The sequence below is a fragment of the Dehalococcoidia bacterium genome (genome assembly GCA_035574915.1).
Classification (GTDB): Bacteria; Chloroflexota; Dehalococcoidia; order DSTF01; family WHTK01; genus DATLYJ01.
This window is the reverse complement of record DATLYJ010000063.1, coordinates 1-42929: the sequence shown is the minus strand read 5'-3', so window position 1 is coordinate 42929 and position 42929 is coordinate 1. Positions and strand designations below refer to the sequence as shown.

Genomic DNA, 42929 nt, shown 5'->3' with positions numbered 1-42929 from the left:
CCCCGCCTGCGTAAAGGACGTGACGGGGCTGCCGCTGGTGTTGCGGGCGCTGAAGGCGCGCGGCTACTCGGACGACCGCATCGAGCGCATCTGCAACGGGAACTGGCTGCGGGTGATGCGGGAGGTGTGGGGGGAGTAGGGCGAGAACAAACGCCAGTGGTGTCGCCTGCGAGAGCAGTTGGGGATCTTTGCCCTGCTTCGTGAGGCTCCTGGCAAAGTAAGATGTTTCGTGGCCGAAGGCGGCTGAGCCGTTGAGCTGCCAGGTCCGGTGGCGAGCAGGGGTGCATTTTGGCGGACACGGGTCACATCGTCCGTTCGGGGGAACAGGACCTCTGGGGGCAGAACTCCGTAATCTTCCCGAATGTCCGGATAGGGGAGGGCACGCGGATCGGCAACTTCGTACTGATCCGGAGCGAGACGGTCATTGGCGCCAACTGCACCATTGGCTCCTACGTGGACATCGAAGGCGACGTGAGGATCGGGGACAACGTATCCCTGCAGAGCGGCTGCTACATAACGCGCGGCACTGTAATCGAAGATGAGGTCTTCTGCGGTCCGCGGGTCACGACAATGAATGACCGGCGCATGAGCTATCGCCGACCAGGGGTCGAGTTCGTGCGGGAGGCGCCAGTGATCCGGCGCGGGGCGCGGATAGGCGGGGGCGCTTTCCTGCTACCCGGTGTCACGGTGGGCGCCAACGCTTTCGTTTGCGCAGGATCCGTCGTAAGCAAGGACGTGCCCGAACGTGCGGTCGTTGCCGGTAACCCGGCCCGGGTCATCGGCCATGTACCCGAATCCGAGGTGGTGTAGGTCCAGAGGACGCATTGCGGATCCTGATCACCAACATCCAGCTCAACCACCGCACGGGCACGGAGATATTCGTCCGAGACCTGGCTGCCGAATTGAAGTCGCGCGGACACGAACCACTAATTTACACACCTGCCCCGGGAGTGATCAGCGATGAGGTCCAGGCCCTGGGCATACCTGTCTTTACTAGGCTAGCTGACGTAGATGCCGCGCCGGATGTCATCCACGGACACCACTGCGTGCAGACACTCGCTGCCGTGCGGCGCTTTCCGAGGACTCCAGCGATATTCGTGAGCCATTCGCACGATGCTGACCAAGACAAGGCGCCCAGGCACCCGGCAATTCGCCGCTACTTCGGCGTGAGCCAGGTGTGCATCGACCGCCTTGTGAGAGATGGCCTACCTGAGGGGCGCGTGGAGTTTCTGGCGAACTTCGTAGACACCCGGCGGTTCCTGCCCCGGCCGCCGCTCCCGCCTCGACCGCGACGGGCCCTGGTCTTCAGCAACTATGCAAGGAGCGATACTCACCTCCCCGCGGTTGTCGAGGCATGCCGGCGGGCCCGGGTAGAGCTCGATGTGGTCGGACTGTGGAATGGCAACCCCGTAGACGCCCCCGAGAGGCTTCTCGGGCAATATGACCTCGTTTTCGCAAAGGCGAAGAGCGCGATCGAGGCCATGGCTGTCGGTACGGCTGTCGTGCTCTGCGACTACGCGGGCGTCGGGCCGGCGGTCAATACCTCGAACTTTTGGGCCCTCCGCCGGATGAATTTCGGGTTCCAGGCGTTGAGTGGGCCTCTCACCCCCGAAGCTGTGCTCGCCTCCATGGACGCCCACGACCCCGAGGAGGCCGCTCAAGTCCGAGACATCATCCGCTCCGTGGCCACCGTGGAAGCCGCTGTGGACTTTCTTCTTGGCGTGTACGAGGAGGTCCTCCATCAGGGACCCCCCGGGCAGAAGATGCGCCTAGGAGAGACCGTGTCCCTCTACCTGTGGGAGATCCGGCAGCGGCTGGGCCTGAACAGTCAGCGCCTGCGTAGCAGTCTCCGCCAGAGAGTTGAGCCGGAGCGCCGTCTCTGATCGGCAAAAAAGCGGCGCCGCCACTCCTCGGTGGCCTCGTCGCGCTGGACCTCGAGGTCGATGAGTGTTGGGCGCACGATCGCAGACTCATTCACCCCGACCAGCTTCGCAATCTTATCGACCACCGACTGCGGAGCCACCAACATGTCTTCGTAGTACACCTCCAGTGGGCGTATGGGGTGTCGTCCGAAGTAGGCGGCCCAGTCAGCGTACTCCTGGTCAAGGCTCCGCAGCCTCTCCGCGATGGCGTCGAAGCTGTAGGCGGCCTGACCCCGCTGCGGCTGCGTTGAGCGATATCGAAGCGTCTGGAGCGCCTTGGCCCAGGAGATAGCCTGACCCAGGACATCCCTGCGCCTGAGAAACACGAAGGAAACGTTAGGCAGGTCGCGGAGCAGGTCGACCGTCGGCTCGATCTGGCGTCGCTGCTGTGCGAACAATTTGAGGCCGTAGACGCCGTTGGCGGTCGCGCCCTGTGTGAACACGCGATCCAATTGCTGCCGCGGGTCATCGGGGAACGAAGGGTCGTCGAGCTCCCGGCGGGCGGGGCCGTTGAAGTACTCAAGGGGCCTACCGAGGACGCCAGTGCTCGTGAGCAACTGGCAGAGCCAGTTGCTCCCCGAACGCGGCGCCGTGCAGATTGCGTATCCTCGCACCCAACCTCCGCGCTCGACTTCGAGGCCAGAATAGCGGCTGGGCCAGGCGAGGGGAAACGCTTACAGGTCCTCGGTGTCAGCGGGCCACGTGCACCGTCTTGAGAAAACCTTCCACCTCGCGTAAAGTGCGGGCACCAGACGGGAATCGTTTCGGGAGGTTGCGACGGTGAAGTTCCACTGGTTTCATCTCATGCCGTACCCGGCACTGCCCCAGGACTTCTCCCAGAAGTACCCGAGCGTATGGGTGACGCCGCCCGCGCACCTGTACGAGGGCAAGGTGATGCACAAGGCCTATCACGAGTACCTCGACGAGCTCGAATTCGCGGAGAAGATGGGCTTCGACGGCATCTGCGTGAACGAGCACCACCAGAACGCCTACGGCACGATGCCCTCGCCGAACATCATGGCGGCAACGCTGACGCGACGGACGTCGCGAGCGGCCCTGGTCGTCCTTGGGAACTCCATCGCCCTCTACAACCCGCCGATCCGCGTCGCGGAGGAGTTCGCGATGCTCGACGTGCTCAGCGGCGGCCGGCTGGTCGCCGGCTTCCCGGTGGGGACGTCGATGGACACGAACTACTGCTACGGGATGACGCCGGCGACGCTGCGCGACCGCTACTACGAGGCGCATGACCTGATCATGAGGGCCTGGACGGAAGAGGAGATCTTCGCGTTCAACGGCAAGTACACGCAGCTCCGGTACGTGAACATCTGGCCGCGCCCGATCCAGAAGCCGCACCCGCCTGTCTGGATCCCCGGCGGCGGCTCGATCGAGACCTGGGTGTGGTCGGCGCAGAACGACTACGTGTACTGCTACCTGAGCTACGGCGGCTACCGCCGCGCCCAGGCGGCGGTGCAGGGCTACTGGAACGCGGTCGACAGCCTGGGCAAGGACCGCAACCCCTACCGCACCGGCTTCCTGCAGCTTGTCGCGGTCGCGGAGACGGACGAGCAGGCGGAGAAGGACTACGCCGCGCACGCGCACTACTTCTACGACAAGTGCCTGCACATCGGCGGCGGGTTCCAGGCCCCCGGCTACCGGACGCAGGCGACGCTCGAGCGCGGCTTCCTCGACCAGTTCCGCGACCGGCTGGTGGCGCAGGTGACGCCGCAGCAGCGGGCGAGCAACGTCACGGCCCCGGACCTGGCGCTGGAGATGGAGAACACGTGGAAGGAGCGCCTCGAGACCGGAAGCATCATCGCTGGCAGCCCGGCGACAGTGCGCGAGCGCCTCGAGGAGTGCATCGAGAGCCTCAACGTCGGCCACCTGATGGTGCTGATGCAGTGGGGCGACATGCCGAAGGAGAAGGTGCAGAAGAGCACGGAGCTGTTCGCCAGGGAGGTGATGCCCTACCTGAAGGGCAAGTTCTCCAACTGGGAAGACAAATGGTATCCGACGGGCATCCCCCAGGAGGAGCGCGCGAGGCCAGCGCCGGTGGGGAGCTAACAGGGGACATCCGGATTTTCAAAGTCCGAGGACAGGCGTGCACTCCCGGCATTCGGCTGGCCCGCCTGGTGCTCGACGTGAGGGTGTCCGGCAGGCCGGTCGTGAGGTGAGTGATGGCTGAAGAACGAATTGTCTCCGTCCTGGACGGGAAGTTCCAGATCCACACCTTCGTGCAGGGGTCAGGGCCGCCGCTGGTCTACTTCCACGGCTACGACGGGATGCTGTCGTGGCCCACATGGCTCGACTTCCTCACGGCGCGCTTTCAGGTGTTCGCCCCGCAGTTGCCGGGAGTCGGCCGCTCGACCGGCCTCGAGCACGTCGAGGACTTCCACGACCTGGCGTTCCTGCAGCTCGACTACATAGAGGCGCTGGGGCTGGAGCGGCCGGCGCTGATGGGGCTCGACCTTGGCGGCTGCCTGGCGGCGGAGGTCGCGGCGCACGACTCGCACGCCGTGTCGAAGCTGGTGTTGATCGCGCCGACCGGGCTCTGGCTCGATGACCAGCCGTCGCCGGACTTCTTTGCGGGCGGCGCTTCGACTATCCAGCGCCTCACGTGGCACGACGTCGAGGCCGCGCGCGAGAAGGGGCTAGTGCCGGCGCTGCCGACGGACGAGGACGAGCAGCGGCGAGCGATGCTTGAGCGCCAGAAGGCGCTGACGACGTCCGGCAAGTTCCTGTGGCCCATCCCCGACAAGGGCTTGAAGAAGCGCATCCACCGCATCAAGACGCCGACGCTGCTGGTCTGGGGCACGTCCGACGGCCTGGTGCCACTGGCCTACGCGCACGCCTTCAACGAGATGATCGCGGGGTCGAGGCTGGCGATCCTCGAGGAGGCGGGCCACTTGCCGATGCTGGAGCAGCCGGAGGAGTTCCAGCGGGCGGTGCTGGGATTCTTGAGCTAACGGCGTCCCGCCTAGGTCGCGTCCCATTGAGTGCCCGAGAGCACCCTCGGGTCAGGCGGTTTCCCTGGCTATGGGCCCTGCCCTCATGCAGGCCTGCGTGTGCGGCCCGGTCGCCCCTTCGTGGGGGCTCAGCGGTAGTTCCCGAACTTGAGCTCGATGCCCCAGTCTCCGGCCTTGACTTCGCGGATGACGGCCTGCAGGTCGTCGCGGCTCGGGGCGGAGACGCGGACTTCGTCGCCCTGGACCTGGGCCTGGACCTTCTTGAAGCCGCGGTCCTTGATGAACTTGACGATCTTGCGCGCGGTCTCCGGGTCGATCGCCTGGGCGATCTTGATCTCCTGGCGGACGGTGTTGCCGCCGGCCTTCTCGATGTTGCCGCGCTTCAGGTTCTGGAGAGGGACGTGCCGCGCGCGTAAACGCTGCGCCAGCGCCTCCCACATGGCGTTGATCTGGAACTCGGACTCGGTGCGCAGCGTCAGCCTCGGCGCATGGTGGTCGTACTCGATCTCGGCGAGGACCTTCTTGAAGTCGTAGCGGTTCTGGAGCTCGCGGCGCGCCTGGTTGACGGCGTTGTCGACCTCCTGCAGGTCGACACCGGTGCTGATGTCGAAGGACTCGGTTTTCGGCATGTACCTATCGTATCGCGGGTCGCGAGTTCAATCCTGCGACTACAACCGGCGACTGCAAGCTCCGACCATAACCTGGGACTACGGCCGCGCGACTACGGCCTGGGGCTATGAGGCGTGCGGTGGCAGGGCGGGCGATCGAGTGGTGCCGGGGGATGGCGAAGGAGGGCAGGGTCCGTTGGCTGAAATGCATACTTACGGCTCATGGGGATTTGTCGGCGTCGGAGTTAGACTGGTACTGGACACGGCATACCGGCCCAGGAGCCTGACGATATGAGTGAGACGACCTTGCGAGACGAGCCAGAGCTAATTGAGGACGAAGAACCGGAAGAGCTTACGCCGGAGCTGGAGAAAGAGCTGCCGGGGTCGGTGCAATTGTACCTGCGCGAGATCGGCGCGGTGCCCTTGCTTACGGCCGCGGACGAGGTGCGTCTGGCCAAGGAGATCGAGCACGGGCGCCTGCTGGCCCGCTGGCAGCGCGAGCTGGTCGCCCGCGGCGAGAAGCTGACTTATGAGAACCTGGCCCGCTACATGCTGGAGCGCGTCCGCCACTGCGCGGACAGGCTGCGGCCGATCCTGGAGATCGAGAGCGACAAGCCCTCCGACGTCCTGTTTTCGCGCCGCCTCCAGAACGCGATCCAGGCCCAGATCGACGAGGACCTCGCGGAGGCGCTGGCCGACGTCATAGGCACGTCCGGCAAGCAGGTGTTGGAGGACCTCTGGGAGCTGAGCGTCGCCGTGCGGCTTCTGACGCCCGAGGAGGTGGACGCCGACCCCAATGATGAAGGCGCGGTCCGCTCCCTGGCGGAGAGGCTGCGCCTGGCCGAGAAGCGAGCGGGCGAGGCGAAGGACCACCTCATGCAGGCGAACCTGCGCCTCGTGGTCTCGATTGCGAAGCGCTACCAGGACCGCGGGCTGCCGTTCCTGGACCTGATCCAGGAGGGCAACACCGGCCTCATCCGCGCCGTCGAAAAGTTCGACTGGCGCCGTGGCTTCAAGTTCAGCACCTACGCGACCTGGTGGATCCGCCAGGCAGTCACGCGCGCCCTTGCCGAGCAGTCTCGCACCGTGCGCCTGCCGGTGCACGTGGTCGAGACGGCGACCAAGTACCGGCGCGCCCTGGACCAGCTGCTGAGCGAGCTGGGCCGTGAGCCGACAACGGCCGAGATCGCCGAGCGGATGGGCACGGACACGGCCTCGGTCGAGCAGCTTCAGGAGGCGCTGGCGCGCCAGCCGATCTCGCTCGAGCGGCCGCTGGGCGACGAGGGCGAGGGCACGCTGGGAGACCTGATCGAGATCGTCGCCGCTTCGCCGGCCGAGGAGGCGGAGTCGATGCTCCTGAAGGACGACCTGGAGACGGCGCTGCAGGTGCTGCCACAGCGGGACCGCGAGATCCTCATCATGCGCTATGGCCTGCACGACGGGCGCACGCGCACGCTGGAAGAGGTCGGCAGGGCGTTCGGGATAACGCGGGAGCGCGCGCGGCAAATCGAGTCGCAGGCACTGCACCGGCTACGCGGTTCGCCCGAGATCAGGTCGCTGCTGGACTACATCAAGAGCAACGGCTCGGCGGCCTAGCGCTGCAGGCGGGCCTCTGGGAGAGGATCGGCGGCAGGCGGGCGGCACGGAAGGCCCTTGGTGCGTGTGTCCCCGGCCCCGGGCGCGGGCGTAGGATGGCTGCGATGGGGCTTTCGAGCGAGGTGATTGAGGCTCCGAGCCCGTCGCGGCCGTTCTTTCCCGATGGCGCGGCCATCCGGCGGGTTCACCGCGAGGGAGTGGTGCTGCTGGGCGGCGGCAGGGCGCTGCTGATGCAGGTGGCGCACCCCGCCGTGGCGAAGGGCGTGGCCGAGCACAGCGGCTTCCGGCAGGGCAAGCGGGCGCGCCTCATGCGCACCCTGCGCCCGACGCTCGCGATCGTATTCGGCACGGAGACCCAGGCGCACGAGGCGGCGAGGTCGATCAACCGCGTGCACGCGGGCGTGGCCGGCGTCGGCTATCGCGCGGACGACCCTGAGCTGCTGTTCTGGGTGTTGGCCACGCTAATCGACACCGCCATGTACATGCACTCGCGCTTCCTGCGCCCCCTGGCAGAGGCCGAGGCGGAGGCGTACTACGAGGACATGCTGGCCGCCGGCGGGCTGCTTGGCGTGCGGCGGGATCTCTCGCCTCCAGACCTGCGGGGGTTCAGGGAGTACATGGCGCTGGCGTCGTCGCGGCTGGAGGTGACACCGGAGGCGCGGGAGATCGCGCGCGACCTCTTCTCGGGCCGAGGCCTGTCGGGGCTCGGGGGGTGGGCGCTGCGGCAAATGACCGTCGCGCTGCTGGAGCCGGAGCTGCGGGACGCTTACGGTTTCGCCTGGTCGGCGGGCCAGGAAAGGGCATCCCGCGCGCTGGTGAGGCTCGCGGGCGTAGTGCTTAGGCATGCGCCGCGGGCCGCGCGGGGCGTGCCCTGGTTCCTTCTGCCTCCGAGGCAAGTTCAGCCGGGATAGTCTCCCGGGAGCACGGCGCACTGAGGCTGCCGGTCAGGCGCTCAGGCGGTGCGCCGCGGTGAAGGCAGGGCGCCGGACTCGGCGCGGCGGCGCTCGGCCGCGCACCAGGGACAGCCGTCCTGGGGATAGAGGGCGGCGTAGGGGCAGGGCGCGTCCAGGCTCGGGCGGTGCGGCCGCCAGCGCGAGCCGAGGGGGCCATCGCGGGCCTCGAGCGCGCGCACCAGGTCCGGGTCCTTTAGGTCCATCTGTCTCTCAGGCCGGCACGACCTCTTCGACGTCGAACCGGTAGCTCTCGATTATGGGGTTCGCGAGCAGACGGTCACACATCGAGTCGACGCGGGCGCGGGCAGCCTCGGTGCTCTCGGCTTGCAGGCGGACCTCGATGTACTTGCCAGCGCGCACGCTCTCGACCTCGGAGAAGCCCAGGGCGCGCAGGCCATCGGCAATGGTCAGGCCCTGGGGGTCGTTGACGGTCGGCTTGAGGGAGACGTAGACGCGGGCGAGGAAGTTGCTCATGCAGTGCGGCCCCCTGGTAGTGCGCTCCGGGTGACTGGCCGCCGGTTCGGGGGGAAGGCGTAGACTCCTCGCCTTCGGCCACTCCTGCTTCCACGCCGGACAGACTCGCGTGACGGCATTGCCACTCAGTAACGGCGAAGGTCCTCGCCGGTGAGGCGGCGATAGGCTTCGCGGTAGCGTTCGGCAGTCTTCTCGACGATGTCGGGCGGCAGGGCGGGCGGCGGAGGCTCGCGATTCCAGCCAGAGTTGGTGAGCCAGTCCCGCACGAACTGCTTGTCGAAGCTGTGTTGCGGCCGGCCGGGCTCGTACTCGCTCGCGGGCCAGAAGCGGCTCGAGTCTGGCGTGAGCATTTCGTCGATCACGATGGGCTCGCCGTCCAGGAGGCCGAACTCGAATTTGGTGTCGGCGATGATGATGCCGCGCTCGCGGGCGTACATGGCCGCGTACTTGTACAGGGCGAGGCTGCGGAGGCGGACGGCGGTGGCGTTCTCCGGCCCGATCTCCTGGATGAGGTCGGAGAAGCTGATGCTCTCGTCGTGGCCGACCTCTGCCTTCGTCGTTGGCGTGAACAGGGGCTCGGGCAGTGCTTCGCTCTCCTTCAGACCGGGCGGCATCCGGATGCCGAAGACACGGCCCGTCTCCTTGTAGTCGGCCCAGGCGGAGCCGGCGAGATAGCCTCGCACGACGCACTCGACATCGAGGCGCTGGGCCTTCTTGACGATCATCGAGCGGCCGCGGAGGTCGGGCGGCAGCTCGAAGGGCAAGCCGTCCGCGGCTGTGCCGTCGGCGACCCGGATGAAGTGATTGGGGACGACATCGCGCGTGCGCTCGAACCAGAACGCGGAGAGCTGAGTGAGGACGGCACCCTTGTCAGGTATGCCATTGGGCAGCACGACATCGAAGGCGCTTATGCGGTCGGTGGCGACCATGAGGAGGCGGCCGTCGCCGAGGTCATAGGTGTCGCGGACCTTGCCTCGGTGCAGGAGATTAGGCAGGTGGGTCTCGGTAAGGACAGTCATGCGGGGAGGGCCTCCTCGGCCTTGCGCAGCTTGAGGTCAAAGTACATCAGGGTGAGCGCGATGGAGAAGTAGGGCGCGGTGAAGGCGCCGATGATCGCTGACACGAGGGCATAGAGCACGTAGCTCGCCGACACGATCAGGCTGAGGATGGTCATGTTCACGACCACGATCAGCAGGCCGACCACGGCGACGCGCCCGAAGGTGACCCACCACCTGCCCGCCGTCAGCGCCGCACTCGAGCGCAGGGCGTTGACGGCGTCGGAGCCCTCGAGGATCACGTGCTGGGGAGCAAAGACCCAGCGGATGAAGAAGAACACGGCAACCGGGAGGCCAATGACTGTTACCGCCAGGGGAAAGCAGACTGCCGCCATCCTTGCGGAGCTGCCGATCAGGGGCCTGGCGCGGCGGAGGGAGCGGGCGAAGGCGGCCGTCTCGTGCTCGTCGCGGCCGGCGTCGAGCGCCTCGACGTAGGCGATGACGGCGCCTTCGACGAGCACCGCCGGGACAAGGGACACGAGGAAGAAGCCGAGCAGCGCGACCTGTTCGAGGATGGGGTCCGAGATGGCGAGGGAGATAGCGGAGCCAGCAAGGGCGAAGGGGATGGTGGCCGAGCCAATGGCGGCAAAGCCGCGCCAGTCTCGAGCGTAGTAGGCGAAGGCGTCGCGCAGGATAGGGCCAAGGTCCCGGCGCTGTCTCAGGGTCAGGGTTGCCTGGCGCATCGATGACCCGGGGCTACTTAGCTGGCGCAAGGAGTCCCATGCGGGCGAAGCTCTTGTCGACTTCCCGCACGAAGTAAGAGTAGTCGAAGAGGGCGTCCAGTTCGTCGGGAGAGAGCCGGGAAGAGACCTCCGGCTCGGCAGAGATGGTCTCGCGGAAGGGACGGCGTTCGGCGAGGGCGATGTGGCCGGCGCGCTGCACGACCGGATACGCTTCCTGGCGGGACATCCCCTTCTCCACCAGGGCCAGGAGCACGCGTTGTGAGAAGACGACGCCGCAGGTGATGTCCAGGTTCCGGCGCATCCGCTCCGGATAGACGGCCATGCCGCGCACGATCTCGGTGAAGAGCGCGAGGGCGTAGTCGAGCGCCAGGCAGGAGTCGGGGATGACGATGCGCTCGGCGGAGGACTGGCTGATGTCGCGCTCGTGCCAGAGGGCCACGTTTTCCAGCGCCGCTATGGAGTTGCCGCGGAGCACGCGCGCAAGGCCGCAGACGCGCTCGCACTTCTCCGGGTTGCGCTTGTGCGGCATCGAGCTCGAGCCCTGCTGGCCGCGCGAGAAGGGCTCCTCGACCTCGCCTACCTCGCTGCGCTGGAGGTGGCGTATTTCGGTGGCGAATCGCTCCAGGGAGGCGCCGATGAGGGCGAGGGTCTGGATGAAGTGGGCGTGCCGGTCTCGAGAGACCACCTGCGTGCTTACGGCGTCGACCCCGAGGCCGAGGCGGCGGCAGACCATCTCCTCCAGTTCGGGCGGGACAGTGGCGTGGCTGCCGACGGGCCCGCTGAGCTTGCCGACGGCAATGGAAGACTTGGCGTCGGCTAGGCGCACCTTCTGGCGGCGGACTTCGTCGAGCCAGTTGAGGAGCTTGAGGCCGAAGGTGATGGGCTCGGCGTGCATGCCGTGGGTGCGGCCCATCATCAAAGTGTCCTTGTGCTCGATGGCGCGGTCGGCGATGGCGCTCTCGAGCTGGCGCAGGTCCTCTTCGAGCAGCTCCGCGGCCTCGACCATGCGCAGCGCCAGGGCAGGGTCCTCGACGTCGTACGAGGTGAGGCCGAGGTGCACCCAGCGCCCTTCCTCGCCGAGGCTGTCCGAGAGCGAGCGCAGGAAGGCGGTCATGTCGTGATGGAGTTCGACTTCGTAGCGCTCGATGTCGGCGACGTTGACCCTGGCCTTACGCGCGATGAGCTCCGCGTCGGCGCGGGGGACGACGCCGAGGTCCGCCCAGGCCTGGACGGCGGCGACCTCTACGCGGAGCCAGGAGTCGAACTTGTGCTCGTCCGACCAGATCCGCGCCATCTCGGGACGGGAGTATCGGGGGATCACGAGGTTAGCATTTTAGCATTTCAGCTTTTCAGCACTTCAGCGTTTCAGGACAGGCAGGCGGAGACTGGCGGTATAACCAGGCCTGGAAGTAGTGGGCTGCTGAGGTCCTAGAGATACTCATCGCGGACGGGGGAGAAGATGTCGATGCAGATGGCATCTTCGAGGGCGTCGACGCCGTGCTCCTCGCCGCCCGGGACGCAGTAGCTGTCCCCTGCGGCCAGCTCGCGCGAGCCGTCGCCGATGCGGAAGAGGACGCGGCCGCTGACGACGTAGCCGATCTGCTCATGGGGATGGGTGTGGACTGGGACGGACGAGCCCTTCGCGAGCGTGATCTCCACCAGCGTGGTGCGGTCGCCGCTGTTCAGGGTGCGGCGGACGACCCCGGGGAACATCTCGACTGCTTGCGCCTCGGCATTAGCTCGAAACATGCGCGCCCGCCCTCTCCACCAGCCCGATGTCCCGCCGGTAATGCATGCCCTCGAAGCGGACCCGCTCGACGTTGGCGTATGCCTTACGCCGGGCCTCCTCCAGGTCCGCGCCCAGGGCGACGACGTTCAGCACGCGGCCGCCGTTCGTCACGATGGCATCGTTAGACCGCCTGGTGCCGGCGTGGAACACGAGGACGTCCGGGTCGACATCCTCGATGCCGGAGATGGGGAGGCCGGTCTCGTAGGGGCCTGGATAGCCCCCTGAGGCCAGTACGACGCAGACCGACGCTTCCTGCCGCCAGCGCACCTCGACCTGCGCCAGTGTGCCATTGGCGCAGGCCCAGGCGACCTCGAGGAGGTCGCCTTCGAGACGGGGGAGGAGCGCCTGGGCCTCGGGGTCGCCGAACCGGGCATTGAACTCGATCACGCGTACGCCATCGGCTGTGACCATGATGCCGGGGTAGATGACACCGCGGTAGGGCCTGCCCTCCGCGGCCATGCCGGCGACGGCGGCCTCGGTGACGGTGCGCTGGATCTGCGCCTCGAGATCGGCGCTGACCCAGGGCGGCGGGCTGTAGACGCCCATGCCGCCGGTGTTAGGCCCGACGCCGCCATCGAACACGGTCTTGTGGTCGCAGGACAGCGGCATGTGGAGGACCGTCTTACCGTCCGTGAAGGCGTGGGCAGAGGTCTCGGGGCCGAAGAGGCGCTCCATCACGACCACGGTGCGGCCGGCGTCGCCGACGGCGCGGCCTTCCATGAGGTCATCGAGCGCCCGCAACGCCTCGTCGGTAGTCGACGTAACGATGGCTCCCTTGCCGGCGGCCAGGCCGCTGGCCTTGACCACGACCTGCGCCCGCTGCTCGCGGACGAAGGCCCGGGCCTGCTGGAGGTCGGAAAAGGTGGCGGTCCAGGGGTGGGGGATGCCGTGGCGGGCCATGAAGCCGGCGGCCCAGGCCTTACTGGCCTCGATCTCGGCCGCGGCCTTTGTCGGCCCGAAGGCGGCGATGCCCGCAGCCAGGAGGCGGTCGACGAGGCCCCAGGAGAGGGGGTCGTCCGGCGCGACGAACACGAGGTCCGCTCGCAGCTCTCGGGCGAGCCTCGTCGCGGCTTCGAGGTATGGTTCGACGGCTTCGGGGGGCGAGCCGGTCCTGGGTATCGGCAGGTCGACGTTGTGTCCGAGGGCGGCCGTGCCGGCGTTCCCGGGGGCGATGTGCAGGTCCGTGAGCTTCGGGGACTGACGGAGCTTCCAGGCGATGGCGTGCTCGCGGCCGCCACCGCCGATGAGGAGTACGTTCATCTAAGCAGCCTCGCCGGTATCCCCATCTCTACTGCGCCCTGGTACATGCCGCCATCAATCGTCACTATCTCGGTGCCGGAAAGGGCGGCGACGGCAAGATAGTGCTCGTCGTAGGCCCTGGATTTGTTCCGGCGGGCGGAGAACGTCATGGCTAGCCTGTGCTGTTCCACTTCGAGGACTGTAGTTATCGGCAGAGACAGGGCGACCTCGAGCGCGGTCGCAGCTTCCTCGTCAGTGAGTATCCTGCCGTGGACCTTTCTCCGGAGGACAGAAGTGCACTCGGCGAGCAGGAGGCCGGGAGCAAAGAGCCGGTCAGAGTCGGCGAGGGCCTCTAAGAAGGCAGCCACGGCCCGAGTGTGGGCCTCGCGCAGGACGTAGGCAAGTACGGTGCTAGCGTCGATGGAATACTCGATCAGCGGGCCTCTCTGTCGGCGTGAAGATCGGCAACTACGTCAAACAGGATGCCGGTCCTCTTGAATATTGCCTCCCGACTCTGGCGAGCCCGCTCCTGCACCTCCAGTGGAATGAGGGGACGATGCTTCGCCGCGCTGGTGGCATTCCCCAGGTCTTTTTCATCGACGAACCACTGGTTGCCGATGCGCTGGCCCTTGAGCTTGCCCTCCCGCAGGTAGCGGCGGACCTGCTCCGTCGACCTGTTGAGACGCTTTGCGGCTTCGTGGACGGTAAGCATACCTTCAGTAGAGATCACGAGGCGATCCTACGTGATGTTGTAGCATGCTACAACGTCACTCCCACTCGATTGTGCCGGGCGGCTTCGAGGTGATGTCGTAGACGACACGGTTTACGTCCGGGACCTCATTCACGATGCGGTTCGAGATGCGGGCGAGGAGGTCGTAGGGGAGGCGGGCCCAGTCCGCGGTCATGGCGTCGTCCGCGGTGACGGCGCGGAGGGCGATGACGTTGCCGTAGGTGCGGTAGTCCCCCTGGACGCCGACGCTGCGGGTGCCGGTAAGGACGGCAAATGCTTGCCAGAGGTCGTCGTAGAGGCCGGCGGCGCGGACCTCCTCCATCACGATCGCGTCGGCTGCCTGGAGGGTGGCGACCTTTTCCGGCGTGACCTCGCCGATGATCCTGATCGCAAGCCCTGGCCCCGGGAAAGGATGACGGTTGACGATTTCTTCGGGCAGGCCGAGCTCCAGGCCGGCTTTGCGGACTTCGTCCTTGAAGAGGTAGCGCAGCGGCTCGACGAGCTGCAGCACCATGTCCTCCGGCAGCCCGCCGACGTTGTGGTGGGTCTTGATCACGCGGGCGGCTGAGCCCTTCGATGCCGTCTGCCCGCTCTCGATGACGTCCGGGTATGTTGTGCCCTGGACCATGAAGTCGATGTGGCCGAATTCGGCGGCGGTCTCCTCAAAGACGCGGACGAAGGTCTCGCCGATGCGCTTGCGCTTGGTCTCCGGGTCGGTGACGCCGCGGAGCTGCTCGAAGAAGCGGCGGCTTTCGTCCAGGAAGATGAGCTTCATGCCCATATGGCGCTCGAAGGTCTCGCGCACCTGCTCGGGCTCGCCGCGGCGCATGACACCGTTGTTCACGAAGACGCAGGTGAGCTGGTCTCCGATGGCGGCGTAAGTGATCGCGGCGGCCACGGCAGAGTCGACGCCGCCGGAGAGGGCGCAGATCGCCTTGCCATCGCCGACCTGGCGCCGGACTTGCTCGACGGCGGCGGCGACGATGGACTTCGCGGTCCAACCGCCCTCGCAATGGGCAACGTCGAAGAGGAAGTTGCGGAGCATTTCGGTCCCCTGGGGCGTGTGCACTACCTCCGGGTGGAACTGGATGCCGATGCGTCCGCGGCCGTCGCCGATGGCGGCGTAAGGCGAGTTTGCGGAGCTGGCGAGCTGGCGGAAGCCGGGCGGAAGCTGGCTGACGTGATCGCCGTGGCTCATCCACACCGGCAAGGAAGTCGGCAGTGACCGGAAGAGCGCGGCTGGCTCGTGCACTTCTATGGTGGCGGGGCCGTACTCCCGGCGCTGGCCCGGTGTCACCTTGCCGCCGAGCTGGTGAGCGAGCAGCTGCATGCCGTAACAGATGCCAAGGACCGGCAGGCCGGACTCGAAAACGTAAGCGGGCGCCTGGGGCGCGCCCGGCTCGTACACGCTGGCGGGGCCGCCGGAGAGGATGAAGGCGCGCGGGTTCAGGCGCGCTACCTCCTCGTAGGGGGCATCGTGGGGGAGCAGTTCGCAGTACACGCCACACTCGCGGACGCGGCGGGCGATGAGGAGGCTGTACTGGGAGCCGAAGTCGAGGATGACGACGGACTCGCGCGGCCGGGGATGGGCGTCTGCCTCCCGGGCGCCGCCCTCGGCCTGCGCCAGGTAGGCGGCAACCTCCTGGTCGCCGGAGGTGCTGGGGTGGGACGCCGATCCAGTCAAATGCTTAGGTGGATTCGCGGTTCAGGGATGGGTAGAGGCTAGCACCGTGATATACTCGCGTCAAGCTCCCGACGGCTCATGAGCAACGTAATCGAAGCCGAATCCGGTGTCGCTCTCGCGGTCGAAAAGCTGAAGGAAGGCGGCGTTGTCGCCTTCCCCACGGATACATTGTACGCGCTGGCCGCGGACGCCACGAACCCGGCGGCCGTCGAGCGGGTGTTCGACGTGAAGGGCCGCGAGGGCGGCAAGCCGCTGCCGCTCTTCGTGTCCGGCCTGGAAATGGCAGCCCGCTACGGCCAACTGACGCCTGAGGCCGAGGCGCTGGCGCGGCGCTACTGGCCGGGGGCGCTGACCCTCGTGGTGAAGCGGCGCCCGGACTTCGAGTCGGCGGCGCTCGCGGGCGGCGATACGGTAGCGCTGCGGGCGCCTGACCATCCGGTCGCGCTGGCGGTGGTCAAGGGCCTCGGGAAGCCGGTCACGGGGACGAGCGCGAACCTCAGCGGCGGCCCGGAGCCGGTCACGGCGAGGGACGTCCTGGAGGCGCTGGGTGAGGCGGTCGACCTCGTGCTCGACGGCGGCGCCTGCCCGAAGGGTCGTCCTTCGACGATCGTCGACTGCACGGTGTCGCCGCCCGTGGTGCTGCGCGAGGGAGCCATCCCTCCGCCCGAGATCGCCGCGGCAACAGGGGCGCCGGCCTCCCGATGAGGGTAGCGATCGGGTCCGACCACGCCGGGGTGGCTTATAAGGCCGTCTTCGTGGACCTCTTGCGGGAGATGGGGCACGAGGTGACGGACTTCGGCACCAACAGCGAGGAAGCGGTCGACTACCCGGACTACATACGGCCCGTCGCCGAGGCGGTCGCGCGGGGAGAATTCGACCGGGGCATAGTGCTCGGCGGCTCCGGAAACGGGGAGCAGATCGTGGCCAATAAGGTGAGGGGCATCCGCTGCGCGCTGTGCTGGGACGCGACTACGGCCCGCCTGGCACGGCAGCATAACGATGCGAACATGCTCTCCCTCGGCCAACGAGTCGTGGGCCTGGAGACGGCGAAGGAGGTCGTGCGGGTGTTCATGACGACGGCTTTCGAGGGCGGACGGCATACGGCGCGCATCGGAAAGATCGAGCCGCAATGACCGGCGGCCGGGCAGCGGGGGCGCGTGCAGCAGGCCGGCGCGGCGTGAGGGTGCGCCCCTGGAGCATGGCTGCGGCAGCGAGGTGAAGGCGCTGGGTGACGAGGTCCTGGCGGAAGTAGAGCGCTTCGTGCGCCGGCACGAGGCGGCACAGAATGCCCTGGTGCTCGAGCACGTGGCGAGCGCCAGCGAAGGCCTGGGTGCGGGGCCGCTGTGCGCGGCGGTCGGGCAGGCCTTGGGCGTCGGCGGCGAGCTATCGCGCGGGGTCGCGCTGGCGGTGGCCCTCACGGAGGTTGCCTCGGCGGCACTGCGGTCGCTGGATCCCGAGGCGGAGCGAGGCGGCGGGCAGGTGCAGGCCAAGCACGGTCTGCCGCTGGCGCTAAACTCGGCCGACGCGCTGTTTGGCCTGGCGCATGTCGCGCTTTCCGAAATCGAGTCTTCCGAGGGTGGGCGCCGGCCGGGGCTGGCGGCGGCTTTCGACACCCTAGCCCTGGGCGTTTGGGAGGCGCTGGCGGCGGGTGATGCAAGGGGAGCGCTTGGCCGCATGGCCGGCGAGCTGGCGGGCCGGGCGGCCGGCAAGGACGAGGCAACCGTGGCCGCGCTGGGCCGCTTCGGGGCCGCGGTCAGCGAGGCCGCGGCTGGCGAGACTTCGAGACTGGGGAGCGCGCGCGCAGCACTGGAAGGCACTAACCTCAGCCAAGGCGAGCGCGAAGCACTGTCGGCGCTGCTGCGCTGATCCGGAGGGCCTGGATGAAGAAGACAGTCAGGGACGTCAACGTCGACGGCAAGCGCGTCCTGGTGCGAGTCGATTTCAACGTCCCATTCGACCGGACGGGCGCGATTGCGGACGACAACCGAATCCGTGCCGCCCTGCCGACAATCGAGTATCTCCGGGACCGGAACGCCGCGGTGATCCTTTGCTCGCACCTCGGCCGACCGGACGGGAAGGTGGTGGAGTCGCTGCGGCTGCGCCCGGTGGCTGAGAGGCTGGCGCAGCTACTCGGCCGGCCGGTGAAGACCGCGCCCGACTGTGTGGGGCCTGAGGTCGAGGCGGCCGTCGCGGAACTGAAGCCGGGCGAGATACTGCTCCTCGAGAACCTGAGGTTTCACGCGGAGGAAGAAAAGAACGACCCGGAGTTCGCGCGCCGGCTGGCGTCGCTCGCGGATATCTACGTGAACGACGCCTTCGGCACGGCGCACCGCGCGCACGCTTCGACAGAAGGGGTTGCGCGGCTGCTGCCGGCCGTGGCGGGCTTCTTGATGATGAAGGAACTGGAGGTGCTGGGGCGGTTGCTCACCAATCCCGCGCGGCCCTTCGCGGCCATCCTCGGCGGGGCGAAGATCAGCACCAAGATCGGGGTGCTCACGCACCTCCTCCCCAAGATCGACATCCTCCTGCTCGGCGGCGGCATTGCCTCGACCTTCCTCAAGGCCCTGGGCACGCCGGTGGGGCAGTCGCTGGTGGAGGATGACTACATCGAGACGGCGCGGGACATCCTGAAGCAGGCCGAGCAGCGAGGCGTGCCAGTGCTGCTGCCGACGGACGTGGTCATCGCGGAGGAGTTCGCGGCGGACGCGGAGCACATGACGGTCTCGGTAGGGGGGATCCCGCCCAACTGGCGGATTATGGACGTGGGGCACGACACGCTCAGCACGTTTCGGGACGCCCTGGATGACTGCGGCACCATCTTCTGGAACGGGACGCTGGGCGTGGCGGAGTTCCCGGCGTTCGCGGAGGGGTCCCTCTCGCTGGCGCTGTACCTCGCCGACCTGCGCTCGACAGTGGTCATCGGCGGCGGGGAGACGGCCGCGCTCGTAGAGCAGGCAGGACTGCGGGACCGCTACACGCACGTCTCTACCGGCGGGGGCGCCTCGCTCGAGTTCCTCGAAGGCCGGGTCCTGCCCGGCGTGGCCGCTCTGGACGACGCTTGATTCCCCGCAGCGCGGAGGCACCTTAGAATCGGCTCATGGACATCGAGCTGTTGCGGTCGCTCGCGACTCCCGCCTCCACCAAGATCCTGCTCTGCGTCATCGACGGCCTCGGGGGGCTGCCTCACCCGGACACCAAGCGCACGGAGCTCGAGACCGCCTCCATCCCCAACCTCAACCGGCTGGCGGAGGATTCGAATTGCGGCCTCACGGTGCCCGTCGGGGCCGGGATAACGCCGGGCAGCGGGCCGGGGCACCTGGCCCTGTTCGGCTACGAGCCGCTGAAGTACGAGGTCGGGCGCGGCGTCCTCGAGGCGCTGGGCATTGACTTCGACCTGCAACCGTCGGACGTCGCGGCAAGGGGCAACTTCTGCACGCTGGACGCTGAGGGGCGGATCACGGACCGGCGCGCCGGCCGCGTGTCAACGGAGGTGACGGCGGGCCTCGTCGAAAAGCTCCGGCAAATCCGCCTCCCGGGCGTCGAAGTGCTGGTCGAGCCGGTGCGGGAGCACCGTTTCGTCCTCGTCCTGCGCGGCGAGGGGCTGGACGACCGTCTGCGGCAGACGGACCCTGAGCGCGAGGGCGTACCTCCACTGCCCGTGAGGGCGGTTGTGCCGGAGGCGGAGCCGACCGCGGACCTCGCTAACCGGTTCATCAGGAAGGCGCGCGAGGTCATCGGCGACCATCCGCAGGCTAACGGCATCCTGCTGCGGGGATTCGCGCGCTATCCCTCGTGGCCCGCCCTCCCGGAGGTCGCGCAGATGCGCTGTGGCGCCTTCGCCGTGTACCCGATGTACCGGGGGCTGGCGAAACTGGTGGGGATGACCGTGGCCCCGGGCGGCGGGACGCCTGCGAGTCAGCTGGAGGCGATGCGCTCGCGCTGGGATGAATTCGACTTCTTCTTCTATCACTTCAAGAAGGCCGACGCCGCGGGTGAGGACGGGGACTTCCATGCCAAGGTGCACGCGCTGGAGGAGTTCGACAAGCTGGTGCCGGACCTGCGGGAACTCGACCCGGACGTGCTCATCGTTGCCGGCGACCATTCGACGCCGGCGATAATGGCGGCCCACAGCTGGCACCCGGTGCCATTCATGATCAAGTCGAAGTTCATCCGCGCCGACCCCGTGCGCGAGTTCAACGAGCCCGACTGCGCGCGGGGGTCGCTCGGCATCTTCCCGGCGGTGGACGTGATGCCGCTCGCGCTGGCGCACGCGGGACGGCTGATGAAGTACGGAGCCTGAGATGCCGCGAACGCCGATCGTCGCCGGGAACTGGAAGATGAACACGACCGCGGACAGCGCCATCGAACTGGCGCGGGCGCTCCGCGAGGCCCTTGCTGAAGCGGACGACGCCTCCGGCGGCATCGAGAAGGTGGTCTGCCCGCCGTTCGTCTTCCTCGGCGCCGTCGCGAAGGCATGTGAGGGCTCGCCCGTGAAGGTGGGCGCGCAGAACATGCACTGGGAGGAGAAAGGGGCCTTCACGGGCGAGGTCAGCGCGGCAATGCTGGCGGGCCTCGCGGAGTACGTTATCATCGGCCACTCCGAACGCCGTCAGTACTTCTGCGAGACCGACGAGACGGTGAGCAAGAAGCTCCGGGCCGCCGTGGCGGCGGGACTGAAGCCGATCGTCTGCGTCGGTGAGACGGGGGCTCAGCGCCAGGCGGGCGAGACGAAGGCCGTGCTGCGGCGCCAGGTGCGCGGAGCCTTCGAAGGCCAGCCGGCGGTCCCTCCGGAGACGACAGTGGTCGCCTATGAGCCCGTATGGGCCATCGGCACGGGCGTCGCGGCGACGCCGTCCGATGCCCAGGAGGCGATCGCGTTCATCCGCGGCGAGCTTGCTGACATAGTTGGCGCCGAGGCCGCGAGCCAGGTCCGGATCCTCTACGGCGGCAGCGTGACGCCGGACAACATCGCCGACTTCGTGGCGCAGCCGGACGTCGATGGGGGGCTGGTTGGCGGAGCGTCGCTCGTCGCGGCCTCCTTCGTCGAGATGGTGCGGAAGGTGGCCGCGATCGGCCGTTAGCAATGCCGCGCCGCCGTCCGCTCGTCGCCATCGTGGGGCAGACAGCCACCGGCAAGACCGAGGCGGCGGTCGCGGTCGCGCTCGCCGCCGGGGGCGAAGTCGTGGGCGCCGATGCCTTCCAGGTGTACCGGGGGATGGACATCGGCACGGCAAAGCCCTCGCCGGCGCAACGGCGCCTGGTCCCGCACCACCTAGTCGACGTGCTGGAGCCGGACGAAGAGCTCTCGCTCGCCCGCTATCTGGACCTGGCGCGGGCAGCCCTGGAGGACATCTGGGCCAGACATAAAGTGCCCATCGTCTGCGGAGGCAGCGGCCAGTACGTCTGGGCGCTGCTGGAGGGCTGGGAAGTGCCGCGCGTGGCACCGGACAGGGAGCTGCGCGAGGCGCTGGAGCGCTTCGCGGCGGAGCACGGGGCGGAGGCACTGCACGCCAGGCTCGCGCAGGCGGACCCGGACGCGGCCGCGCGCATCGACTACCGCAACGTCCGGCGGGTCGTGCGGGCCCTGGAGGTCATCGAGCGGGACGGCAGGCCCCTGTCCGCCTGCCGGGCGCGCCATCCGGTCGATGCGGAGGTGCTGGTGCTAGGCCTGCGCTGCCCGCGGGCCGACCTGCACGCGCGTATCGACCGCCGCGTCGAGGAGATGTACGCCGCCGGGCTCGTGCAGGAGGTCGAGCGGCTACGCGCCGCGGGCTACGGCGAAGCGCGTCCGGTTCGCTCCGGCATCGGATACAGGGAGGCCGGCCTCTATCTCGACGGGGTCATAAGCCTCGAGGAGGCGATCGCGCGCACGAAGATCGCCACGCATCGCCTGGCGCGGAACCAGGCGGCCTGGTTCAAAGAGTCGGACCCGAGGATCCACTGGCTCGATGCCGGCGGCGGGGCAGCTGACAGGTGCGTCTCGATGACACTAGAGTGGCTGGAGGGCTGAAGCCTGGCCCGGCCGCCTGTGGCGGGGGCTGTCGGGGCGGGCATCATGGGAGTAGCCGCGGGGGGCTCGCGTTGATCGGAATTTTGGCCCAGTGCTAGACTCAGGCGTCCGCTGGTAACGTGAGCGAGGGTCTCCGCGCCCTCGCTTTTCGCGTCGAGAGCAGAACCCTCGGTGACTTCCCTTTGAGACAGGACAGAGGGCCAAGAGCCCGCCGGCGGCCCTCAAAGGAGTGAGGCTTGATCATCACCGTCGTCGGTAACTATCCGAAAATCCCTAACCGGCCGCGGCCGGCGCGGCTTCGCAACGCCTATGCCCGGTTCGACAGGGGCGAGATCACCTGGGAGGACGTCAGGAAGGTCCAGGATCAGGTCACCATCGAGGTCCTCAAAGAGCAGGCCGAAGCCGGCGTGGAGCTCGTCACCGACGGCCAGATCCGCTGGGACGACGAGCAGACCTATCTCGCGGGCGCCATGGCCGGCATCGAGATCACTGGCCTGATCCGCTTTTTCGACACCAACACCTTCTACCGTGAGCCGCTGATCAAAGGCCCCATCGCCTGGAAGGGCCCGATCACGGTGCGGGACTTCGAGTTCGCGAAAGCGAACAGCGAGAGGCCAGTAAAGCCGGTACTGACCGGCCCGTTGACTCTGGCGAGGCTCTCGAAGAACGAGCATTACGCCGACACGGTCAGCGTCGCGCTGGCCTTCGCAGAGGCGCTGAACCGGGAAGCGAAGGCGCTGGTGGCAGCGGGAGCGACCCTCGTGCAGTTCAACGAACCCGCCGCCTGCCGCTTTCAGGAGGACGCGTCCTTCGCCGCTAAGGTGTGGCGGCGGCTCCTCGACGGAGTGAACGCCGAGACTGCCGTCTACTTCTACTTTGGCGTCCCGGGCGCCGCGCTGGGCCCCGCGATCGAGGCCGGGTTCACTACCGTGGGGGTGGACTACGTGGACCCCAGGGGCAGCGAGCAGATCAGGGCCGGCCCGCGGCCGCGGAAGCTGGCGGCAGGGGTGGTCGACTCGCGCAACACGCGCCTGGAGACAGTGGAGCAGATCGTGGCGCGGGTGCGGGAGGCGGTGGAGGTTGCCGGCTCTGCTAACCTGTATGTGAACCCAAACATGGGCCTGGAGTTCCTCCCGCGCGAGCAGGCGTACGACAAACTGGTGCGCCTGGTTGAGGGCGTGAAGAAGGCCCGGGAGGCATTGGGATGACGACAACCGCGAACAGGCAACCGGCGCCGGAGGCCACGCAGCGGGCCAGGACGGGACTCCTGACCACGAGCGTAGGCTCGTTTGGCAAGCCCGACTACCTCCAGAAGGCCCGCAACGAGTACGCCGCGGGACGGCTGGACAAAGCGGAGCTGGAGCGCCTGACGCTGCAGGCCACGAAAGAGGTCATCGAGCTGCAGGAGGAGCTTGGGCTCGACATCCTGGTGCACGGCGAGATGGAGCGCGGCGACATGGTCGCGTACTTCGCGGAGGAGTTCCCGTCCATGCACATCGGGGGCCTCGTGCGCTCCTACGGCAACCGCTACTACCACAAGCCGGTGATCGACGGCGCGCTGCGCTGGGAGAAGCCGGTGACGGTCGACATGTGGAAGTACGCGCAGTCACTGACCTCCAAGCCGGTGAAGGGCATGCTCACGGGCCCTTACACCATGGTCGAGTGGTCCTTCGACGAGTACTACCCGAGCCGCCGCGAGGCCGTGATGGCGATGGCAGAGGTGATCCGCCAGGAGGCTGAGGCGCTCGATGCGGCCGGGGCGCAGTATATCCAGATCGACGAGCCTGCGGTTTCGACGCGCTTCGAAGACATCGCCCTGGCGAATGAGGCGATGGGGGTCGTTACGAAGAACCTCAAGGCGAAGACCATCACGCACATTTGCTACGGCGACTTCGCCCCGGCGTATGACGAGCTGATCAAGATGCCGGTTGACCAGTTCGACCTGGAAATGGCGAACTCGGGCTACGACCTCATCGACATAATGAAGCGCAAGGGGTTCAACGCCGAGTTGGGCCTTGGCGTGCTCGACGTGCACACGCACAGAGTGGAGACGGTGGAGGAGGTCGTAAGGGGCATCAAGCTCGCCCTGGAGGTCCTGCCGCCGGAGAAGATCTACGTCGACCCGGACTGCGGGCTGAAGACGCGCACCTGGGAGGAAGCGGCGGCGAAGATCCGCGTGATGATCGAGGCGGTGCGGCGGGTGAAGGCCGAGCTGGGGATCGCGTAGGCCGCTCGACCCGCCGGGCCGGACTCGCGGGGCAGGCGTGAGTCAATCTCTATGAGGAGAGCCCGTCTGCCGTCGCACGCGTATTCGATGGTCGGTGATTACTACGAAGTCCTCGATTTTGTCGCCGTAGCGCCCGAGGACATCAAGTAGCCCTGCTCCACTTGTCGAAAGACCCGGGTGGTGAGACGGAAGTAGGGTACTCCTGCGTGCAGGCGTGCAGGCGGCCTTGCTTGAAGACGAGCTCGCCGAAGTCGCGATCGTTGGTGATGAGGATCCGGCCCTCGCGCCGGGCGATGGCGAGGACGTCTTCGTCTGTAATGGAGTTCGGATGGTCGACTCCGACCACGGTTGCTTCGTGAGAGTGGGTTCTGAGGGTGTATGCGAGACGGGCATCTACGCTCTCGTCCAGCAGGAACCTCACGGGACCGCGGACTGGAGTCCCTCTCACTCGCTCGCTGGCGAAAGCGAGGTAGGCCTTGACGTCTTCCTTCGTCAGTCGCGGATAAGCCTGGAAGAGGTCATCGAGGTCCGGGTTGTCTGCCAGGTGGGCGAGTACGGCCTCGACAGGAATGCGCGTCCCCCTGACGACGGGCTTCCCGACCATGACTCTGGGATCCGTCACAATCCGTTCTTTGTAGCCTGGATGTTCCCTGGCCATAGGGCTTAGACCTCAGACTCCTGGCATCGATCATACCGCGGCTGGAGAGCCGCGATGAAAGGGGTCCGATGCCGGGCAGAACCAGCCTGCCTTGTTGACGCGATGCGAGTCCGGCACGAGCTCGCAGGGCGCAGTGACGAGCCGGGCTGGCTGCTGAGGTGCGGCCTGACCTGAGGCGAGACGAGCGGCGCCCGGTTACCCGGCGGCGATGACGATCTTCTCGCTGGGCTTGTAAGAGCCGAGCTTCGAGAGGTCACGCCAGCTCTTGCGGCCTTCCATCAGGAGGTCGCGGCCGTAGCAGTCGTCCATGACCACGGCGGGGAAGTTCTCGACCTCCATGCGCTTGATGGACTCGGTGCCCAGGTCCTCGTAGGCGACGACTTCGACCTTCTTGACGTACTGGGAGAGCATGGCGCCAGCGCCGCCGACGGCCATCAGGTAGCACCCCTTGTATTTCTTCAGGGCCTCCTGGACCTCAGGCCCGCGGTTGCCCTTGCCCATGCAGATCTTCATGCCTTCGGCCAGCAAGCGAGGCGTGAAGGGGTCCATGCGCATCGAGGTGGTCGGGCCGACGGAACCGACGACGCGACCGGGCCTCGCGGGCGTGGGGCCGACGTAGTAGATGAGCTGGCCCTTGATGTCGATGGGCAGCTGGCCGCCGGCGTCGAGCGTATCGACCATGCGCTTGTGGGCAGCGTCGCGCGCCGTGTAGATGGTGCCGGTTATGCGCACGTGGTCCCCGATTTTCAGCTGTTCGACGTCTTCGTCAGTGAACGGAGGCCGGAGGAGGACCTCCATATCGCTTATGCGCTCGACTGCCATGTTCAGACTCCTTGGACTAGGCTCAGGACGGCCCCTTCGCTTCAGGGATATCGACGTTGACGACGATGTTCTCCTGGGAGCCGCGGGTGACGATCATCTCGACGGGTTCGTCGTCGCTCGCGTTGATCTCCTGGTGGACGATGTAGGGTGGGACATAGATGAAGTCGCCGGCGTTCGCCTCGATCGTGTGCTCGAGGTGGTCGCCGTAGCGAAAGCGGGCGCGGCCACTGATGATGTAGATCGCGCTCTCGGTCTCCCCGTGGTGATGGGCGCCGGACTTCACGCCCGGGCCAACCGTGACGTGGCCGGCCCAGATGCTAGAAGCGCCAACGGTGCAGGCGCCGACACCCTCGGCGCGGTCCATGCCGGGGGTCTGGGCGGTGCTGCGGTCGCGCTCGTGGGGCCGGACGACCCGCATCTCTGCCATATCAGTCCCCCCTCGGACGCAGTACGGTTTCCGGAAGCGACTCGGGCGTCTCCGGGTCGTCGTCGATACGGAGAATGCGCAGGACCTCGTCGCCGTCTTCCCGCCAGCGCTCGAAGGCGAAGAAGGGACAGCACTCCTGCTCCTCACTAATGAAGGTGTCGATTCGCTCGGCGATGCCGGGGCCGGCCGAGAACCGGAGCTCGTAACCGTCCGGAAGCACCTCCTGTCTCGTTGCGGTCGCGAAGAACACATCAGGCGGCTCGGCGCGGGCGGCCGCTGTGTCCCTGGTGAGTCGGCAAGCCTTTTCGGCCCCCGGGTCCAGGGGTGGGATGTAGCGGTAGTTGGTGCGCACTGCCATGGCCTTACTCCCCGTGCACCAGGTACGCCTCTACCATGAGGAGGTTGTTGCGGGCCGTGCTCACGACCTGATAGAGCCGCCGCATCTTCGCCACCTCTTCCAGCTGCTCGGTGACGAACCAGCCGAGGAACTCCTGGGCCAGGTAGTCATTTTCCCTGGAGGCCTGCTCCATGAGGCGGTTGAACTGGCCCGTGACCTCCAGCTCCCACTGTAGCGCGGCGCGTACGGCCTCGACGGCGCTCGCGAAGTCGTGCTCTGGCGCGGGGATGGCCGGGATGCGCACGGGGGCGCCGGCCTGCTCCAGGTACTCGATGAGCTTGAGGGCATGCCCGCGCTCCTCGTCCGCCTGCTCGCGGAAGAGCTTGGCGAGGAGGTGGAGCTCGCGGGCCGCGAAATAGGAAGCGATGCTGGTGTAGCGCAGACTGGCGGCGAATTCCCTGCCGACCTGCTCATTCAGAGCAGCGGCGAGGCTCTCGCTGACCATGCGTGACTCGACCATCGCGGCCTCCTAGAGGGTCGCTTCTTTGAGGCGGGCGCTATGGCACTGGATGTTGATGCCGACCGGCAGCGAGGCGATGTGGGTGGGGTAGGTGAGGACGTTCACCGTGAGCGCGGTGTTCGTGCCTCCTACCGCCTGCGGCCCAATGCCCAGGGCATTCACCTTTTCCAGCATTTCGCGCTCGAGCGCGGCGACCTCCGGGTCGGGGTTCGGATTGCCAACGCCGCGCGTGACCGCCTTCTTGGCCAGCGCCATCGCGTACTCCGCCGTGCCGCCGATGCCGACGCCGATGACTAGCGGCGGGCAGGGATTGCCGCCCGATTCTTCGACCGTGCGCAAGAGGAACTCGACGATCGCGTCCTTGCCGGCGCGCGGCAGGAAGTTCGCGAAACGGCTCATGTTCTCGCAGCCGGCGCCCTTGGGCATGATCTTGAGATGGAGCCTGTCGCCGGGGACGACCTCGTAATGGATGACGGCGGGGGTGTTGTTCTTCGTGTTCTCCCGCGTAGTCAACGGGTTTGCGACTACGGATGCGCGCAGGTAGCCCTCCGTGTAGCCCTTGCCTACTCCCTGGTTGATGGCATCTTCGAGGGAGCCGCCGACGACGTGCACGTCCTGGCCGAGGTCGACGAACACGACCGTGGTGCCCGTGTCCTGGCAGAGCGGCACGAGATTGGTGCGCGCGAACTCCGCATTCTCAAGCAGCTCGACGATGATCTGCTTCGCGAGCGGCGCTTTTTCAGTCTGCTCCGCGCGCCTGAGGCCGGCTTCGACGTCTTCCGGCAGCTTGTGCGTGGCTTCGATGCAGAGCTCTGCGACCTTGTCGCGGATGGTGTCGACGTGTATCTCTCGTACAGGCATATCGGCTTCTCCTGAAGTGATGGTGGGGACGTTGGCCTAGGAAACCACCTTAACAAGCTCCGCGGTCGCGTTGGCAGCCGCAACGATCCTTTCTTTCTCGTCGGGCGAGACGGGCACCTCGTAGACCTGTTCCGCGCCGCCGGCGCCGAGCTTCACTATGGTGCCGCAGAAGGTGCCGTTGACGCCGTATTCGCCCTTGAGCTGCACGGCGCAGGGCATGAGCCGCTTCTCGTCCAGGAGGATGGCCTCGACCATCGCGATGGTGGCGACCGCGGGCGCGAAGAAGGCGGAGCCGGTCTTGTAGAGGGCCACGAGCTCGGCGCCGCCGTTCATCGTGCGCTTCACGATCTCCTGGAGCCGGTCCGGCGGGATCAGGGACTCGACTGGTATGCCGCCTGCGCGGGCCTGGCTGACGATGGGCACCATCGTCGTGTCGGTGTGGCCGCCCAGGACGTAGGCATGGATATCGCGCTGGGAGACGCCGAGCTCCATGGCGAGGAAGGTGCGGAAGCGCTCGCTGTCCAGCATGCCGCCCTGGCCGATGACGCGCTCTCTCGGGAAGCCGGAGGCGTTCATGGCGACGTGGCACATGACGTCCATGGGGTTGGCGAAGACGATGAGGACGGCGTTGGGGCTGAGCCTGGCGGCGTTCCTGGCGGCGTATTCGCCGACTACTTCGGCATTGCCGCGCAGGAGGTCTTCGCGGCTCATGCCGGGCTTTCGCGGCGCCCCGGACGTGATCACGACGACGTCGGAGCCGGCGGTGGGTTCCCAGTCGTCCGTGGCGATGAGCGAGGTCTCGAAGCCGGCGACGGAGGCGCCCTGGAGGATGTCGAGCGCCTTGCCGTGGTGCTGGGCGAACTCTGGTACGTCCTTAATGACGATGTCGCAGATGTTTTTCTCTGCGAGGCGATAGGCCATCATGCCTCCGGTCTGGCCGCCGCCGACGATGGTTACTTTCTTGCGCGCGCTCAACTCGGGTCTCCTTTCAGGAGAAATCGTTCACGTAGATTACCTTGATGGACTCCAGGGCCTTGAGATCTTCGTCGTTGGTCAGGACTGCGTCACAGCCGGCAACCATCGCCGTGGCCGCAACAATCGCGTCGGCCGTCCTGAGACCGTAAGTCGCTCTCAATTGGGCCGCTCTCTGGGCTATCTCTGTCGTGACCGGCATCGTAGTCACCCGATCCGTTTCCAGCAGAAACTCGCGGTAGATCGAACTCAGATCCGTGTTCCCCGCCCTGAGCGGGGCAGTCAAAACCTCCACGAGTGTTATTGACGATGCGACTGCGTGCAGTTGTTGCCTACCGATTGCCTCGAAAACAGGTCGAACAACAGGACCAAACTGTGGGTGGTCTTCAAAGGCGTAAATTATGGGGCTAGTGTCGAGCGCGACTGTCGTCACCTGGGCGAGTTCGTCAATCAACGCCAGGAGTCTCTCTCCTTTCGGACATAGTCATCTACATCCATCTTCCGCCAGAATTCGGCCCCAACACCCCACCATTCCATGATGTTGTGCTTCTTCCCGCTAGACCCCGCGCTTGACCGGAGTTCTTCGACGATTGCCTCGGCGGCACCGAGGGACTCGCGGACCTTGATGTCGGACGTGGCCTGCCGGGCCCGGTCAAGCTCATCCTTGAGCGCGTCCAGCTTCCGCCTCAGCTCCTGTTCGCTGATCATGGCCCTTCTTCTTATCCGGCCAGGGGCTGTTGCCGTCCGCCTTGAGTCATGCGGCCACTCCGGCAGCTTTGCGCCAGCGGGACTCGAGGTCCGGGTCCTGCATGGTCTCGAGGATGTAGTTGGCGAATTCGGTGCCCGTTGCGCCGGTGTCGCGGCCGGTCATGACCAGCTTCTTCTCGTACTGGCCGCAGATTTCCAGCGCCATCGCGAGTTTGCGGCCGCGGTCGGCGAAGCCGATGTGGTCCAGCATCATGGCGCCACAGCGTATGACGCTGCTGGGGTCAGCGTACTGGGTCCGGCCCTCCTTGACCATGCGCGGCGCGCTGCCGTGGATCGCCTCGAACATGGCGTAGCGCTTCCCGATGTTAGCGCTGCCGGCAGTGCCGACGCCGCCCTGCAACTCGGCGGCCTCGTCCGTGAGGATGTCGCCGTAGAGGTTGGGGAGCGCGAGCACCTTGAATTCGGTCTGCCGCTTGGGGTCGAGTAGCTTTGCCGAAGTGATGTCGACGATCCAGTCGTCCCACTGAACGTCCGGGTAGTCCTTCGCGACCTGGCGCGCGACCTCCAGGAACATGCCGTCGGTCACTTTGATGATGTTCGACTTGGTGACGATGGTGACCTTGTTCATGCCGGTCTTGCGCGCGTGCTCGAAGGCAAGGCGGATGAGGCGGTCGCTGCCCTGCGCGGTCGCGACGGTGAAGTCGAAGCCGAGGTCGGGGGTGACGCGGATGCCCTTGCTGCCGAGGATGTAGGCGCCCTCGGTGTTCTCACGGAAGAATATCCAGTCGATGCCCTTCTCGGGGACGCGCACAGGGCGGACGTTGGCGAAGAGGTCGAGTTCGCGCCGCATCGCGACGTTCGCGCTCTCGATGTTCGGCCAGGGGTCACCCTGCTGCGGTGTAGTGGTGGGGCCCTTGAGGATGACGTGGCATTTCTTGAGCTCGGCGAGTACGTCGTCGGGAATCGCCTTGAGCTGGGCGGCGCGGTTTTCGATCGTGAGTCCCTCTATGGTCCGGAACTCGACCTTGCCGGCCTTGACCTCGGGCTCGAGGATCGTCTCGAGGACGCGCCGGGCTTCGCCGGTGATGTAAGGGCCGATGCCATCGCCGCCGCAGACGCCGATGATGATCGGGCTGACTTTCGCGAAGTCAATCCAGTCGTCGGCCTGCTTCATGCGCTCGACGCGGGCGAGCTGCTCTTCGACCAGCCTGCCGAAGTGCTCTTTGGCCTGCTCGATGACGTCCTGACTTACCACCGGCGATCCCCCTTCAGGTTCTTATCTCATTAAGAGGAGTGAGCTAAGCGGAACCGAAATGATTCTCGGATCCGATAGTGGCGGACCATCCATCTGAGTTACCAGGACACCGAAGGGTGCATTGTTCACGGCCTTCTCGACGAAAGACCGCAGTCCGAGCGTATCCCGGTGCTGGTCTATGTGGCGCCGGTACTTAACCTCCACCGGAATGCGGCGATCCCCAATAGTGAGCACAAAGTCAACCTCTGGCTCAGCCCCCCTTTCCGGGAAGTGAGCGACGTCTAGGTGAGGAAGGCCGTTGAAGAAGTAACCGACGACACTCTCGGCTAGGTGGCCTGCCAGATCCGTCAGGTGCGATGACTTTTCGAGTTGCACTGGATCGAGCGGAATGATCTCTTGGAGCCAGCTCGCCCGTAGCCCGTGGTCGCTGAGGCAGAGCTTGTAGTTGCCTCGCCGTCTCTTGAGGCGTATCTCTAGCGGTGCGATCAGGGCGACGAGAAGTGATCCTTCAAGGAATTTGAGATAGCTCAGCACTCGCTGCCAGCCAATGTTTGCGCCCATGGAGCGGTGGAGCTCTTGCACATACACGGCCTGCCCCGGAGCCTGTCCAGCATACCGGCAGACCAGCCTGAACACCTCTTCGAGGAGGCGTTCATCACGCTTCCGTCCTTTGTCTCCCATACGCAAGTCATGTTGGATAACGCGCTGAATAACCGTCTCGTTCAGCTGATCCGCTACCTGTGCCCAAGGGACAGAGGCTCCAGAAACATACGCAACAGGATAGCCCCCGCGCTCCGAAAAGAGGGAAAAAGCCCTATCTCGATCTTCACGATTTTCAATGCCGAATTGAACTACGTGCTGCCAAAAATCTGGTTCTTTCAGGTCTTCTAGTCCGTTTGATCCCAGAAGAGGCTTGAGAGAAGTCTGAAAATTCAACTCAGCAATTTCACGTACCAGGAAAGGCCCCATTTCGACTGTCGTGATACGGCCAGCGAGACTGTCTCGCCCAGCCTCTATTCGTAGAGCTGAACTCCCGGTCACTAAGACCTTCACCGTCCATGTATCGACCAGGGCCTTTACTTGGGGAGCCCAGTCGCTTAGGTTTTGAACTTCATCAAGAAAGATGTATGCTGGTCTTCCTTGTCTCGCTGTCTCGTTGAAAGTTTCGCGGAGAATGTAGCGTTGATACCACCTTGCAAGTGTCAGAATCGGCTGCTTCAGGGCTCTTAGCGCCGGAATGTCATCGAATTGAACGCGGAAAAGGTGTGTAGGCGGCACACCCTCAGCAAGCAGATCCTCGATGAGCTGTTCCTGGAGCGTCGTCTTCCCGACCTGGCGAGGGCCTCGGACGACCACGGCAGGAGCGAGTCCGGCTTGGAGTTTCGACTTTACCTCACGGAACGCCCAACGCCTGTAGCTAGGTAGAACCCTCCCGGGCTTTCCTGCCCACCAAGGGTTTAACTCATGCAGCTGCTCAGGTAAGTCGAACGGGAGCTCAGCAAAACCATAGAAGCTTGTCGTGCCTTCCGTGATTGCCGTAGACCTCGTGAAAGTCTGTGCTGTCACCATGATACCCTATCCCCCAACGCTCTCTATCAGTCCAAGCAACTGACTGAGGGATTCTTCGATAGATGCAGGGTCATCGGCGCGGAGGGTAACGTGGCCCAGCTTGCGGCCGGGGCGAGGCTCCTTGCCATACAGGTGCAGATGGGCGCCGGGTATGCGAAGCACCGCTTTCGAGTCTGGCACACTGCCGATGAGGTTCACCATTGCCGAATGGCCCCTCGCCGCTACGGGGCCAAGGGGCAGGCCGCAGATGGCGCGCAAGTGGTTCTCGAACTGGCTCGTCTCGGCGCCCTCAATGGTCCAGTGGCCGGAGTTGTGCACGCGCGGCGCCATCTCGTTGGCCAGCAGGCGGCCCGCGTGCTCGAAGAGTTCGATGGCCAGCACTCCGATGTACCCGGTGGCCTCCATGACCAGCGCGGCGATGTCCTCCGCCCGGGCCTGCATCTCCGGGTCCAGGCCCGGCGCAGGCGCGCGAGAGACGCGCAGGATGCCATCGCGGTGCACGTTTTCGGGGAGGGCGTAGAACTCGAACTCGCCCGCCGGCGCCGCGGGCGAAGCCGCGGCATGGCGTCGTGTCCCCTCGAGGTCAGGAGCAGGCACCGCTGCGCTCCGCACCGCCAGGACCGAAAGCTCGCGGCGAAAGGGCACGAAGCCTTCCAGGATCGAGGGCGCGCCGCCGACCGCCTCCCAGGCCGCCGCGATGTCGCCCTCTGACTGCAGGCGGTACTGCCCCTTGCCGTCGTAGCCCAGGCGACGCGTCTTGAGGACGGCGGGCAGGCCGACCGCGCGCACGGCGTCGCGCAGGCCAGCGAGGCTCTCCACGGCGGCGAAGGGCGCGGTGTCGATGCCGAGCTTGCGGAACAAGCTCTTCTCGAGAAAGCGGTCCTGCGCGACCTCCAGGGCCTCGACGGGCGGGTACACGGTGACGAGGCGCTGCAGGAAGCGCACCGTCGCCACGGGCACGTTCTCCCACTCGTACGTCACGACGTCGAGGCCGTCGGCGAAGCGCCTGAGGGCCGCCTGGTCATCGAAGGCGGCAGCCACGTGGTCCGCGACCACCTGCCCGGCGCAGGCGTCCGGCGCCGGGTCGAAGATCCGGAACTGAAGGCCGAGGGGGTAGCCCGCGAGGGCGAGCATTCGCCCGAGCTGGCCGCCGCCGAGGACGCCGACCTTCAAGCGCCGCTCCCCGGGCCGGTCTCGGGAGGCTGCTGAGCCTGCGGCGTCATGACCTGGGGTCAGGATTCTCGAGCACGGCCTGCGTCTGGCGGGCGCGGTGGGCCTTGAGGGCTTCTCGGACCCGTTCGTGCTTGAGCGAGAGGATGCCAGCGGCGAGGAGCGCGGCGTTGGTTGCGCCGGCGCGGCCGATGGCCATCGTGCCGACGGGCACGCCGCCCGGCATCTGGGCGATGGAGAGGAGGGAATCGAGGCCCTTGAGGGCCTTCGATTCGATCGGGACGCCCAGGACGGGGAGGTGGGTCTTGGCGGCCGTCATGCCGGGGAGGTGCGCGGCGCCGCCCGCGCCGGCGATGATGACCTCGATACCGCGGGCCTCAGCGGTGGAGGCGTACTCAAACATGAGGTCGGGCGTGCGGTGGGCGGAGACGACGCGCGTCTCGTAAGGGACACCGAGGGCGTCGAGCACCTCGCAGGCGGCGGACATGGTCTCCCAGTCCGACTTCGAGCCCATGATCACGCCGACGAGGGGTTTGCTAGCCTCCATGTTCGCCTCCAGCAGGAGCCGGGCGGGCCTCGATCACCGGGGCGCGCTCCATGAATTCCAGGCGGTTGCCGAAGGGGTCGCGAAAGTGAATGCGGTTGAATCCCGGCCGCTCCGGCGGCCTGTCGACGTCCGGGTCGATCCCGGCGGCCTTCAGGCGCGAGCGCAAGAGGTCGAGGGCGCGGACGACGATGCCGGGATGCCTCCGCGACTCCGGCTGGCGCTCCTCGACGCCCAGATGCAGCTCGTGCGCGCCGATGCGCAGCCATAGGCCTCCCCGGGCCGTCAGGGACTCGGGCTTGGGGATTTCCTCCATGCCAAGGATGCCAACGTAGAACCGGCGCGCCACGCTTTCTGACCCCTGCGGGATGGTTAGCTGCACGTGGTCCAGGCCCGAGTACTCCGGCCGCTCCGCGCTCATATCCTCAGTTGCCTGCCGGCTTCGCCGCCAGCTGGCGCAAGACGTAGGGCAGGATGCCGCCGTGTTTGTAGTACTCGACCTCGACGGGCGTGTCGATCCGGCAGATGGTCTCGAATTCCATGCGCATGCTGCCGGGGCCGCTGACCGTGACCTTCAGGCGCTTGCCGGGGTAAAGCCCGTCCTCGATGCCCTCGATCTCGTATTCTTCGTAGCCGTCCAGGCCCAGGCTCTTCGCCGACTCGCCGGGCAGGAACTGCAACGGCAGGATGCCCATGCCGACGAGGTTCGAGCGGTGGATGCGCTCGTAGCTCTCGGCGATGACGGCCCGGACACCGAGGAGCGCTGGCCCCTTCGCCGCCCAGTCGCGCGAGGAGCCGGTGCCGTACTCCTTGCCGGCGATCACGAGAAGGGGAACGCCCTCAGACTTGTACTTCATGGCGGCGTCGAAGATGCTCATCTGCTCGCCGTCCGGGAGGTGGCGGGTGAAGCCGCCCTCGACGTTTTCGAGCATGAGGTTACGCAGCCTGATGTTGCCGAAGGTGCCCCGCATCATTACCTCGTGGTTGCCGCGTCGGGCGCCGAAGGAGTTGAAGTCGAAGGGCTCGCGGCGGGGCATGTCGGCCGCCTCGAGGATCGGCAGATCGGCGCCGGGACCGCGGCTGCGGGTGCCCCGGGGGTGCTCGGAGTGCTCTATGAGGTACTGGCCCGCGGGGCTGTCCGCTGTGATCTCGCCGGCGGGCGAGATGTGGTCCGTGGTGACGGAGTCGCCGAGGAGGCAGAGTACGCGGGCTTTGTGGATGTCCGTGACGGGGGCGGGCTCCATGGTGATGCCATCGAAGTACGGCGGCTTGCGGATGTAGGTCGAGCCGGGGTCCCACTCGAAGAGCTCGCCCTTCGGGACGTCCAGTCCCTGCCAGTCCTCGTCGCCGAGGAAGACGTCGGCGTACTTGCGCCGGAACATCTCGGCCTGCACGGAGGTGCGGATGGCCTGTTCGATTTCGAGGCGCGTCGGCCAGATGTCGCGCAGGAAGACGTCGGAGCCATCGGCGCCCTTGCCGATGGGCTCGCGCTCGAAGTCGATGTCCATGTGCCCGACGAGGGCGTAGGCGACCACGAGCGGAGGAGAGGCAAGGTAGTTCGCCCTCACGTCGGAGTTTATGCGGCCCTCGAAATTCCGGTTGCCGGACAGGACGGACACGGCGACGAGGTCGGCCTTCTCGATGGCTTCGGAAATCTTGTCCGGCAGGGGCCCGGAGTTGCCGATGCAAGTGGTGCAGCCATAGCCGACGAGGTAGAAGCCGAGCTGCTCCAGATACTCCGTGAGACCTGCCTGGTCGAGGTAGTCCGTCACTACCTTCGAGCCAGGGGCAAGGCTGGTCTTCACCCAGGGTTTCACGCTGAGTCCCTTCTGCACCGCGTTGCGCGCGAGAAGGCCCGCGGCGAGCATCACCTGCGGGTTCGAGGTGTTGGTGCAGCTGGTGATAGCGGCGATGACCACGGAGCCGTGCTGGAGCTCGAACTCCTTCCCGCGGTCGACCACCTTGACGGACTCGAAGGGGTAGGGCTCGACCGGGTGGGGGCTGTCGCCCTCGTTGAGCCAGCGCTCGACCCTCGTCGGGTCGGCCTTCGTGCCGGGCAACATCGAGACCAGAGCTTTCCGCCACTCCGGCTTCGCGCGGGTCAGGGGCACGCGGTCCTGGGGCCGCTTCGGCCCGGCGATGCTGGGCACGACGTCGCCAAGGTCGAGCTCGAGGACGTCGGTGAACATCGGGTCGGGGGAGTCGTCCGTGCGGAAGAGGCCCTGCTCCCGGGCGTAGGCCTCGGTGAGCGCGACCATCTCTTCGGGGCGCCCGGTGAAGCGCATGTAGGCGAGGGTCTCGGCGTCGATGGGGAAGTAACCAACGGTGGCCCCGTACTCGGGCGCCATGTTGGCGATGGTGGCGCGGTCGGGCAGGGGCAGGTTGGAGAGGCCGGCGCCGAAGAACTCCACGAACTTGCCGACGACGCCCTTCTTGCGCAGCATCTCGGTCACGGTAAGCACGAGGTCCGTGGCGGTGGCGCCTTCTCGCAGCTGGCCGGTGAGCCGGAAACCGATGACCTCCGGGATGAGCATGGAGCTCGGCTGGCCGAGCATGCCGGCTTCCGCCTCGATGCCGCCGACGCCCCAGCCGAGGACGCCGAGGCCGTTGATCATGGTCGTGTGGGAGTCGGTGCCGATGACGGTGTCGGGATAGGCGAGCGCGCGGCCGTCCTCCTTCGACGCCATGACCACGCGCGCCAGGTATTCGAGGTTGACCTGGTGGACGATGCCGGTCTCCGGCGGCACGACCTTGAAGTTGTCGAGGGCTTGCTGACCCCAGCGCAGGAGCTGATAGCGCTCGATGTTACGGGCAAGCTCCATACGGGCGTTGTAAAGGAAGGCGAGCGAGTGGCCATACTGGTCCACTTGCACCGAGTGGTCTATGACCAACTCGGCGGGCTGCAGGGGGTTAATCTGCTTCGGCTTGCCGCCAAGGTCGATGATGGCGTCGCGCATAGCGGCGAGGTCGACAATGCAGGGGACGCCGGTGAAGTCCTGCATGAGGACGCGGGCAGGCCGGAAGGGGATCTCTCTCTCAGGCGTCTTGGAGGCGTCCCAGGAGGCGAGCGCGGCGACGTCGTCCCGGGTGACCGAGAAGCCGTCTTCGTTCCGGAGGAGGTTCTCGAGGAGGATGCGGATGGAGTACGGGAGGCGTCTGATGTTGGCGAAGCCGGCGCGCTCGAGGGCGTCGAGGCGGAAGATGTCGTAGGTTTTGCCGCCTACGCGGAGCTCAGCGCGGGCGCGGAACGAATCGAGTGCCGGAGACATGATGGACCCCCTTCCAGGCCCGCTTGCGCGGGCTTGCCTGCCCCGTCGGTCCCGGCGCCCAGAGAAAACAGGAGGGCCCGGTCCGGCAGGACTAGGGCCCTTTACTAGGTATCAAACCCCGCGGCGGCGGACCGTCCCCCTCGCCCGCGACTGTCGCCAGCGGCGACCCGTTGGGCCCGGGCTGAGGCCTTCGAGGACCGGCACCCTGATTATACGCCCAGCGGCAGCGTCGCGATCCCGGCCGCCGGCGCGCGCGGCGAATGCAAAAGGAGGCGGGCCCTGAGGCCCGCCTCCCTGATTGATGTCGGCCTGTCCAGCTAGGCCGAGGCGGCGCGGCGGCCGATGAGCATGAGCATCCCGCCGGTGAGGAGCAGGACCATGCCGGCGAAGAGAAGCTCGCTGTTCGAGGCCGGGCCGCCGCCCTGGCCGGCGCGCGGCAGCTGCGTGCCGGCGACCTCAGCGACGCGCGTCGCGGTGGGCGTCGCGACGACCGCGGCAACGGTGGCGACCGGCGTGTTGGTGGGCGTGAGGATGATGATCGTGATCGGCGTGGAGGTCGCCGTCGGAGTCAGGGTCGGCGTCGGAGTGGCCGTCGGCGGCACCTCGTTGTTCACGAAGGTGCAGGTGACGTTCTCGCCAGCCTGGAGGTTGATGGTGACCGTCCTGGAGCCGAGGTTGACGTTGATGTTGCCCGAAGCGGTGCCGGTGCAGTTGATGGCAGCCAGCGTCCACCCGGAGACGGCGGCCTCGGTGACACTGTAGGAACCGGCGGCGAGGCCGCTGAAGGTCTGGCCGTTCGGCAGCGCCGGGTTGACGTCGTCATCGAGGCTGAAGTTCCCGAGGGTGCCGGAGAACGAGAAGTCCTGGGCGCTGTTCGGGTTCGAGTCCTTGACGATGGTGATGGAGCCGCAGGCCGGGCCGTTGGCCGTGACCTGGTTGGTAACCTCGGAGTCCGTCTCCTGGCTGTCGACGGTCGCCGTGTTGTTGATGGTGAACCCGCAGGCGGGGGTGGCGTTCACCGTGACGGAGAAGACGATCACGTACTCGTCCGAGCCGCCCTCAGAGGCGTCGTTGGGGTCGAGGCTGATGCCCGAGCAGCTGATTGCGTTGGCGGCGACGGTGCACTTGTTGTCCGGATCGCTCACCTCGGCGAGGTTGCTGGTCCCCGGCGGAGCGCTGTCGTTGATCGTGACGTTCGTCAGCGGCTGATTGCCCAGGTTGCGGACGGTGACGCGGTACTGGATGGTGCCGCCAGGGGTGACCGTGATGTCGAGCACCGTGAAGGCGCCGCTCTCGCCGGCCCTCTGCGCCTTCTCGCCCGAGATGTCGAAGGTGCAGCCGCCAACGGTAACGCGCGGCGCGTCATCCTGGTCGTCCGTGATGTCGGAGTTCCCGCCACCCGTACTGGACACAGCGGCGTCATTGTCGACCGGGACGCAGCTGTTGTTCGCCTTCACGCGGACGGTGAACGTTACCGAGGCACCGGGCGCGAGCGTGCCGATGTCGCAGGGGAAGGAGCCGGGCGTGCCTTCACAGGCGAATACGCCGTCCGGGCTGGAAATGCTGACCAGGGTCGCCCCGTCGAGGTCGTCCGTGAGGCTGACGCCAAGGGCGTCCGTGTCACCAGTGTTGGAAACGACGATGGTGTAGTCGAATTCATCACCGATGGAGACGGCCACGGCCTCGGTCGACTTCTCGACCCTGGGGTTGGCGAAGAGCTGGGTGTTCTCGAAGGTGCAGTCGACGTTCTCGCTGCCATCGAGGTTGATGACGACGTAGTTATCGCCTTCGTCGAAGTCGCTGTCGGCGCCGATCAGGACTCCGCTGTCGCCGGTGCAGGTGATGTTGGACACCTTCCAGCCGGCCGGCACAGTCTCGGTGATGGTGTAGTTCACGTTTCCGGCGGCGAGTCCTGTCTCGGACTCGCTCTGGCCGTCGGCGAGCGTAAAGCTGGCGAGGTCACCACAGTCGGCGCTGCTGCTGCAGGTAAAGGTGAAGGCCGTCGCGCTGCCGTTCGGGATGGTCTCCTTGCGGATGGTGATGCCGCCCTGGACCGGCGTCGGTGTGTTGGTGGGCGTGTTGGTGGGCGTATTGGTCGGCGTGTTCGTTGGCGTGTTGGTGGGCGTGTTGGTCGGGGTGTTCGTGGGTGTGTTGGTGGGCGTGGTGGTCGGGGTGTTCGTGGGTGTGTTGGTGGGCGTATTCGTAGGCGTGTTCGTTGCGGTCGCGGTGTTAGTCGCCGTGGGCGTGTTCGTCGGAGTGTTCGTTGGCGTGTTCGTGGGCGTGTTGGTGGGGGTGTTCGTAGGAGTGTTGGTGGGCGTGTTGGTGGGCGTATTGGTAGCCGTCGCCGTGGGGGTGGGCGTGGACGCTGGGATCTGATTCACGGGCAGCGGCACGGACTCGGCGCCGTTGGTCAACCGCACGTGGAGTTGGGCTCCGTTCCATAGGTGCGCCTGCGGGCCGAGGAGTGCGTTGCATCGGATCTCGGCGCTGGCGGCAGCGGCCGTGAAGTCAAGCCTCCAAAGCTTGTCGTTCGGCTGGCCGCTTATGGGGTCCAGGCTAAGGAAGACGAGCGTGACGCCGGAAGCCCCGTTGGCCGCGGCGCAGCTGTTGAAGTTCACGTAGCCGGCCACGCCGTTCGCGTCCTGAAAGTCGTGCTCGATCGCGACCGAGTAGTTGACGCCGCTCGTGAGGCCGCCCAGGAGGAACCTGTGGGGGACATTCTCGTTGTCGGAGTAGCAGCCGGGCGCCGGGCGGTTGCCGGCGCAGACGTTGCCGTCAGTCCAGCTGGTGGACTGAGAGGGGTCTGCGCCGAAGAGCAGGCCTTCGATGTCCGTCTGGCCAGTCGGTACAGGCGTACCTTCCACGGCAGAGACGACCGGCACATCGCCGATTGGACCATCGGCGGCGCTCATGGAGACGGCGACCAGGACGGCACCGAGGGCGGAGAGGAGGATGCCCAGGCCGGTCGGGACGCGGCCGGACTCGGACCAGAAGCGGGGGCGGTAGATGTAGCGCCGCGGCTCTCGCGGTGATGGTGTTCGTTCGGAACGGGTAGATGACATGGCCGAATCCCTTCGTCCTGGGTAGTGCGATCCCTGCCGGTTTAGGTCAGCGTCTCACCTATCACTAACGCCCTGAGACAGCCTGCGTTACGCGCAGGTTGCTGCGGGGCTGCCTTCTTTCAAGGCGCTGCGGGACGCGCCGGGGCGGGAGAAGGGTCGTTGCCGTCCGGCCGGGTCCGGAATCCGGCCGGTGCGCGAGCAGCCGTAGCGGCTGTCACGGGCCCTTTATGTATACACGATCGCTGGGCTTCGTGCGCAACCGAAAGACATTTCAAGTGCGAATAACTTCACAGAACTTGCTCATGGGGCGGCTTTCGGAGTGACGCCCGAGGCCGCCGGGCCGCGGTCGCGGCGCGGCCGGACCGGTGCGCGACAGTGCGGCGACGCCAGCGATCTCCGGGACGCGCGTCGGGGTCACCAGTACTCGGATCAAGGCGCCGGGCCGTCGGCGTGACGGCGCTCCGTCGCAGAAAGACTGGAGCCCCCGGCGCGAGGCCAGGGGCTCCAGGGTCGGGCGTGACCGGCGGCTAGGTGCGGCGCCGGGCTGTGGCGAGGAGCGCGCCGCCACCGAAGAGCATCAGCACTCCGAGGGCCAGGAGCGCGTCGCCCGCGCCACTGGAAGCGGGCGCGCCGGTGCGAGGCAGTTCGCTCACTCCGGCGACCTGCGAGACGGGCGTCGGGGTGGCCTGGACCGCCAGCACCTGGGCCGTGAAGGTCGGGGCTGGCGTGTTCGTAGGTGGCGGCGTGTTCGTCGGCGTGATCACGATGACTGGCGTCTCGCTGGGTGCGGGCGTGTTGGTGTTGACGGGCGTGTTCGTCCGCGTCGGGGTCGCCGTGTTGGTGGGCGTGTTAGTGGGGCTGCTCGTGGGCGTGTTGGTGGGCGTGTCAGTCGGGGTCGGAGTGTCGGTCGGCCGCGGGGTGCCAGTCGGCGTGATGGTGGGAGTGTTAGTGGCTGTCGGGGTCGGCGTGTTCGTGGGCGTGTCCGTAGGGGTAGCCGTCGCGGTGTTGGTAGGCGTGTTCGTCGGGGTGTTGGTGGGAGTGTTCGTCGGGGTGTTCGTCGGAGTGTTCGTCGGCGTGTTGGTGGGTGTGTTGGTGGGCGTGTCCGTAGGGGTAGCCGTCGCGGTGTTGGTAGGCGTGTTCGTCGGGGTGTTGGTGGGAGTGTTCGTCGGGGTTCTGGTCGGCGTGGCCGTGTTCGTGTTGGTTGGCGTAAGCGTGGGTGTGCTGATGGCGGCGCCCTGTATCTGGTTGTCGCGGTTGCCGACCGCGACTCCATCGGTTGCTGTTATGCGCATGTGGTAAGGGCCGCCGCTGATGAAGGAAGAACCCAGGCCTGCGCCCCAGCCGCGCGGTCCGGCGCTGGCGGCCGTGTGGCCTCCCCAGAGGAAGAGTACGCGCACGGGATTCTGCTTGGTCGGCGTCTGGCTAACGCTGTACGTGACCAACATCGTCGCGTGCTCGTCGCCCGAGGTGGCGAGGGTGGTGGGACCAACGAACGAAACGCTCACGCTGCTGCAGCCGTAGCAGCGGATCGTCCGGTCCCCTGCCGGGAGCTCGTGCGAACCGCCGTTGCCCGGAGGGATCGGTGCGTCGACGAAGGACGAGCACGTGAAGACGGATGGGTTAATGCCGTCGCAGGGCTTCGCGGTCAGGCCAGTCTGGGAGTAATCCCAGCGCGCAAGCGAGTCGTATGCGTGAATGCCGCCCTTGAGGGTCTGGTAGGTGATCTCGAAGGAGCGCCCGGTGGAAGTGCCGCTGTCCAACTCCAGCAGGGCGTGCTGAGGTACGGACTCATCTTCGCCGTAATGTGAGTTGTTCTGGTTGAGGATGCCGTTTATCCAGCCGTCCGGGCAGTCCAGAGCGATGCTGGGGGATTGCCCGTTGGCGCATTGCTCGAAAACCGGAACGGAGGCGTTGTCGGCGCCAGACGCTAGCGGGGAGGTGCCGGCCATGGCCGCCACTACAACGACGGCGCCAGCGAGGGCGAGAAAAAGGCCGAGGCTCAAGCCGGCTCGGCCGGACTCCGAAAGTGACGCGTCGGCAGGCGGGCGGGGATTTTTGCTTTGAGGCAAGACTCGACTCCCTTCGAGGTTGGCTTCCTTGCTGCTCCCGGCGTCGAGACCGGACTCGGCTACTGAGTCGTTCCTCGACCTTACAAAATCGAGGCTCAACAGGCCACCGGATTATACCGTGGTCCGTCTTAGATAAAACGCTGGAGTGAGTGAAGCGGTTAACTCGGTATGCGGATCTGATATGTCAATTGCGGACGCAAAGCGCCGCGTCCGTGCCGTTTGGCGTCCGCGCCAGGGGTGCGGAGTGCGGAGCGGATAGATGGCCGCTCTCAGAGAGGGATGTTGCCGTGCTTCTTCGCGGGGTTGCGTTCGACCTTGTTCTGGAGCATGTCGAGGCCCCGGATGATCTTGGGGCGCGTGTCGCGGGGGTCGATCACGTCGTCTATGAAACCGCGGGAGGCGGAGATGTAGGGGTTGGCGAAACGCGCCTCGTACTCCTGGACCAGCTTTGCGCGTTCGGCTACGGGGTCGGCGGCGCGCTCGATCTGGCTGCGGAAGATGATGGGCGCAGCGGCATCGGGGCCCGTGACGGCGATAGCGCCCGTGGGCCAGCTCAGGTTCAGGTCGCCGCCGAGGTGCTTCGACCCCATGGCGACGTAGGCGCCGCCGTAAGCCTTGCGCAGGATGCAGGTGATCTTCGGCACGGTGGCCTCGGCGTAGGCGAACACCAGCTTGGCGCCGTGGTTGATGATGCCGGCGTACTCCTGGGCGGTGCCGGGCAGGTAGCCTGAAACGTCGACGAAGGTGACGATG

The 42929-nt window shown here is 66.7% G+C and carries 46 protein-coding genes; 16 read left to right on the top strand and 30 right to left on the bottom strand.

The genetic code is table 11. The features are described from left to right. Positions 1 to 19: 19 nt before the first annotated feature. The 3 genes from VNN10_06105 (at position 20) to VNN10_06095 (ending at position 1883) form a co-directional block, all read left to right on the top strand. The gene (locus tag VNN10_06105) at positions 20 to 139 is read left to right on the top strand and encodes a membrane dipeptidase (protein ID HXH21583.1); all 120 of its coding nucleotides are present in this window, start codon (positions 20 to 22) and stop codon (positions 137 to 139) included. 149 nt (positions 140 to 288) lie between these two features. Next, positions 289 to 810 (top strand): acyltransferase, encoded by a 522-nt coding sequence (locus VNN10_06100; GenBank protein HXH21582.1) that lies wholly within the window; start codon positions 289 to 291, stop codon positions 808 to 810. Positions 811 to 824: 14 nt separating this feature from the next. Beyond that, entirely contained in the window at positions 825 to 1883 is a 1059-nt protein-coding gene (locus VNN10_06095) for a glycosyltransferase family 4 protein (protein HXH21581.1), read from the top strand. Here the strand turns inward: VNN10_06095 and VNN10_06090 are convergent. Next, positions 1829 to 2536 (bottom strand): Stf0 family sulfotransferase, encoded by a 708-nt coding sequence (locus tag VNN10_06090; GenBank protein ID HXH21580.1) that lies wholly within the window; start codon positions 2534 to 2536, stop codon positions 1829 to 1831. The genes VNN10_06095 and VNN10_06090 overlap by 55 nt on opposite strands. 166 nt (positions 2537 to 2702) lie before the next feature. Here VNN10_06090 and VNN10_06085 point away from each other — a divergent pair, with 166 nt between their 5' ends. Both VNN10_06085 and VNN10_06080 read left to right on the top strand, forming a co-directional pair. Next, a complete protein-coding gene (locus VNN10_06085) occupies positions 2703 to 3983 on the top strand; it encodes an LLM class flavin-dependent oxidoreductase (protein ID HXH21579.1) in 1281 nt (426 codons plus the stop codon). A 113-nt stretch (positions 3984 to 4096) separates the two neighbouring features. Then, positions 4097 to 4885 (top strand): alpha/beta hydrolase, encoded by a 789-nt coding sequence (locus tag VNN10_06080; GenBank protein HXH21578.1) that lies wholly within the window; start codon positions 4097 to 4099, stop codon positions 4883 to 4885. A 128-nt stretch (positions 4886 to 5013) separates the two neighbouring features. Here VNN10_06080 and VNN10_06075 read toward each other — a convergent pair whose 3' ends face one another. Continuing rightward, the gene (locus tag VNN10_06075) at positions 5014 to 5514 is read right to left on the bottom strand and encodes a YajQ family cyclic di-GMP-binding protein (GenBank protein ID HXH21577.1); all 501 of its coding nucleotides are present in this window, start codon (positions 5512 to 5514) and stop codon (positions 5014 to 5016) included. Between the two features lie 270 nt (positions 5515 to 5784). Here VNN10_06075 and VNN10_06070 point away from each other — a divergent pair, with 270 nt between their 5' ends. Together VNN10_06070 and VNN10_06065 are read left to right on the top strand one after the other, a co-directional pair. After that, positions 5785 to 7089, top strand: a complete 1305-nt coding sequence (locus tag VNN10_06070) for a sigma-70 family RNA polymerase sigma factor (protein ID HXH21576.1) — start codon at positions 5785 to 5787, stop codon at positions 7087 to 7089. 104 nt (positions 7090 to 7193) lie between these two features. Next, positions 7194 to 8000 (top strand): oxygenase MpaB family protein, encoded by an 807-nt coding sequence (locus VNN10_06065; GenBank protein HXH21575.1) that lies wholly within the window; start codon positions 7194 to 7196, stop codon positions 7998 to 8000. 41 nt (positions 8001 to 8041) lie between these two features. Here the strand turns inward: VNN10_06065 and VNN10_06060 are convergent, their stop codons facing one another. From VNN10_06060 to guaA, 10 genes are all read right to left on the bottom strand, one after another. After that, on the bottom strand, positions 8042 to 8245 hold the full coding sequence (locus tag VNN10_06060) for a hypothetical protein (GenBank protein HXH21574.1): 204 nt from the start codon (positions 8243 to 8245) through the stop codon (positions 8042 to 8044). Positions 8246 to 8252: 7 nt separating this feature from the next. Then, complete coding sequence (gene purS, locus VNN10_06055) at positions 8253 to 8516, bottom strand: phosphoribosylformylglycinamidine synthase subunit PurS (GenBank protein ID HXH21573.1); 264 nt, start codon at positions 8514 to 8516, stop codon at positions 8253 to 8255. A gap of 125 nt (positions 8517 to 8641) precedes the next feature. Next, the gene (locus tag VNN10_06050) at positions 8642 to 9535 is read right to left on the bottom strand and encodes a phosphoribosylaminoimidazolesuccinocarboxamide synthase (protein HXH21572.1); all 894 of its coding nucleotides are present in this window, start codon (positions 9533 to 9535) and stop codon (positions 8642 to 8644) included. Beyond that, entirely contained in the window at positions 9532 to 10254 is a 723-nt protein-coding gene (locus tag VNN10_06045) for a hypothetical protein (protein HXH21571.1), read from the bottom strand. Before VNN10_06045 ends, VNN10_06050 begins: the two co-directional genes overlap by 4 nt. A 13-nt stretch (positions 10255 to 10267) precedes the next feature. Continuing rightward, entirely contained in the window at positions 10268 to 11575 is a 1308-nt protein-coding gene (gene purB, locus VNN10_06040; GenBank protein ID HXH21570.1) for an adenylosuccinate lyase, read from the bottom strand. A gap of 107 nt (positions 11576 to 11682) precedes the next feature. Continuing rightward, positions 11683 to 12003, bottom strand: coding sequence for a cupin domain-containing protein (locus VNN10_06035; protein ID HXH21569.1), 321 nt, complete (start codon positions 12001 to 12003; stop codon positions 11683 to 11685). After that, positions 11990 to 13303, bottom strand: a complete 1314-nt coding sequence (purD, locus tag VNN10_06030; GenBank protein ID HXH21568.1) for a phosphoribosylamine--glycine ligase — start codon at positions 13301 to 13303, stop codon at positions 11990 to 11992. Before purD ends, VNN10_06035 begins: the two co-directional genes overlap by 14 nt. After that, positions 13300 to 13704, bottom strand: coding sequence for a type II toxin-antitoxin system VapC family toxin (locus VNN10_06025; GenBank protein HXH21567.1), 405 nt, complete (start codon positions 13702 to 13704; stop codon positions 13300 to 13302). Before VNN10_06025 ends, purD begins: the two co-directional genes overlap by 4 nt. 11 nt (positions 13705 to 13715) lie before the next feature. Beyond that, the gene (locus VNN10_06020; GenBank protein ID HXH21566.1) at positions 13716 to 13994 is read right to left on the bottom strand and encodes a helix-turn-helix domain-containing protein; all 279 of its coding nucleotides are present in this window, start codon (positions 13992 to 13994) and stop codon (positions 13716 to 13718) included. A 55-nt stretch (positions 13995 to 14049) separates the two neighbouring features. Then, on the bottom strand, positions 14050 to 15639 hold the full coding sequence (gene guaA / locus VNN10_06015; GenBank protein ID HXH21565.1) for a glutamine-hydrolyzing GMP synthase: 1590 nt from the start codon (positions 15637 to 15639) through the stop codon (positions 14050 to 14052). Between the two features lie 135 nt (positions 15640 to 15774). Here guaA and VNN10_06010 point away from each other — a divergent pair, with 135 nt between their 5' ends. From VNN10_06010 to VNN10_05970, 9 genes are all read left to right on the top strand, one after another. After that, positions 15775 to 16401, top strand: coding sequence for an L-threonylcarbamoyladenylate synthase (locus tag VNN10_06010; protein HXH21564.1), 627 nt, complete (start codon positions 15775 to 15777; stop codon positions 16399 to 16401). Further along, a complete protein-coding gene (rpiB, locus tag VNN10_06005; protein ID HXH21563.1) occupies positions 16398 to 16829 on the top strand; it encodes a ribose 5-phosphate isomerase B in 432 nt (143 codons plus the stop codon). Before VNN10_06010 ends, rpiB begins: the two co-directional genes overlap by 4 nt. An 82-nt stretch (positions 16830 to 16911) precedes the next feature. Next, complete coding sequence (locus VNN10_06000) at positions 16912 to 17562, top strand: hypothetical protein (protein HXH21562.1); 651 nt, start codon at positions 16912 to 16914, stop codon at positions 17560 to 17562. A gap of 14 nt (positions 17563 to 17576) precedes the next feature. Then, positions 17577 to 18758 (top strand): phosphoglycerate kinase, encoded by a 1182-nt coding sequence (locus VNN10_05995; protein ID HXH21561.1) that lies wholly within the window; start codon positions 17577 to 17579, stop codon positions 18756 to 18758. A gap of 35 nt (positions 18759 to 18793) precedes the next feature. Next, positions 18794 to 19996, top strand: a complete 1203-nt coding sequence (locus VNN10_05990) for a 2,3-bisphosphoglycerate-independent phosphoglycerate mutase (protein ID HXH21560.1) — start codon at positions 18794 to 18796, stop codon at positions 19994 to 19996. 1 nt (position 19997) lies between these two features. After that, positions 19998 to 20777 (top strand): triose-phosphate isomerase, encoded by a 780-nt coding sequence (gene tpiA, locus VNN10_05985; GenBank protein HXH21559.1) that lies wholly within the window; start codon positions 19998 to 20000, stop codon positions 20775 to 20777. 2 nt (positions 20778 to 20779) lie between these two features. Continuing rightward, entirely contained in the window at positions 20780 to 21706 is a 927-nt protein-coding gene (gene miaA, locus VNN10_05980; protein HXH21558.1) for a tRNA (adenosine(37)-N6)-dimethylallyltransferase MiaA, read from the top strand. Between the two features lie 236 nt (positions 21707 to 21942). After that, positions 21943 to 22914, top strand: coding sequence for a methylcobamide--CoM methyltransferase (locus VNN10_05975; protein HXH21557.1), 972 nt, complete (start codon positions 21943 to 21945; stop codon positions 22912 to 22914). Then, on the top strand, positions 22911 to 23933 hold the full coding sequence (locus VNN10_05970) for a methionine synthase (GenBank protein ID HXH21556.1): 1023 nt from the start codon (positions 22911 to 22913) through the stop codon (positions 23931 to 23933). The genes VNN10_05975 and VNN10_05970 overlap by 4 nt, the downstream gene beginning before the upstream one ends. 142 nt (positions 23934 to 24075) lie before the next feature. Here VNN10_05970 and VNN10_05965 read toward each other — a convergent pair whose 3' ends face one another. The 18 genes from VNN10_05965 to VNN10_05880 all read right to left on the bottom strand — a co-directional run. Next, entirely contained in the window at positions 24076 to 24555 is a 480-nt protein-coding gene (locus VNN10_05965; GenBank protein HXH21555.1) for a DUF5615 family PIN-like protein, read from the bottom strand. A gap of 231 nt (positions 24556 to 24786) precedes the next feature. Then, the gene (locus tag VNN10_05960) at positions 24787 to 25413 is read right to left on the bottom strand and encodes a Fe-S-containing hydro-lyase (GenBank protein HXH21554.1); all 627 of its coding nucleotides are present in this window, start codon (positions 25411 to 25413) and stop codon (positions 24787 to 24789) included. Between the two features lie 22 nt (positions 25414 to 25435). Further along, positions 25436 to 25840, bottom strand: coding sequence for a cupin domain-containing protein (locus VNN10_05955; GenBank protein ID HXH21553.1), 405 nt, complete (start codon positions 25838 to 25840; stop codon positions 25436 to 25438). A 1-nt stretch (position 25841) separates the two neighbouring features. Continuing rightward, positions 25842 to 26198 carry a hypothetical protein gene (locus VNN10_05950; protein HXH21552.1) on the bottom strand — a complete coding sequence of 119 codons (357 nt, stop codon included), beginning with the start codon at positions 26196 to 26198 and terminating at the stop codon, positions 25842 to 25844. 4 nt (positions 26199 to 26202) lie between these two features. Continuing rightward, the gene (locus VNN10_05945; protein ID HXH21551.1) at positions 26203 to 26697 is read right to left on the bottom strand and encodes a ferritin; all 495 of its coding nucleotides are present in this window, start codon (positions 26695 to 26697) and stop codon (positions 26203 to 26205) included. Between the two features lie 9 nt (positions 26698 to 26706). Continuing rightward, positions 26707 to 27558 carry a fumarate hydratase gene (locus VNN10_05940; GenBank protein ID HXH21550.1) on the bottom strand — a complete coding sequence of 284 codons (852 nt, stop codon included), beginning with the start codon at positions 27556 to 27558 and terminating at the stop codon, positions 26707 to 26709. Between the two features lie 36 nt (positions 27559 to 27594). Beyond that, positions 27595 to 28533 (bottom strand): malate dehydrogenase, encoded by a 939-nt coding sequence (gene mdh / locus VNN10_05935; GenBank protein ID HXH21549.1) that lies wholly within the window; start codon positions 28531 to 28533, stop codon positions 27595 to 27597. Positions 28534 to 28546: 13 nt separating this feature from the next. Continuing rightward, positions 28547 to 28984, bottom strand: coding sequence for a PIN domain-containing protein (locus VNN10_05930; protein ID HXH21548.1), 438 nt, complete (start codon positions 28982 to 28984; stop codon positions 28547 to 28549). Further along, positions 28981 to 29238 (bottom strand): hypothetical protein, encoded by a 258-nt coding sequence (locus VNN10_05925; protein ID HXH21547.1) that lies wholly within the window; start codon positions 29236 to 29238, stop codon positions 28981 to 28983. The genes VNN10_05930 and VNN10_05925 overlap by 4 nt, the downstream gene beginning before the upstream one ends. A gap of 46 nt (positions 29239 to 29284) precedes the next feature. Then, positions 29285 to 30493: an isocitrate/isopropylmalate family dehydrogenase gene (locus tag VNN10_05920; GenBank protein HXH21546.1), complete on the bottom strand. Its 1209-nt coding sequence runs from the start codon at positions 30491 to 30493 to the stop codon at positions 29285 to 29287. Positions 30494 to 30514: 21 nt separating this feature from the next. Beyond that, positions 30515 to 32062, bottom strand: a complete 1548-nt coding sequence (locus VNN10_05915) for an ATP-binding protein (protein HXH21545.1) — start codon at positions 32060 to 32062, stop codon at positions 30515 to 30517. A 6-nt stretch (positions 32063 to 32068) separates the two neighbouring features. Continuing rightward, positions 32069 to 33235, bottom strand: a complete 1167-nt coding sequence (locus VNN10_05910) for a 5-(carboxyamino)imidazole ribonucleotide synthase (GenBank protein HXH21544.1) — start codon at positions 33233 to 33235, stop codon at positions 32069 to 32071. Between the two features lie 46 nt (positions 33236 to 33281). Beyond that, on the bottom strand, positions 33282 to 33779 hold the full coding sequence (gene purE / locus VNN10_05905) for a 5-(carboxyamino)imidazole ribonucleotide mutase (protein ID HXH21543.1): 498 nt from the start codon (positions 33777 to 33779) through the stop codon (positions 33282 to 33284). Beyond that, positions 33769 to 34197 carry a VOC family protein gene (locus tag VNN10_05900; GenBank protein ID HXH21542.1) on the bottom strand — a complete coding sequence of 143 codons (429 nt, stop codon included), beginning with the start codon at positions 34195 to 34197 and terminating at the stop codon, positions 33769 to 33771. Before VNN10_05900 ends, purE begins: the two co-directional genes overlap by 11 nt. Positions 34198 to 34201: 4 nt before the next feature. Continuing rightward, complete coding sequence (gene acnA, locus VNN10_05895; GenBank protein ID HXH21541.1) at positions 34202 to 37045, bottom strand: aconitate hydratase AcnA; 2844 nt, start codon at positions 37043 to 37045, stop codon at positions 34202 to 34204. A 317-nt stretch (positions 37046 to 37362) separates the two neighbouring features. Beyond that, on the bottom strand, positions 37363 to 40107 hold the full coding sequence (locus VNN10_05890) for a hypothetical protein (GenBank protein ID HXH21540.1): 2745 nt from the start codon (positions 40105 to 40107) through the stop codon (positions 37363 to 37365). A gap of 527 nt (positions 40108 to 40634) precedes the next feature. Continuing rightward, complete coding sequence (locus tag VNN10_05885; GenBank protein ID HXH21539.1) at positions 40635 to 42110, bottom strand: hypothetical protein; 1476 nt, start codon at positions 42108 to 42110, stop codon at positions 40635 to 40637. Between the two features lie 335 nt (positions 42111 to 42445). Beyond that, on the bottom strand, positions 42446 to 42929 hold a 484-nt coding region (locus tag VNN10_05880), incomplete at its 5' end, for a carboxyl transferase domain-containing protein (protein ID HXH21538.1).

Coding starts and splice junctions, on each gene's coding strand:
- VNN10_05925 (HXH21547.1), bottom strand. CDS start 29,238: ATGATCAGCGAACAGGAGCTGAGGCGGAAGCTGGACGCGCTCAAGGAT.
- VNN10_06050 (HXH21572.1), bottom strand. CDS start 9,535: ATGACTGTCCTTACCGAGACCCACCTGCCTAATCTCCTGCACCGAGGC.
- rpiB (HXH21563.1), top strand. CDS start 16,398: ATGAGGGTAGCGATCGGGTCCGACCACGCCGGGGTGGCTTATAAGGCC.
- VNN10_06080 (HXH21578.1), top strand. CDS start 4,097: ATGGCTGAAGAACGAATTGTCTCCGTCCTGGACGGGAAGTTCCAGATC.
- acnA (HXH21541.1), bottom strand. CDS start 37,045: ATGTCTCCGGCACTCGATTCGTTCCGCGCCCGCGCTGAGCTCCGCGTA.
- VNN10_05995 (HXH21561.1), top strand. CDS start 17,577: ATGAAGAAGACAGTCAGGGACGTCAACGTCGACGGCAAGCGCGTCCTG.
- VNN10_06035 (HXH21569.1), bottom strand. CDS start 12,003: ATGTTTCGAGCTAATGCCGAGGCGCAAGCAGTCGAGATGTTCCCCGGG.
- purE (HXH21543.1), bottom strand. CDS start 33,779: ATGGAGGCTAGCAAACCCCTCGTCGGCGTGATCATGGGCTCGAAGTCG.
- purD (HXH21568.1), bottom strand. CDS start 13,303: ATGAACGTACTCCTCATCGGCGGTGGCGGCCGCGAGCACGCCATCGCC.
- VNN10_06070 (HXH21576.1), top strand. CDS start 5,785: ATGAGTGAGACGACCTTGCGAGACGAGCCAGAGCTAATTGAGGACGAA.
- purS (HXH21573.1), bottom strand. CDS start 8,516: ATGAGCAACTTCCTCGCCCGCGTCTACGTCTCCCTCAAGCCGACCGTC.
- miaA (HXH21558.1), top strand. CDS start 20,780: ATGCCGCGCCGCCGTCCGCTCGTCGCCATCGTGGGGCAGACAGCCACC.
- VNN10_05955 (HXH21553.1), bottom strand. CDS start 25,840: ATGGCAGAGATGCGGGTCGTCCGGCCCCACGAGCGCGACCGCAGCACC.
- VNN10_06060 (HXH21574.1), bottom strand. CDS start 8,245: ATGGACCTAAAGGACCCGGACCTGGTGCGCGCGCTCGAGGCCCGCGAT.
- VNN10_05915 (HXH21545.1), bottom strand. CDS start 32,062: ATGGTGACAGCACAGACTTTCACGAGGTCTACGGCAATCACGGAAGGC.
- VNN10_05990 (HXH21560.1), top strand. CDS start 18,794: ATGGACATCGAGCTGTTGCGGTCGCTCGCGACTCCCGCCTCCACCAAG.
- VNN10_06020 (HXH21566.1), bottom strand. CDS start 13,994: ATGCTTACCGTCCACGAAGCCGCAAAGCGTCTCAACAGGTCGACGGAG.
- VNN10_05950 (HXH21552.1), bottom strand. CDS start 26,198: ATGGCAGTGCGCACCAACTACCGCTACATCCCACCCCTGGACCCGGGG.
- VNN10_05890 (HXH21540.1), bottom strand. CDS start 40,107: ATGTCATCTACCCGTTCCGAACGAACACCATCACCGCGAGAGCCGCGG.
- VNN10_05900 (HXH21542.1), bottom strand. CDS start 34,197: ATGAGCGCGGAGCGGCCGGAGTACTCGGGCCTGGACCACGTGCAGCTA.
- VNN10_05945 (HXH21551.1), bottom strand. CDS start 26,697: ATGGTCGAGTCACGCATGGTCAGCGAGAGCCTCGCCGCTGCTCTGAAT.
- VNN10_05940 (HXH21550.1), bottom strand. CDS start 27,558: ATGCCTGTACGAGAGATACACGTCGACACCATCCGCGACAAGGTCGCA.
- VNN10_05960 (HXH21554.1), bottom strand. CDS start 25,413: ATGGCAGTCGAGCGCATAAGCGATATGGAGGTCCTCCTCCGGCCTCCG.
- VNN10_06075 (HXH21577.1), bottom strand. CDS start 5,514: ATGCCGAAAACCGAGTCCTTCGACATCAGCACCGGTGTCGACCTGCAG.
- tpiA (HXH21559.1), top strand. CDS start 19,998: ATGCCGCGAACGCCGATCGTCGCCGGGAACTGGAAGATGAACACGACC.
- VNN10_05970 (HXH21556.1), top strand. CDS start 22,911: ATGACGACAACCGCGAACAGGCAACCGGCGCCGGAGGCCACGCAGCGG.
- VNN10_06065 (HXH21575.1), top strand. CDS start 7,194: ATGGGGCTTTCGAGCGAGGTGATTGAGGCTCCGAGCCCGTCGCGGCCG.
- VNN10_06010 (HXH21564.1), top strand. CDS start 15,775: ATGAGCAACGTAATCGAAGCCGAATCCGGTGTCGCTCTCGCGGTCGAA.
- VNN10_06045 (HXH21571.1), bottom strand. CDS start 10,254: ATGCGCCAGGCAACCCTGACCCTGAGACAGCGCCGGGACCTTGGCCCT.